This window comes from Streptomyces rectiviolaceus, from assembly GCF_039533825.1.
Classification (GTDB): Bacteria; Actinomycetota; Actinomycetes; order Streptomycetales; family Streptomycetaceae; genus Streptomyces; species Streptomyces rectiviolaceus.
The window spans coordinates 101189-157653 of the sequence record NZ_BAAAUG010000009.1; the positions used below are offsets into that span (position 1 = coordinate 101189).

Below are 56465 nucleotides of genomic sequence, written 5' to 3' on the forward strand. Positions count from 1 at the left end.
CGCATCTGCCAGGTTGCTCGGCAGATGCGTCTGCGGCTTTTCGTGGTTGCTCGCGCCGTTCCCCGCGCCCCTTACGGGGCGCTGACGATCGCTTCCCGCAGAGGCGTAGACGCCCGAACCGAGTACTCCTGGATGGCCCAGCCATTGCCATCGGGATCCTTGAAGTACATGAACGTGCCGCCGTCCTGCGGCGCATGCGCCACCGGCTCCGAGACGTCCAGGCCGCGCGCGGTCAGCTCGGCGTGTGCCTCCTTCGCGTCGGCGACGCACAGCTGGAGGCCCTGGTAGGAACCGGGGGGCGGGGTCGGTCCCGCCATCGTCTCCCAGAGGGTGTCGGCGAGGGCGATGGAACAGCCGGAACCCGGCGGGGTCAGCTGGACGATGCGCATGCCGGGCATGACCTCCGTGTCGATGTCCACGTGGAAGCCGAGCTTGTCGCGGTAGAACTCCTTGGCCCGGTCGACGTCGCTGACGGGAAGCGGGATCACCTCGAGTGTGTATTCCATGGGCCGAGTACATCAGGGCGCGGGGGCCCTGTCAGCGTGAACGATGGCGTCCGCTCCGGCGCGCCCTCACGCACTCACGCCTCACGCACTCACGTGAAGCGCCAGCGCGTCTGGCTGAACGGCTCGCCCTTGCCGAAGCCGAAGGCGGTGCGGGGGGCCACCTCGAAGACGTACGCGTGGCCGGGACCGTGGTGGAAGCAGCCGTCCCGCACGTCGTAGTGCCAGAAGCTGCCGTACCTCTCCTCCCACGCCGCCGCCAGGCGCCGCAGCCTGTCCTCGTCGGTGATCCGGACCGCGGAGCCCTCCACGACCAGGTCGTGGCCCTTGTCCCAGAGGTTGACGCCCGTGGTCAGCACGACCTCGGGGTTGGCCGCCACGTTCCGTGCCTTGCGCTCATCGGGGCCCGTGCAGAAGTGCAGCGCGCCGTTCAGCCAGACCGCGGGCAGCGGTGTGACGTGCGGGCGCCCGTCGGGACGTACGGTCGAGATCCAGAAAAGCTCGGCCGCCTTGAGCTGTCGCACGGCGTCGGACCATGGGGTCGCGGTCGCGCCCGCACTGCTGTATCGGACATCCAGTTCCGTACGGGGTTCCTCGCCGGGCATGGTCCTCCTCCTGACACCGCCACCAATGCTCCCGTCCAAGTACGGACTCCGCACGCGGGCAGAACTCATCGGTCAGGCCGTAGGCTCGGGCAGTAGTGATCGAACGGAGGCGCGGGAATGACGTTGCCGCAAGGGCGCAGAAGCAGTACGTTCACGCGGCTGCTGCGGCATGGCTTCACCGATCCGTCCACCGCCGAGCGGCTGCTCGGCGCTCCCGAGTTGTCCGCGGTGCGGACCGACCCGGTGCTGCTCGACGCCCTCGGCGGGTCCGCCGACCCGGACCTGGCGCTCCTCGGCCTCGTACGTCTGGTCGAGGGGCAGCCCGACGACATCAGCCGCCGGGAGCTGCTCGACACCCTGGTCAGCGCCAAGCCGCTGCGTGACCGGCTGCTCGGCGTGCTCGGCGCCTCCGAGGCCCTTGCCGACCACCTGGCCAGGCACCCCCGCGACTGGCGGGCCCTGGTCACGTACGAACTGGCCGACCTGCACCCCGGCGTCGAGGAGTTCGAGCGCGGTCTCGCCGACGCCACCGACCCGGTCTCGCTCCGTGTCTCCTACCGCCGCTGCCTGCTCGCCATAGCGGCCCGTGACGTCTGCGGCACGACGGACATGGCCGAGGCGGCGGCCGAGCTCGCGGACCTGGCGACGGCGACCCTGCGCGCCGCGCTTGCCATGGCCGAGGCCGCGGCCCCCGCGGACGCCGCGCGGTGCAGGCTCGCGGTCATCGCGATGGGCAAGTGCGGTGGCCACGAGCTGAATTACGTGTCGGACGTCGACGTCATCTTCGTCGGCGAGGCCGCAGAGGCCCCAGGCGGCACGGACCCCGCCGACGAGGGCAAGGCGCTGCAGGCCGCCACCCGGCTCGCCTCGCACATGATGCGGATCTGCTCGGAGACCACGGTCGAGGGCACCATCTGGCCGGTCGACGCCAACCTCCGCCCGGAGGGCCGCAACGGTCCCCTGGTGCGCACCCTCAGCAGCCATCTCGCCTACTACCAGCGCTGGGCCAAGACCTGGGAGTTCCAGGCGCTGCTCAAGGCCCGCCCGGTGGCCGGGGACCTGGCCCTCGGCGAGGAGTACGTCGCCACGCTCGCGCCCCTCGTCTGGCACGCGGCCGAGCGCGACAACTTCGTGCCCGACGTGCAGAAGATGCGCCGCCGGGTCGTGGAGAACATCCCGGCGGGCGAGGTCGACCGCGAGCTGAAGCTGGGCCCCGGAGGCCTGCGGGACGTCGAATTCGCCGTACAGCTCCTGCAGTTGGTGCACGGCCGCGGCGACACGTCGATCCGCAGCGGTTCGACTCTGGCGGCCCTGGAGGCGCTCGCGGCCGGCGGCTATGTGGGGCGTGTGGACGCGGTCCAGCTCGACGACGCGTACCGCTTCCTGCGCTCCCTGGAGCACCGCATCCAGCTCTTCAAGATGCGGCGCACCCACCTGATCCCCGAGGACGACGTGGACCTGCGGCGCATCGGCCGCTCCCTGGGCATGCGGACGGAGCCGATCACCGAGCTGAACCGCGCGTGGAAGCGGCACACCTCGGTCGTGCGCCGCCTGCACGAGAAGCTCTTCTACCGCCCGCTCCTGGACGCCGTGGCCCAACTCGCCCCGGTCGAGACCCGGTTGAGCACGGAGGCGGCCCGCGAACGCCTGGTGGCCCTCGGCTACCACGACCCCGCGGCCGCCCTGCGCCACCTGGAGGCGCTGGCGTCCGGCGTCACCCGCAAGGCGGCGATCCAGCGCACCCTGCTCCCCGTGCTCCTCGGCTGGTTCGCCGACTCCGCGGACCCCGACGCGGGCCTCCTGAACTTCCGCAAGGTGTCGGACGCCCTGGGCAAGACCCCCTGGTATCTGAGGCTCCTGCGCGACGAGGGCGCGGCGGCCGAGAACCTGGCCCGTGTCCTGTCCGCGGGACGCCTGGCCCCCGACCTCCTCCTGCGCGCCCCCGAAGCGGTGGCCCTGCTCGGCGACCAGCGCGGCCTTGAACCGCGTGACCGCGCCCACCTGGAGCAGGAGGTCCTGGCCGCGGTGGGCCGTGCGGACGGCGCCGAACAGGCGGTCACGGCGGCGCGCCGCGTCCGCCGCCGCGAGCTGTTCCGCACGACGGCGGCGGACATCATCGGCTCGTACGGCACGGAGGAGAACCCCGCGGCGGCCGATCCGGGCGCCCTCCTCGACCGGGTGGGCGACGCGGTCTCCGACCTCACGGCTGCCACGATCGCGGGGACGCTCCGCGCGGTGGTCCGCGAAGGCTGGGGCGACACGCTGCCGGTGCGGTTCGCGGTGATCGGCGTGGGCCGTTTCGGCGGCCACGAACTGGCCTACGGCTCGGACGCCGACGTCCTCTTCGTCCACGAGCCGCGCGAGGGCGTCGGGGACCAGGAGGCGGCGAAGGCGGCCTCCCAGGTGGTCTCCGAGATGCGCAGGCTCCTCCAACTCCCCAGCGGCGACCCGCCGTTGCTGATCGACGCGGACCTGCGCCCGGAGGGCAGGAGCGGCCCCCTTGTGCGGACTCTCGGCTCGTACGAGGCCTACTACCGCCGCTGGTCACTTGTCTGGGAGGCCCAGGCGCTGCTCCGGGCCGAACCGGTCGCCGGTGACCCCGAGTTGGGTCAGGCCTTCATCGACCTCGTCGCCCCGCTGCGCTATCCGGCGGAGGGCCTCGGCGAGGACGCGGTCCGCGAGATCCGCCGTCTGAAGGCCCGCATGGAGGCGGAACGCATGCCGCGCGGCGCCGACCCCACCCTGCACACCAAGCTGGGCCGCGGCGGGCTCTCGGACGTCGAATGGACCGTCCAGCTCATGCAGTTGACCCATGGCTGGGTCGAACCGGGTCTGCGCACGACCCGCACCCGTGAAGCCCTCGCGGCGGCCTGCGCGGCCGAGCTGATCCCGACCGAGGACGCGGCGATCCTGGACGAGGCATGGGTCCTGGCCGCCCGGGTGCGCAACGCGGTGATGCTGGTGCGCGGCCGGGCCGGCGACACGTTCCCCTCGGACGGGCGTGAACTCGCTGCGGTGGGGCGGTACTTGGGCTACGACCCCGGACATGTGGGGGACATGCTGGACGACTACCGGCGGATCACGCGCAGGGCGCGGGCCGTGATGGAGGAGAGGTTCTACGGGGCGTAGGCGCCGCGCGTACGGGGCGTAGGCGGCGCGTACGGGGTGAGCGGCGGCTACAGCATGGTCCGCGCGTGCGCCAGGAACCCCGTGAGCGCAAGCTCGAAGGCGCTGTCGGTGCGGCCCTGTGGCGCCGCGTCCAGGGCTCGCGCGAGGGCGGGTGTCGAGGTCTCGTCCGGCAGCTCCCACATGGCCTCGGGCGCCGCCAGGTCGAGCGCCGAGCCGAGCACCAGGTTCTCCAGGGCGACGATCACCGGCATGACGTCGGGGAGGGCGAATCCGGCGCCGATCAGCAGTGTCACCGCGAGTTCGTACTGCTCGAGTACGCGTGGTGCGCGCACCGGTGAGGTCATGAGGAGCGGGATGACCTTGGGGTGGGCCGCGAAGGCGGCGCGGTAGGAGCGGGCCCAGGCGGAAAGGGACGCGTCCCAGGGGTGGCGTGGGTCGAGGGTGCTGGTGTCGATCGCCTCGCTCACCCGCTCGCGGAGCAGTTCCACGATGCCGTCGCGGCCGTCCACGTGGTGGTAGACGGAGCCGGTCTGCGCGCCGAGGCGCTTGGCGATCTGCGGGACGCTGAAGTCGCCCTTCTCGTCGATGAGGGCGAGCGCGGTCGTCGTGATGCGGTCCCTGTCGAGCAGGGGGGTGCGCGGCCGTCCCATGTTTTCGATCTCCCCGTGAAGCCTTCCCGGATGCCTGCCGATGAGGCTACATTGCGGAAACCGAAAGCCTTTAGGTTTTGGGTTCGCGGCAGTCACCCCCTGCCGGGCCCTGCCCTGCCCCCGCCCGCCGCAGAAGGGCTTCCTCCGCATGTCCACCACCGCCCCCAGACCCCCCGTCGAGGACGAACCCACCCTCAGGACCGGCTCACTCGGCACCGCCGACATCGCCTTCTTCGTCGTCTCCGCCGCCGCCCCGCTCACCGTCATGGCGGGCGTCGCCCCCATCGCCATCTCCCTGGGCGGCATCGGCGCGCCCGTCGGCTATCTGCTCGCCGGGATCACGCTCGCCGTCTTCGCCGTGGGTTTCACCGCGATGAGCCGCCACGTCCGCAGCGGCGGCGCCTTCTACGCGTACATCACGCGCGGCCTCGGCCGCCCCGCCGGCATCGCCGCCGCCCTGCTCGCCATGCTGGGCTACAACGGCATGGAGATCGGCGTCTACGGACTCCTGGGCACCGCCACGCAGGACACCGCCCACGCCCTGTTCGGCGCGGACATCCCCTGGCTCCCGGTGTCCCTGGCCGGGTTGCTCCTGATATGGTACGCCGGATACCGCTCGATCGACTTCGGCGCGAAGCTGCTCGGTGTGCTGCTCGTCGCCGAGACCGGGATCCTGGTGCTGCTCGCGGGCGGCGTCCTGATCAAGGGAGGCGGCGCGGAGGGTCTGAGCCTGGACGGCTTCACCCCCGGGAACGTCTTCGTCCCCGGCACGGCTGCCGTACTCGCCTTCGCCTTCGCCGCGTTCACCGGATTCGAGTCGACCGTCATCTACCGGCGTGAGGCGCGGAATCCCGACCGGACGGTGCCGCGCGCGACGTACTTCGCGGTGGCGTTCCTCGGGCTCTTCTACGCCTTCGTCGTCTGGACGGTGATCCAGGCCTTCGGCGACGAGGCGGTGGTGAAGGCGGCCGGATCGGACCCGGCGGGCCTCTTCTTCTCGGCCATCACGACCTATGTCGGGGGCTGGGCCGCCGACTTGATGCACGTACTGATCGTGACGAGTGTCCTGGCGTCGCTCCTCGCCTTCCACAACGCGATCAACCGTTACGGGCTCGGGCTCGCGGAGGAGGGCGTGCTGCCGAAGGTGCTGGGCCGGGTGCACGGGCGGCATCGGTCGCCGTATCTGGCGGGGGCGGCGCAGACGGTCCTGGGGGCGGTGGTGGTCATCGCCTTCGCCGCGGCGGGCGCGGATCCTTACGCTCAACTTCTGCTGTGGGTCAACACCCCCGGGATGATCGGCCTGTTGGCGCTCCAACTGATCGCGGCGATCGCTGTTCCCTTCTACTTCCGGCGAATACGTCACGAGGAGGGGGTGCTGCGGACGGTGGTTGCGCCCGTGGCCGCGACGGTGCTGCTGAGCGTGGCGCTGGTCCTGGTCGCCACGCACATCGACGTCTTCACCGGGGCGAGCCCCTTCGTGAACACGATCCTGGTCGGGGTCGCCCCCGCGGTGTTCGTCCTTGGTCTTGCTCTTGCCGCGCGACTGCGTCGCCGCCGTCCGGAGGTGTACGAGGGCTTCGCCAGCGAGCCGAACTGATCAGTCCCCAACCCCGCCCCTTCCCGAAAACCGTGCCTGCGCCCCGGACCTACCTGGGGCTCCGCCCCAGACCCCGACAAGATGGCCTCAAACGCCGGCCGGGCTGGATGTTCCAGCCCGGCCGAGATCATTCAGCCCGTCCGGCGTTTGAGGACGAACTCGGCGGAGCCGGTGATGACGGCCACCAAGGCCCCCGCGCCAGAGCGGGTTTTCGGGAAGGGGCGGGGTTGGGGAAATAGCCGCCGTTACCGCAACCCCCCACCCACCTGAACGGAGTTCCCCGTGCCTCCCGCCCCCGCCGACCTCATCCTCACCGGCGCCCACATCCGCACCCTCGACCCCACCAACCCCCACGCCACCGCCCTCGCCGTCCGCGACGGACACATCGCGGCGGTCGGCGCCCCCGAAGACGTACGCGACTGGGACGGCCCCCGGACCGAAACCATCCACCTGGACGGAGCCACCCTCGCCCCAGGCCTCGTCGACTCCCACAGCCACCCGGTCTGGGGGCTTGAGATGGCCACAGGCCAGGATCTCAGCGGCGTACGCGACCTCGACGGACTCCGCGCGGCCCTGCGCACAGCAGCCCGCATCGACGGGTGGGTCGTCGCCTGGGGCCTTGACCACAACGCCTTTGGTGGGCGCCCGGTCCACCGCGGCCTCATCGAGGACACGCTCGACGGCGCCCCCGCCTTCATCCGCCTCTACGACGGCCACTCCGCCCTCGTCAGCGGCGCGGCCCTCCGCGCGGCGGGCGTCGAAGGCCCCCGCGCCTTCGCCCAGCGCGCCACCGTCGTCTGCGACGACGAAGGGCTTCCCACCGGCCACCTCATCGAGCACGCCGCCATGGACCTCATCACCCCCGTCCTGCCCAGGCCCTCCCACGCCGAGCGCCGCACCCGCCTGGTCGAACTGCTCTCCGCGATGGCGGCCACCGGCCTGACCGGCGCCCATGTCATGGACCTCGGCGGCGACGACGTACCCGGACTGCTCGCCTCGGTCGAGCAGGAGACACAGCTCCCCCTTCGGCTGCGGCTCGCCCCCTGGTGCATGCCCGGCGTCGACAAGGAGGGGCTCGACGAGCTGGTCGCGCTGCAGGCCGAGCACGGGCGGCACTGGCTCGTCGGCGGTGCCAAGTTCTTCATGGACGGCACCGTCGAGGGCGGCACCGCCTGGCTGGAGCACGCCGACTGCCACGGGCAGGGGACCGCCGCCTTCTGGCCGGACCCGGAGGCGTACGCGAACGCCGTACGGCACCTGCACGCGGCCGGGGTGCGGACGGCGACCCACGCCATCGGGGACGCCGCCGTGCGCCACGTGCTCGACACCGTCGCCTCACTGGGCCCCGGAGGGCGTCTCAGGCACCGGATCGAGCACATCGAGACCGTCCCGGACGACACGGTCCCGCGCTTCGCGGAGCTCGGGGTCATCGCCTCCATGCAGCCCCCGCACACCGCGTACACGCGCGCCGACCACACCGACGAGTGGTCCAGGCGTCTTGGCGACGAGCGGGCCGCGCGGGCCTGGCGGACCCGGGACCTGCGGGACGCGGGGGCGGTAGTGGCCCTGGGCTCTGACTGGCCCATCGCCCACTACGACGCACGTGAGGTCCTGGCCACCGCGCGGGCGCCCCGTGGAGCGGCCTCATCGGGGGCAGGTCTCACCGGGCTCATGGCGCTGGAGGGCTGCACTTCCCATGCCGCTGTCGCGGCGGGCGAGGGGGAGCGGGCGGGGCGGATCGCCCCCGGCTTCCGCGCGGACCTCACGGCCTTCGGTCTCGACCCCGTGGAGGCACCCGCGGATGAGGTGGCGCAGGCGCCGATCCGGCTGACCGTGTCCGGAGGGCACGTCACCCACCGTCACCCGTGACAGGCGGTGACGGGGCTCCGTTCAGGGAGCGCAGGCCGCTCAGGCCCTGAACCGGGCCTTGACCTTGGCCGACAGGAGCGGAGTCCGGTCCTCCGTCAACGCCACCTCACGCGGCAGCCTGTGCGGCATCGCGCCGTACCAGGCCCAGGCCACCGCGAACCCGAAGGCCAGGCAGATCATGCCGCCCACCGCGTCCAGCCAGAAGTGGTTGGCGGTGGCCACGATCACGATCAGGGTCGCCGTGGGGTAGAGCAGGCCGAGCACCTTCGCCCACGGCACCGAGGCCAGGGCGAAGATCGTCAGGCCGCACCACAGGGACCAGCCGATGTGCATCGACGGCATCGCCGCGTACTGGTTCGACATGTGCTTGAGGTCGCCGGAGGCCATGGAGCCCCAGGTCTGGTGGACGAGGACCGTGTCGATGAAGTCATGGCCGTTCATCAGGCGCGGGGGTGCCAGGGGATACAGGTAGTAGCCGAGCAGTGCCACAGCCGTCGTCGCGAAGAGCACCATGCGCGTCGCCGCATAACGACCCGGATGCTTGCGGAACAGCCACACCAGGACACCTAGCGTCACCACGAAGTGCAGCGTCGCGTAGTAGTAGTTCATGCCGACGATGAGCCATGTCACCGAGTCCACCGCGTGGTTGACGCTCTGCTCCACGGCGATCCCGAGGTGCTCCTCCATCCGCCAGATCCAGTCGGCGTTGTGCAGGGCCTGCGACTTCTGCTCCGGCACGGCGTTGCGGATCAGCGAGTACGTCCAGTAGCTCACCGCGATCAGGAGGATCTCGAACCAGAGCCGGGGGCGCCGCGGCGTGCGAAGGCGACGCAGGAAGTTCCGCCCATTGCGGTCATCTTGCTCGCCCGCGATGGGTGATGTGCTGGGCCGCTGCTGGCCTTCCAGTGTCGTCACAGTCATCTCACCCATAGGCACAGAGTCTGCCAGATACCGACCCTCCGACCGATCATCCCAAGGTCTGGTTCAGGGCGCATTCTCTACGCCCTACGGACGACCGCGTCCCCCAGGGGCAGAAGCGGTTGAACCCCGGACGACCAGCTCCGGCATGAAGACGAATTCGCTGTGCGGGGCGGGAGTACCGCCGATCTCCTCGAGGAGTGTACGCACCGCCGCCTGCCCCATCGCCGGTACGGGCTTGCGCACCGTGGTCAGGGGCGGATCGGTGAACGCGATGAGGGGGGAATCGTCGAATCCCACCACCGAAATATCGTCAGGGACCTCGAATCCGCGCTCCCGCGCCGTCCGTATCGCCCCCAGGGCCATCATGTCGCTCGCGCACACCACGGCCGTGCAGCCGCGGTCCATCAGCGCGGACGCCGCGGCCTGCCCGCCCTCCAGCGTGTACAGCGAGTGCTGGACCAGCTCCGACTCGATCTCCTCGGGGGCCAGGGCAAGGAGGTCACGCACCGTGCGTACGAAGCCCTCGATCTTCCGCTGTACGGGCACGAACCGCTTGGGACCCAGGGCGAGTCCGATCCGTGTATGCCCCAGGGAGACGAGGTGGGTGACCGCGAGGCGCATCGCAGCCCGGTCGTCCGGTGAGATGAAGGGCGCCTGCACCTTGGGGGAGAAGCCGTCGACAAGCACGAACGGCACGCCCTGCCCGCGCAGCTGCTCATAGCGCTGCATGTCGGCGGAGGTGTCCGCGTGCAGCCCCGAGACGAAGATGATGCCGGAGACCCCGCGATCCACGAGCATCTCCGTCAGCTCGTCCTCCGTGGAGCCGCCCGGCGTCTGCGTGGCAAGGACCGGCGTATACCCCTGCCGGGTCAGGGCCTGCCCGATGACCTGGGCGAGCGCGGGGAATATCGGGTTCTCCAGCTCCGGTGTGATCAGCCCGATCAGGCCCGCGCTGCGTTGGCGCAGCCGCACCGGGCGCTCGTAGCCGAGCACGTCGAGTGCGGCAAGCACTGACTGGCGGGTGGCCCCGGCGACACCCGGCTTGCCGTTGAGCACCCGGCTGACCGTCGCCTCGCTGACCCCCGCCTGCGCTGCGATGTCGGCCAGTCGCGCGGTCACAGGATTGGACTGTACCGGTCACATCTCAGGCTGCCCACCAGACCGTTGAATCCGCGGGAAGGATCGTCCCGGTGGCACCGGGTGTCGCGTCCGCGCTCGACAGGAGCACGCTGCCGGGGGTGGGGATCGTGACCGGCTCCGCGGTGAGGTTCACCGTGCAGACGACCGAGCCCCGCGGCGTCGTGCGGCGGAAGGACAGCACGCCCTCCGGAGCGTCGAGCCACTCCACGTCACGGCCCGCGCCGAGCGCCGGGTGTTCGCGGCGCACGGCGAGCGCCCTGCGGTAGAACTCCAGGGTGGAGTCGGGGTCGCCCTCCTGGGCCTCGACCGTGAGGTCCTTCCAGCCGGCGGGCTGCGGCAGCCAGCTCGGGCCGCCCTCGACCGGACCGAAACCGAACGGCGCCCGCTCCCCGGACCACGGCAGCGGCACCCGGCATCCGTCCCGCGTCCCGTCCTGCCCCGTGCTGCGGAAGAACGCCGGGTCCTGGCGCACCTCGTCCGGCAGTTCGGTCACCTCGGGCAGGCCGAGCTCCTCGCCCTGGTAGATGTACGCCGAGCCGGGCAGCGCCAGCATCAGCAGCGTGGCCGCCTTCGCCCGGCGCAGGCCACGCGCCGCGTCGCCGTCGGCGAAACGGGTGGAGTGGCGCACTACGTCGTGGTTGGAGAGCACCCAGGTGGCGGGCGCCGCCACGGTGTTCATCGCGTCGAGGGAGCGGTCGATGACGGCGCGCAGCTCGGCGGCGTCCCAACCGGTCGTCAGATACTCGAAGTTGAAGGCCTGGTGCAGCTCATCCGGGCGCAGATACCGCGCGCTGCGCTCCACCGTCGGCGTCCACGCCTCGGCGACGGCGATCTGTTCGCCCGCGTACTCATCGAGGATTCGCCGCCAGCTGCGGTAGATCTCGTGCACGCCGTCCTGGTCGAAGTAGGGGACGGCCTGCTTGCCGAGCAGCTTCACCTGCTCCTCGTGGCCGATGTCGGGCAGGCCCGCCGCCTTGACCAGGCCGTGGGCCACGTCGATGCGGAAGCCGTCGACGCCGAGGTCGAGCCAGAAGCGCAGGATGGAGCGGAACTCGTCGTGCACCGCCGGGTGGTCCCAGTTGAAGTCGGGCTGCTCGGGCGCGAAGAGATGGAGGTACCACTCGCCGTCCGCGACCCGCGTCCAGGACGGGCCGCCGAAGACGGACTCCCAGTCGTTGGGCGGCAGTTCACCGTCCTCGCCCTTCCCGGGCCGGAAGTGGAAGCGCTCGCGCAGCGGCGACCCCGGGCCCTCGCGCAGCGCCCGCTTGAACCACTCGTGCTGGTCCGAGCAGTGGTTGGGCACCACGTCCACGATCACGCGCAGTCCGAGCGCGTGCGCTTCCCGTACGAGGCGGTCGGCGTCCGGCAGGGTGCCGAACATGGGGTCCACCGCGCGGTAGTCGGCCACGTCGTACCCGGCGTCGGCCTGTGGCGACGCGTAGAAGGGGGAGAGCCAGACGGCGTCCACGCCGAGCCGCCTCAGGTGCGGGAGGCGGGCCGTGACGCCCGGCAGGTCGCCCATGCCGTCGCCGTTGCCGTCGGCGAAGCTGCGCGGATAGACCTGGTAGATGACGGCGTCGCGCCACCACTCGCTGCGCGCGCAGTCGTCGGTCGGGGCGTCGGCGGGAAGGGCAGCGGTGACGTGCTGGGTCATGAAGTCCCTCAGGAGTGCGGGGATGTGCGGCACTCCGGTGAACGCCCTGCGGAAGGCGAAGGTCACGAGGATGTCCTCCTCACCCTGTGGTGCTCTGCCGGGCGGCAGCCGGCTCGCCCGTACCGTCCGAGGACGTCGGCGGCATACCGCGATGTGCTGAGGATTCGTGCGACCGGGCCCACCATCGGCCTCCGTACGGCGGGTGAGGGGCGGCGGACGCCGTATCGCGCGCCGTCGTGGCGCGCGGAGGCGCCGGAGGCCGTCGCCGCGCGCCCCGGCGATCTCGTCGTCGTCCTCAAGGTCACTCCTGGCGGCCCGGAAGCAGCAGGTCACGCCTGGTGCCGCGCATGGTGTGCGCGCTGCACCCCGTGTGGGCCGAAGCTGGAGATTCTACTGTCAGGCAGGCAGCTCACGAGGCGACTTCGGTGACCTGTACCGATCCGGGTCGCACTGGCGCCGACTTCTCCCGGCGTGCGCGGTGGGGCGCTAACTTGATGAGGCAGGCACCAGTCGGCCTGCTCCGTCCCCGCCCTGAGGGGCTGTCCCGCGTGAGCGTCAAGGGCAAGGCAGTGAGTAGGGCCAGTACGGTTCTGGTGGTCGACGACGTGCCCGCAAGCAGGTACGCGCTGAGCGCTGTCCTGCGCAGGGACGGACACCGCGTCCTGCTCGCCGCGAGCGCGAGCGAGGCGCTGATCGAACTCGACGTGCGGATGCGGGCGGGGGACCTGCCGGACGTGGCGCTCGTCGACGTCGGCCTGCCCGACATGAGCGGCTATGAACTCTGCCGCCGCTTGAAGCAGCTGCCCCCTTTCGCCGCCCTGCCCGTGGTCCACTTCTCGGCGGCGGCGCGTCCGCCAGCCGACCGGTGCCGGGGGCTCGACGCGGGGGGCGAGTCCTATCTGACGGTGCCCGCGGAACCCGAGGAGATCCAGGCGGTCGTACGGGCCGCGGCGCGCGGGGGACGCTGCCGCAGTGACGCCCAACTCCGGGTCGGGCGCCTCGCGTTGCTCGCCGGGACGATCCTGGACGTGCAGTCCGCGCGCTGCCTGGGCGAACTGGCGGACGCCGCCGCCGCGGGCACGGCGCGGCTGACCGATGGTCTCGCGACGGTGTTCGTGCTCGGCGAGGACGGAGAGATCCACCGGGGGCTCTCCCGGCGCAGAGCGGCCGCATCGCTGCCGGACGCCGGGGCGCACGAGGCGGTGATCCGGCTGATGCGGCGCGTCATGTCGGGGCGTACGGGCGTACGCCACACGGTCGTGCCGTCTCCGCTGTGGCCGCCGGGGTTCTTCCGCCCGGTGGGGGCGATCGGGCAGGGGTGCGACGGGACGCCGGAGGACGCCGACCTCGTCCTGGCCCGGCTGCGCGAAGGGCGCACGCTGGTGTGCCTCGCGACCCCCGCGTACGAGGATGCGCCGTCCGGCGAGACGGCGCACCTCGTCGAGCGCCTCGCCCACGCCACCGCACTCGCGGCGGAGCCCCTGCTGATGTACCAAGAGGAGCGCCATATCGCGCTGACCCTCCAACACAGCTTCCTGCCCGTGCAGTTGCCGGAGCTTCCCGGCACGGACGTCGTCGTGCGCTACGAACCGGCGTCGCGCCAGGCGGAGATCGGCGGGGACTTCTACGCGGCGCTTCCGACACCCGTCGGTGTGCTGACCGGCATCGGTGATGTCGTCGGGCACTCCCTCGACGCGGCCACCGTGATGGTCGAGATCCGGCACGCGCTGCGGGCGTACTGCGTCGAGGACCCCGACCCCGGCGCGCTCACGCGACGCCTCGACCGGATGCTGCAGCACTACCACCCGGGCGTGACGGCCACGATGTGCCTGAGCCTGGTCGAGCCTGCCACCGGGCGCACACGGATCGCCAACGCGGGCCACATCCCGCCGCTCGTGGTGCGGGACGAGGGCACGGCCGCGTACGTCGAGGCGAGGGGGCCGCTCCTGGGCCTTGGCCTTGGCCTCGACCGGCCGACGCCGAGCGAGGTGGTCCTCGCGCGGTCCGACCGCCTGCTGATGGTCACCGACGGGCTCATCGAGACGAGGGGCACGGATCTGGCGGTGTCGATGGAGCAGTTGCGGGTCGCGGCGGCGGGCGCGCCGCGAGGCGTCGCCGACCTGTGCGACATGCTCATGGCCTGCTTCGGGCACGAACGGGAGGACGACATCGCCCTGCTCGCACTGCGCAGGACGGGCTGAAGCACCGCGCGGGACGGGTTGAAAGAAACCGCCGCAGACACCTGTACCCATGCGCCTACCCGTCAGTACATTGACGCCATGTCTAATACGCAGAGCCGGGAGCCGAGGCCCGTCGCGTCCGAGCACATACCGCTCAAGGCACGCAAGGTCTCCTTCTCCTGGGAGGACACCCCGCTGCACTGGGTGCCGGGCGACCCCTTCGCCACGCACACGATCAACGTGCTGCACCTGCTTCTCCCGGCGGGTGAGCGCTGGTTCGTCCACGTGTACAAGCAGGTCCTGCCGTACATCCGTGACGACCGGCTCCGCGAGGACGTGATCGGCTTCATCGGCCAGGAGGCCATGCACGCGCAGGCCCACGACGAGGTCCTGCCGCACCTCAAGGAGCAGGGCCTCGACCCCACGCCCTACACCGCCCAGGTCGACTGGCTCTTCGAGAAGATGCTCGGTGACAGGACGCTGCCGCCCGGCAAGGCCCGCAAGTGGTGGCTGATGGAGCGCGTCGCGATGATCGCGGCCATCGAGCACTACACCGCCTTCCTCGGCAACTGGGTCCTGAACGCCGACGAGCTGGACCGCAGGGGCGCCGACCCGACCATGCTTGACCTGCTGCGCTGGCACGGCGCGGAAGAGGTCGAGCACCGCTCCGTCGCCTTCGAACTCTTCATGCACGTCGACGGCAGCTACCGCCGCCGCGCGCGCACCTGGGCCACGGCCTTCACCGCGCTGGTCTTCCTCTGGCAGCGCGGCGCACGCTTCTTCATGGAGAACGACCCGACGCTCATCGGCGGCAAGGCGTCGTTCAAGGACTTCTACCAGGGCGGTAAGCAGGGCACGCTGCCCACGACACAGGACATGATCCGCTCCATCCCCCGCTATCTGAGCCGCGCCTATCACCCCTCCCACGAGGGCAGCACCGCACAGGCCGTCGCCTACCTCGCCTCGTCCCCGGCGGCCACCGCCGCCGAAGCCGCGACGGCACCGCTGCCCGCGCCGAAGGGAGCGCGCTGACATGCCCCGCATCCGCACCGTCCTGCTCGTCACGGGCGCCGCCCTGCTCGCCAAGCGGGCCATGCGGCGCCGCATCGACGCCTCCCCGCTGTGGCCGCTGCCCGCCCTGGAGAACCCGGTCTCGGGCCGCCCGCGCTCCCGCGCCCTTCGCCTGGCCGTCACCCGGCACGAGACGGTCGCCGAGGGAGTCGTACAACTGCGCCTGGAGGGCGACCACTTGCCCGCCTGGGAGCCGGGCGCCCACCTGGACCTGGTCCTGCCGTCGGGCCTCGTCCGCCAGTACTCGCTGTGCGGGGACCCGGAGGACACCTCCTCGTACACCGTCGCGACCCGCCTGATCGGCGAGGAGCAGGGTGGCCGCGGCGGTTCGCGCGAGGTGCACGAGCAGCTCCGGGAGGGGACGGAGGTCGAGGTGCGCGGCCCGCGCAACCGCTTCCCGCTGGCCGACGCCGATACGTACGTCTTCGTGGCGGGCGGCATCGGCATCACCCCGATCCTGCCCATGCTGCGGGCGGTCGAGGCCGGGGGGCGCGAGTGGCGCCTCCTGTACGGGGGCCGCTCCCGCGCCTCGATGCCGTTCCTGGAGGACGTGGAGAAACTGGCGGGCACGGCGGCGGGCAGGATCACGGTCGTCGCGGAGGACGAGGGCGGCCGCCCGGACCTCGCCGCCTTCCTCGCGGACCTCGCGCCCTCCACCGCTGTCCATGTCTGCGGCCCCGATGGCCTGATGGAAGCGGTGGCGGCGACGCTCCCTGAAGGGGCCGACCTGCATCTGGAGCGCTTCACGCCGCACACCTCCACGGAGGGCAACGGCACTTTCGATGTGGAACTGCGCCGCAGCGCACGTACCGTCTCCGTGGCCGCCGACACCACGGTCCTCTCCGCGGTGCGCGCCGAGCTGCCCAACACCGCGTACTCCTGCGAGCAGGGCTTCTGCGGAACCTGCCGACAGCGGGTCCTGGAAGGGGAGATCGACCACCGGGACGAACTGCTCACGGATGCCGAGCGCGCCGACTCGATGCTGATCTGTGTGTCGAGGGCGGGCGGCGACCGAATCGTGCTCGACATGTGAGACCTGTGAACGGTTGGGACGTACCGGCCCCTTGGACGGCTGGATCTGCTCGGTAAGGTGTTCGCATGACTACCGGGGTGCGCCGCAGAATGGGTGTCGAGGAGCGGCGGCAGCAGTTGATCGGGGTCGCGCTCGACCTGTTCAGCCACCGCTCGCCCGACGATGTGTCCATCGACGAGATAGCAGCGGCCGCGGGCATCTCGCGACCGCTGGTCTACCACTACTTTCCGGGCAAACTCAGCCTGTACGAAGCGGCGTTGCAGCGGGCGGCCGACGATCTCGCCGAGCGCTTCGTGGAACCGATGGAAGGCCCGCTGGGGGTCCGCCTGCTGCGTGTGATGGGCCGCTTCCTGGACTTCGTTGACGGCCACGGCCCCGGCTTCTCCGCGCTGATGCGCGGCGGCCCCGCCGTCGGCTCCTCCACCACCAACGCGATGATCGATTCGGTGCGCCAAGCGGCGTACGTCCAGATCCTCGCGCACCTGGGCATCACGAACCCGCCCGCCAGGCTCGAACTGGTGGTCCGCTCCTGGATCTCGCTCGCCGAGTCCACGGCACTCATCTGGCTCGACGGACGCCGCATCCCGCGCGCCGAGCTCGAGCTGCAACTGGTGCACGACTTCGCGGCGCTCGCCGCGGTGAGCGCCGCGTACGACGAGGAGATGGCGGCGATCCTGCGCCGCATCCTCGCCGAGGAGCCGCCGGAAGGACCGTTCGCCGAGCTGATCACCCGCCTGATCGGCCTTGCCCCGCAGGAGCAGAGCAGTTGACCCACCGCCTGGCAGGCGAAGAGGACATCCCCACCCTCGTCGCCCTCTACGACGGTGCCGCGCACTGGATGCGGGACCGGGGGATCGACCAGTGGAAGCCGGGCGAGAAGGGCGCGGAGCACTTTCGTGGGCGGATCGCGTCGGACGAGGTCTGGCTCGCGTACGACGGCGAGATGGTCACCGGGGCGTACGAGGTGTGGTGGGCGGACGAGCCTGCCTGGGGTGAACAGCCGCCCGTCGCGGGCTATGTGCACCGCCTGATGACACGACGCGGCGCCCCCGCGGGAACGGGCCGCGCGATGCTGGCCCGCGCGGAACGGCGGATCGCGGAGGCGGGCCGGGAGCGCTGCCGCCTGGACTGCGTCTCGTCCAACCCGCGCCTGCGGGAGTACTACGAGGCGGCGGGCTATGCGGTGGTGGGGGAGCTGCCGGGGAAGGTGGCGGCGGACGGGAGCACGTACGGCGTGACGCTCCTGGAGAAGGACCTGCGCGGTTCGGTCCCGTCCGAGGCCTGACGGCTCAACGCAGCGTCGACACCTTCGTGCCGTCCGCGAGCCGCCCGGTGAGCCCGGCGCGGGCGCCACGCTTCAGGGGCGCGGCCACGGTGTTGCCGGGGGTCTGGGACCCGCCGGAAGCCCTGACCGAGACGACGTCCTTGCTGCCGCCGCCCAGCAGGTACCAGTTACCGCCCCGGGACTTCCACCGCACTCCCGCGAGCACCGACGGCTCCCGCGCCCCGCACGCCGCGGAGTCCTCCGCCTTCGCCGCGACGGCCGCCGCGCCCGTCGCCCGGAACTGCGCGAGGGCCCGGCCTCCGTCGCCCCGCCACGTGTCGGCTCGGGTGCAGAGCCAGGCCGCGGTGCCGTTCGCCTCGGGCAGTGTCTGACGCGCGTACTGCCAGGAGTTCACGGACCGCACGCCGTTCGAGCTCGCGGCGGCCAGTGAGCAGGCGGCCGATGACCAGTCCGCTGCCGAGGCCTCGCGCGGGGCCTGCGGGCGGCCCGCGGTGAGATGGGCGGGGACGAGTTCACCGAGGTCGGTGGAGAGCCGGCTCGCGCCCGCGTCGTCCCGCAGCTGCAGGGCGTTCCAGGAGGTGCACGCACGGGCCTGCGCCGGACTGGCGAGCGGCTGCGTGACACCATCGCCGTCCCGCTTCAGGGCGTCGGCGCTCCCTTCCGGCTTCAGCAGGTCGCGTACGGCGGCACCCTCCACCCAAGGCGCGGTCAGGTACCGCACGTTGCCGTCGACGCGGTTCACCACCAGGGCTCCGGCCTCGGCGCTGGTCGCGCCGTCCACGCGCGCGAAGTCGAGTGCGGCTCCGCTGGTGCCGTCCTTCGGCTCGGCGTACCGCACGATGCGCAGACCGTCGTACAGCAGCACGACCCGTGCCGCGTCGACCTCGCCGGCGAAGAGCAGTTGCGCGGGCCCGGGAGGTGCGCCCGCTGCCGTGCCGGGCGTGGCGGAGACCTGCACCGACTCGCCGGGCCTGGCCCAGACGGCCAGGGCGCGGCGCAGCAGGGCCTCGTCACCGGTGAGCGCGCCCCTGGCGGGCCACACGGAGAAGTCGGCCCGCGCGGACCGCTTCCAGGCTCCGGCCGCGACCTTCGTCAACTGGCCGGGATCGAGGGCGGCTTGGCCCGCGGGATTCTTCGCGTACGCGGGCGCGGCGGCCCCGTCCGGCCCCCACCCGTCGCCCGGAAGCCCGAGCAGCGCCCCGCATACCAGGGCGGCGGCCAGCGCGACGCCCGCGGCCTTCATGTGCTGCCTGCGGCGCATCAGGTCGGTGGGCCGCGCCTGCAGTGAGCAGGGGTCGAACTCGGGGGACTTGAGCAGGTCGTACGCCGCGTGCACGCCGTCGGCCTCGGCCAGCGCGGCCGCGGGCTCGTCGACTCCCGCCGCGGCGAGCAGCTTGTGCACGTCGCCGTCGGGGAGCCGCTCGAGGCCGCGCAGTACGTACGCGGCCCGAGCGGGGCCCGTGAGCGCCGAGAGCCGTTGATCCAGCGCGAGTTCATCGGCTCCGCCCGACCGCGGGAAGAGCCGGAGCCCCCACACCTGCGGCAGGAGTGGCGGCAACTGCGAGCGCTTCGGCCAGGCCTTGCGGCGGAGCGGAAGCCCCGCGTCAAGCGCGGTGCCGACGACGCGCAGCCGTACGTACGCGTACCCGGGATCGCTGCCACGCCCTTCCCCCGACCGCTGTACCGGGATGACCTCCGCGTCGCCGGACCTGCGGCTGCGGGGCAGCGCGCGCTGGGTCAGCGCGTGGGCGGTCAGGACCCGCCGGTTGCGCCCGAGGCTGGGCGGAAGGACCAGGTAGGCGAGCCGCACCAGACGTGGGTAGTGCTCGACGAGGGCGGCCTCGGCCTGCTCGACGTCGACGACGCCGGAGAGATCCTGGGACGGGGCGGGGGACTTCACATTCGACGACACGTTCAGCAAAACGAGCGAATCGTCGGTTGGTCACCCGTCTGTGAGCTCTCGCGCATAGTTGCCCATCGACCGCTGGTAGCGGGGGAGATGGGGCGCGAGGGCGCCGAGAACTAGGGCGAGGCCCTCGCGCTCGCGGCCGAGGTTGGCCAGACAGAGGGCGAGCGTCGCCCGGACGGCATCGTCCAATTCATCGCTCGGGGCGTCCAGTTCAGGGGTCAGGAGCGCGACGCCCTCCTCCGGCCGCCCGATGTTCCGCAGCGAACTGGAGAGCTGGATCAGGGTGCGACGCCGCCGATACCCGTCGAGCCCTCTCTTCAACGCTTCCTGGTACAGCGGCACGGCACGGTCCGAGTGCCCCGTGGAGTCGAACGCGCAGGCCCGCTCGAAGGGGGCGACGGGGCTCCCCTCGGGCAACTCGTCGACCAAGGCGTCGACGAGCCCCCGAAACTCCTCGCCGCGACCGTCGTCGTACTCCTCGACCGTGGCCCACGCATGGGCCAGCCGCTTTTCCCACTCCATATCCATGGCCACACTTTCGCATGGCGTAACCCCGCCCGAACAAGCCTTTTCCCCACCCGCCCGATTGCCCCGCGGCCCCCAAGGCGGCGCTGGAACCGCAGGGCCGCGATCCGCCTCAGCCGACCCCCCACTCACTGAACTCCACAGTCCCCCGCCCCCCGTCGCCCCCATTGGTCGCACTCATGAACAGCCCCACATCCTGCGCCGCCGGAACCCCCGGCACCGTCACACTCGCCACCACCCGCCAGTTGGCCCCGCCGTCCGTCGAGCACGAGCCCGTCACCGTGTCCCCCGCCCGCGCGAGACGCAACAGCACCGGAGCCTTGATCCCCGTGATCCGCTTGTACGTGTCCAGCGTTCCGTCGCCGTTCGTGTCGTACGACAGCACCACCCCGTTCGCCGGAGTGACCGCGAGGTCGACGAAGCCGGGTGACCCCGCCACCCCCATCGCGTTGCGCGCGATGAGCCCCGCCCGCGCCCAAGGACCCGTCACCGCCTGGGAATCGACCCGGACCGTCACCGTGACCCCGTCCCGCAGGGCACCCTCCCGGTACAGCGTCCCGAACTCCGTCGTGCCCTTCCACAGGTCCGCGCCCGCACCGTTGATCGCGTAGCGGCCGTCCAGCTCGCCGAACACCGCGGAGTTGTTGGAGTACCTCTTCCAGCTCGCCCCCACCGGACCCGCCTCGAACAGCACGCCCTCGTGGACGGCCTCCACCCGCCGCTCGCCCGCAGGCCCGTACCGCACAGCGATCTCGTACGGAAGCGGCCGCAGCGGACGGTCCAGCGGGGTCCCCGGCGCGCTCGCGCGCCACGCCACCTTGCCCGTGCCCGCAGGAGCGACCCGTGGCAGGGACACCGGACCCGAGGGCTCCGCGTCGATCCCGCTCAGCCGGAAGTCGACGCGGCCCGTGGCCCGCAGGCCGTTGACGTTGCGGAATACGGCCTCGACGCGCGCACTCCCGCCGGGCGGAAGCGACGGCGGGTCGGCGACGACCTCCAGCGAGCCCTGGTAGGGCGCGCGGGACAGCACGTCCTGGACCCGTGAAGCGGTCCGGTACGGGTCGCCGATGCCCCGCAGCGGATAGTCCTTGCGCTCCCGGGTCCACGGCTCCTCCACCGCGAACCAGTCCACCTCGCGCGGCTCACGCCCCGAGGCCAGGGCGTCGGCCAGTTCGTCGAGCCACTTCTGCCACCGGGGGACATAGAAGTCGGCCATCAGACCGGCCCATTCACGGTTCCCGTACTCGTGCAGCTTTCCGCCGTCGGACGTCGCCCGGTCACCCCACACCGTGATCAGCACCTTGGCGGTCCGCTCGAACTCCGCCCGCTCCGTGTCACTCGTGCCCATCCGACGCGCCGACTCCACCCAAGGGCCCAGCAGGAACGCCGAGTTGGTCGCCACCAGTTCGTCCGACAGGCGCATCAGCCGCAGCCACAGCGTGGACAGCGCGCGGAAGGTGTCCGCGTCCTCGCGCCGGTACGCGGACCGGAGCTGCGGCAGCAACTGCCGGCTCCGGTGCGCGAGCGCCTGCCGGGCGACGTCCACCACGTCGTACCGGTACGCGGCACTGCCCCGCAACGCGCCACGGACCCCGAGGAGGCCGGTGAGCGCCGCGTCGAAGCGGCCGGGGTCGTACGTCATCGCACGTGGCGCGTACTCGGCGGCCCGGTTCGCCGCCAGGTCGGGGCGGGCGGCGAACAGCGAGTCGTGCGGGTCGCTCCGCTCGACGGCGGTGTGCCGGTAGGCGGTGTCGTGCAGCGCCCGCCAGGCGCGACTCGCATCGGTGTCCCGCCCGCCGTAGCGGAAGCCCGCATAGCCGTCGAACCAGGTCTTCAGGTCCAACTTCGTCTCCGACCAGGCGAGTTCGGAGAAGAGCTCGAACGCGGCCGGGTCCCGGTCCGTCGCCTCCGGCATGAACGCGGTGCCCGCGAGCGCGCTGCCGCCCTTGTCCCGCCACGCGAAGAACTTCTCGTTCCAGATGTGGGCCCGGGCGCCGATCGTCGTACGGCCACCGAAGTTGGGGATGGTGCCGAACGCGTACGGCGTTCCGCCCCAGTCCTTCTCGCGGTCGGTGACGCTCGTGTACCGGTCGGAGACCCCGTCCACGATCAGCATCCGCCGCCGGTCGATCGCGTCGAGCAGCTCGGGCAGCGGATTGGCCTCCCAGCCCAGGATCACCCAGGTCGCACCGGGGCGCGCCTTCCGCAGGGCCGCTTCCACTCCGCGCGCCGCGTCCGGCACCGGGACGTCCCCGGCCGTGCCGCCCTCGTGCAGCAGGTCCATCTTGAAGTTCTCGGCCGCTCCGAAGAGCTGCTCCTGGTGCCGGTAGAAGGAGGCGGCGACCTTCCCGAAGGACGAGGTCCGGGGGTCGAGCCAGTCAGGTCGCTTGAACCCGTGCCAGATCCCCTGCGGCACCACCCGCGCGTCCCCGCCGTTGCGCGCCACGAACCCGTCCGGAACGTGCCCGTAGTAGCCGGGAAGGACAGGCGCCATCCCCAGGGAGCGCAGCCGGTCCACGATCCTGCGCCCCAACTCGGCTCGCTGATCGATGACTTCGGGCGACAGCGGCCCTCCGTACCCCGACAGGTTCTGCAGCAGCCACCACGCCTGGTGCGACGGCGCGGGCAGCCACGCGCGCGCCTCCGCGTCGCTGTAGCCGAAGTCCTGGAGAACCCGGTGGTAGACGGCCTCCGCCCCCGCGATCACCAGGACCTCGTTGCAGCCGTGCAGGGCGAGCACGTCGATCATGCGCTCCCAGTACGCCCAGTCGGCGTACGGCGCGGTGTACCCGTCGTTCGTGTCGTTCAGGGCGAACCGGTGCGGGAGCGAGGTGGACCGCTCCAGCGGGCGCGACGGCGCGGGGAGCCTGTTCGGCAGGTCCAACTGGTCGCCGTTCCAGGTGATATGGGCCCCGCAGGTGTACTTCAGGTACCAGTGGACCCCGGTGAGCAGCACAGCAGGCGTCGTGCCGGACACGTCGATGCGCCCCGTCGTGCCCGAAACCCGGAAGCGGTCCGCGCCGCCCTTCGCGGGGACGAGTCTGAGTCGGAACTGTTCCGCGTGATGCGGCAGGAGTCTGTTGAGTGCTGAGCGCGCGGAATCCGTATCGAAGGCGAAGGCGGGGCCCTGGACGGGCCCCTCGGCGGCGTGGGACGGAACCGCCACACCGCCGACGGCGGCACCGAGGCCGATGGCCCCGGCGGTGCCGAGCACGGAACGTCGGGACGGATCGGTCATGTGTACCCCCTGGGTCGAATGGTGCGGCGCACGGTATCCGTGCGGCGTCCTGCGCTCAACGGTGCATACGGAGATGGCGAGTTCACCTCGCCTGAAGGGACTGGTGGGACGATGAAGGCAGCGCGGAAGACGCTTGCGGGCGTGAGCAAGGGCATGCGTGGGCGCATGCGTACGGGCATGGGTGCGGGACTGCTGCTGATGCTTGTGGCGTGCGGCTCGGACGGCGACGACGCGGTGCCGGACACGGCGAGCGGCAGCCTGGAGCAGCTGGCGGCCAAGGCGCGATGCAAGCCCGACATCCAGACGGACGCGGCCGAACTGCGGCAGGCCACCTGTGACAAAGGTGCCCGCCGCTACGTCCTAGTAACCTTTACAAATGCCCGTGGCCAGGCCGAATGGTTCGACGAGGCGACCGATTACGGCGGCACGTACCTCGTCGGCAAGAAGTGGATCGCGGTCGGCGAGGAGAAAGTGGTCATGCGGCTGCGCGGCCGGCTCGGTGGGACGGTGGAGAAGTCCTCGCACCACTCGGGGAGTAGCGGTGGTGGGGATCACGAGGACAAGAGCCCGGGGCAATCGGGCCACTCCGGTCACCACACGAGCTGACCGCGCAGCGGTACGGGGGGTCAGCTTGCGTAGGGGGTCTGTCGGTCGGGCGGGTCGGGCGGTCGGTAGGGCGGGTTGGCTCAGTTGCAGCGCTGGCCGCTGTTGATGCACTTGGCCATGCGGTTCATCAGGCCCTCGTCGAAGACGTTGATGAAGTCACCGTGATCGGTGATCGGCTTGTGCAGCTGCTCGGGGAACGAGTCGACCGCGAATCCAGGACCGGGCGGCACGTCGTACACGATGCGCTGCACCAGCTGCGGAATGGCCTTGAACCCCTGCGGGCAGGCACCGCTCTCCTGGTCGGCGAAGGCCACGTGCGTACGGTGGTTGGCGCTGTCGGTGTTCTGACCGTCCCAGCAGCTCTGGAAGTTGAAGGTCCGTACGACCTGGCTGCCTTCGGGGCAGATCGGATACTTGTCCTTCAGCTGCCGGTCCTCGAAGCCCGTGCAGCTCCAGGACGCGTTGGCGTTCACGTCACCATTGGTGAGCGCCTTGGCGTCACCGGTGATGATGCGCAGGAAGCGCGGCATCGCGACGACCTTGCCCGTCGGATTCCCGGCGAATTTCAGCGTGACCGAGGACGGTGTCTGGATCTCGCCGACATTCTGGTCCTTGCCGCCGCCGTCCGCCTGGGCGTCGTTCTCGTCCTGTCCGTTCTGCAGCCTCAGGACCGGCCAGTAATAGGTGGACTTGTCCCCCTGGTTCCGGCACGTGGTGTCGCCGTTCGCGAGATCGTCATCTCCGGAGAAGGCGTCCGTGGCCTGATTGCCGACGTAATCGTGCATATGGTGAGCGCCATTGCTCACGCCGGGCGCGGCGATGACATTGTCCGGATTGAACTTGCCGTTCTCGTTCGTCCCGCATTTCGTGGTGAACGTGCCGCGCGAGGCGCCGCGCTGTTTGTCGGGGCGGTTGACGTTGGGCTGGACGGAGTTGATGTCGACGAAGTCGCCGGCCTCGGGTCCGTTGCCGTTCTGCTGGTCCGGCGGCTGCTCCGCTCCGTCACCGGGTGGCTGCTCGCCCCCGTCACCGTCGCCGGGCGGTTGTTCGCCGCCGTCCTGCGGAGGCTGTTCCTGCCCGCCGTCCCCGTCCTGCGGGGGCTGCTGCTGCCTGGTCGAGTCATCCGCCCGCATGGTGCACGGCGCCATGCCGTCCATTCCTTGGGGTGGCTGCCCGCCCGCCTGGTCGATCGAGGAGCCGATGCCCTCGATCGTCGGCCGCCGCTGCTCCTCCAGCGGTTCGAGCACGGCCTCGGCCTGCTCGGTGTCCTGTGCCTCGGCGAACTTCTCGTACGCGGCGGTGATCTGGGTGTCCAGCTCCGCGAGTTGCCGGTCGACGTCCTGGCGGGCGCCGTCCGGCACATCCGACAGCTGGGTGCCGACATCCGGGCAGCTGATGGTCGCCAACCCCAGATTGCCGCCCTGCTGGCCGGACTGGGTCCTGGCGGACGGCGAACCGGAGCTTTCCCCGGCGTTCGCGTAGACATTCACCGCGACCATTCCGCCGCCGCCCAGGATTAGCGCCGCCGAGGCGGCGATCGCGCGCCCGGCGAGTTTTGATCGTTTCCGTGATGTGCGTCGTGGTGTGCGTCCCATGGGACTACGTACGCAACAGGAGTCGGCCCCGTTCAATCACGCGCGGAATTCCCCGGCATTCCCTCCGGGAAGCTCACCGGTGATCTTCTCAACGTCCTTGATCCAGATAGGCGAGTACGGCGAGGACGCGCCGGTTGTCGTCGTCCGAGACCGAAAGGTCCAGTTTCCCGAAGATATTGGACGTGTGCTTGGCGATTGCCCGCTCCGTCACGACGAGTTCCCCGGCGATCGCCGCGTTCGACCGGCCCTGCGCCATGAGTTCGAGCACCTCGCGCTCGCGCGGCGTCAGTTTGCCGAGCGGCTGGTCCGCCGACCGCCGTGACAGAAGCTGCTGGATCACCTGCGGGTCCATCGCGGTGCCGCCCGCGGCGACCCGGCGTACGGCGTCGATGAACTGTTCGGCGTCGAAGACCCGGTCCTTCAGGAGATAGCCGACCCCGCCGTTCCCGTCCGCGAGCAGCTCGCGCGCGTACAGCTGCTCCACGTGCTGGGAGAGCACGAGCACGGGCAGCCCGGGCCGTGCCCGCCGCGCGGCGAGCGCGCACTGCAGTCCCTCGTCCGTGTGGGACGGCGGAAGCCGTACATCGACCACGGCGACGTCCGGCTCCAACTCGGCCAGGGCCTTGGTGAGTTCGGGCCCGGTCTCGACAGCGGCGGCGATCTCGAAGTCGAATGCCTCCAGCATCCGGACCAGACCGTCGCGCAGCAGGAAGAGATCTTCGGCTAGGACAACTCGCAAGGGATCTCCATGGTCACCATGGTCGGGCCGCCCGCGGGACTGCTGACGGCCAGTACGCCGTCGAATGTACCGAGTCGGCGTTCGATCCCGCTCAGCCCTGACCCCGCCCCGATGGACGCGCCGCCCTTGCCGTTGTCGGTGATCGCGATGCGCAGCATGCCCTCCGCGTGGTGGATGTCCACCCAGACGCGGTCCGCGCCCGCGTGCTTGATGGTGTTCGTCAGGGACTCGCTCACCGCGAAGTACGCGGCCGCCTCCACCGGCTCATCGGCCCGCCCGAACAGCTCCACGTCGACGTCCGTCTGTACCGGAAGGCGCAGCGCCAGGGCCTTCACCGCGTCGCCGAGGCCACGCTCGGCAAGGACCGGCGGGTGGATGCCGCGCACCAGGTCACGCAGCTCGGTCAGCGCCTCGCCGGAGTTCTGCCGGGCCTTGGCGATCATTTCCTTGGCCTTGGCGGGGTCCTTCTCGATCATCGCCTCGATGGTGCCGAGGTCCATGCCCATCGCGACCAGGCGGGCCTGTGCGCCGTCGTGCAGATCCCGCTCGATGCGGCGCAGCTCGGCGGCGGACGAGTCCACGGCGTCGTGGCGGGTCTCGGTCAACCGGTCGACGCGCTGGGCCAGTTCACGCTCCCGCATCGAGGCGGTGGGCGCGAGGAGCGTCCGGGCCAGGAGGAAGTGGCCGCGCACGATGGAGGGGTTGGCGAAGACGCCGGTGACGCCGAGCGCGGTGCCGAGCAGGGCGGCCATGTTGGCGGTGGACTGCGAGGTGACGTGGATGAAGCCGTACCACTCGCCGCCGCCCGCGTTGTAGATCGGCTCCCAGACGCCCAGGGCGAGGACATAGCCGTACACCCAGTAGAGCAGCAGCGAGGGCGCGAGGATCACCGTGACGAAACCGGCGGTCATGTCGACGAGCAGCCACTGCAGATCACGCCAGGTCGCCGGGTCCTTCAGCATCAGCGAGGTGCGCTCCACCTGTCCGGTGACGCCGCTGCGCAGGTCCGCGGGGAACGGGCGGTAAGGAGTCGGGATGCTCACGTCCGACCACGCGCCGGCCTGGGCACGGCGCAGGCCGGCCCACTCGCGTACGCCGGTCAGGACCACCGGAGTCGTGAAGACGCCGATGCCGAGCAGGATGAAGGCGATCGAAAGGACCGACAGCACAAAGAGAGTGATCGAACCGGCGAGCGTGGCGATCGCCAGGTAGAGCCCGCGGGCTCCCGCGATCACGGATTCACGGACCCTCGTCATTTTCTGATCCCCATCTCTTCAAGCGTCATGAACGCATTCTCGCCGCTGGGATCGGCGCGGGTCATTGGGTCCGGCACCCGAGCGGGGGTGTACCTGACGACACCCCTGTTCATGGCCCTGTGCTTCGGACAGTGGGGGCTTCGGCGGCTGGGTGGGCGGGCCCCGGATTTCTAGCGTTGGCCACGTCATCAACCGGCTTATCCAAGGCTTACTTATGGGGGCGAAACGCCATGAGGCCAAACCTCGCGGCACGACTCGGTGTGTGGAGCGCACACCACCGGAAGACGGCCATCCTCGGCTGGCTGCTCTTCGTCGTGCTCGCCACGACCATCGGCGGGGCCTCGGGCATGGTCACCGCGTCCGACGACGAGATGGGGGTCGGCGACTCGGGCCGGGCCGCGACGATCCTTCAGGACGCGGGCGTCGAAGAGCCCGCCGGTGAGCTCGTCATGGTCAGCTCCAAGACCGCGGACGGCTGGCGGGACGCGGCGAGCGACCTCTCCAAGGCCCTGACCGCGACCGGCGATACACGGGAGATGCAGGCGCCGCTGCCCTCCGAGGACGGCAAGGACGCGCTGCTCCGCTTCGAGATGAAGGGCGCGTCCGACGACGCGGCCGACCGCGTGCAACCGGTGCTCGACGCGGTGCAGAAGGCCAAGGACGACGGGGCCGCGAACGGCATCTCCGTCTACCAGTTCGGCGACGCGAGCTCCGAGAAGCACCTCGGCGACCTGCTCTCGGACGATCTCACCCGGGCCGAGTTCACCGCGGTGCCGTTGGCGCTCGGCATTCTCCTGGTGGCCTTCGGGGCCGTGGTCGCGGCGCTGCTTCCGGTCGGACTCGCGCTGACCGCGTGCATGGGGGCCTTCGGCCTGCTCTCGCTCGCCAGTCACCAACTGCACCTGTTCGAGACGACGTACTCGGTGATGTTCCTGATGGGGCTCGCGGTCGGCGTCGACTACTGCCTGTTCTATCTGCGGCGCGAGCGGGACGAGCGGGCCGCGGGACATGACGCCGAGACCGCGCTGCGGATCGCGGCGGCCACCAGCGGCCGTGCCGTGCTTGTCTCAGGACTGACGGTGATGGTCGCCATGGCGGGCATGTTCCTGTCCGGCCTGCTGCTCTTCAAGGGCTTCGCCGTCGCCACGATCCTGGTGGTGTGCGTGGCGATGCTGGGCTCCGTGACGGTGCTTCCTGCGCTGCTCTCCGCCCTCGGCGACCGGATCAACGCGGGGCGCATCCCGTTCCTGAACCGCAAGAACAAGAAGGGCGTGCACGCCAGCGGCGGCATCGCGGGCAAGCTGCTTCGCCCCGTCCTCGCCAAGCCGAAGTTCTTCGCCGTCGGCTCCGCGGTCCTGCTGCTCGCGCTCGCCGCTCCCGCGCTCGGCATGAAGACCGAACAGCTGGGCCTGGAGAAGCAGTTCGGCTCCGACGCCCCGCTGTCGGTCTCGTTCCGGGAGATCACCGATGAGTTCCCGGGCGGCCCCGCGCCTGCCCAGGTGGTCGTCAAGGCGGACCACGCGGGCGACATCGAGTCGAAGGAGACGCGGGCCGCGCTTGCGGCGGTGATGCGGGACGCCGGCAAGGGCGCCGAACTCACCGTCCACAAGAGCGCGGGCGTGGCCGAGATCGACGTACCGCTGCCCGGTGACGGCAGTGGCGCGGAGTCGAAGAAGGCGCTCGGCGAGCTGCGGGACGACGTGGTCCCCGCGGCCTTCGACGGCCTGGACGCGCAGGCGTACGTCGGCGGTGACCTCGCCTCGTCCGAGGACTTCAGCGACCAGCTCAGCAAGGGCATCGTGCCGGTGTTCGCCTTCATCGCGGCGGTGACGTTCCTGCTGATGCTCTTCAGCTTCCGCTCGGTGGTGATCGCGGTGACGTCCATCGGCCTCAACCTCCTTTCGGTGGGCGCCGCTTACGGTGTGATGACTGCGGTCTTCCAGCACGGCTGGGGCGCGGAGCTGATCGGCTCCGAGCAGGTGGGGGCGATCGAGAACTGGATGCCGCTGTTCGTCCTCGTGGTCCTTTTCGGCCTGTCGATGGACTACCACGTGTTCGTGGTCTCGCGGATCCGTGAGGCGCGGGACAGCGGCCTGGACAACCGCGCGGCGATCCGCGAGGGCATCACACGGACCGCGGGCGCGGTGACCGGCGCGGCCGTGATCATGGTGGCGGTCTTCGGGGTCTTCGGCACCCTGTCCATGCAGGACATGCAGCAGATGGGCGTGGGCCTGGGCGTGGCGGTCCTGCTGGACGCGACGGTCGTACGGATGGTGCTGTTGCCGTCCCTGATGACGCTCCTGGGCGAGCGGAACTGGCGTACGCCGCGGTGGCTTTCGTGGCTGCCGCGGGTCTCTCACGGCGAGGGGCCGGCACCTGAGCAGTCTGCCCCCCGGCCGGTTCCGTCGGCCACGATGTAGGTGCTGCGTTGGGAGGTGGGGTTGGCTGCGGGCCCGGTGGGGGCTTGTCGCGCAGTTCCCCGCGCCCCTTGCGGGGCGGCCGGGCTGGAGATACCCAGCCCGGCCGCCCCGCATTTCCCGTTACAAGCCCAGCGCCTTCGCCTCCAACTCCGGGGGAACGCCCTTCGCTCCCCGGTCGGGCAGCTGCGGTGCCACCCCGCCGAGGGACTGGATCCAGGCCCACGTGTCCGCGACCGTCTCCGCGACCGGCCGCGACCGGAGCCCGGCGGCCACCGCCTTCTCCGTCGAGGTGCGGTGCATGGTGTCGTGCAGCTCGCCCGGCGGGAGCCACACCGGGAGCTGCGACCACGGCTCGATGCCGTGCTCGGCGATGACCGAGGGGTCGGTCCACCGCAGTTCCACGTCGGCCGCGCCCGCCACCGCCACGCACGCCTGAAGGAATTCCCCCATCGTGGTGTGCGCGATGGGGGAGACGATGTTGTAAGGGCCGTGCAGACCCGCGAAGGCCGCGTCGACGACCCACTCCGCGAGGTCCCGCACGTCGACGAACTGCAGGTCCAACTCCCGTGGCCCCGGGGCAAGCACGGGCCCGCCCCGGGCGACCCGGTTCAGCCACCACGGCAGCCGCCCGACGTTTTCGTACGGGCCCAGGATCAGCCCCGCACGGGCCAGCACCGTGCGCTCGGCGCCGAACTCCCCGACGGCCGCGAGCTCCCCGCCCCGCTTGTCCTCGGCGTACGCCACCGAATCCGCGTCGGGATCTCCCTCGACCAGGGGGTAGTTCTCGTCCGAACCCGCGACCCCCGGATACCGGTACACGGACCCGCTCGACACATACACATACCGTCCGGCCCGCCCCGCGAGCAGCCGCGCCGACTCCCGCACGACACGCGGCGCCCCCGACCACGTGTCGACGACGACGTCCCACTCCCCGTCGAAGGCGGCGAGCGCGTCGAGGCCGCCCTCCGCCGTACGGTCACCGAACAGCGACACCGCACCGGCGGGTGCCTCATGGCGTCCGCGATGGAAGACCGTCACCTCCCAGCCACGCGCGAGCGCCGCCTCGACGATGGCCCGCCCCACGAACTCCGTACCACCCAGCATCAGAAGTCTCATGGCGACGACTCTGCACGTCACGCGCCGCCCGGGGAACCGGGTTCTGCTAGCGGCAGAGCCCGGCCCCCCAGGGAACCCGGAGGTCAGCGGGTTGCCGGCGGTGCGTACTTGTAGCCCACCCGTCGCACCGTCTGGATCGTCTGGCGGTGCTCGGCGCCGAGCTTGCGCCGCAGCCGTGCGATGTGGACGTCGACGGTGCGCCCGTCGCCCACGTGCCCGTACCCCCACACCGTGGTGACCAACTGGTCGCGCGTGTGCACCCGGTGGGGGTGGGCGACGAGATGCGCGAGCAGCTCGAACTCCAGATAGGTGAGGTCGAGCTGCCTGCCGTCGACCTGTGCCGCCCGCTGTACGGTGTCGACCCGGACAGGCCCACCGGAAGCAGGCCCCTGCTCCTGCCCGGTCACCTGGAGCGGCTCGGGCTCGGCGGTGACGGGCTCCTGCCCGGCCGGTACGAGGACCAGGTAGCCGATCATCGGCGGCTGGCCCGGCAGGGTGGGCAGCGTGTGCTGGGGCGCGGGCAGCCAGGTCGCGCCCGGCGGCAGGAAGTCGGTGATCTGCGCCACCTCGTCCGGGGCGACGGCCCGCAGCCGCCCACGGGCGGGGCTGGTCAGGGGCGTGGCGGTGGCGGTGGAAGCGGTGGATGCCGAGAAGGAACGAGAGTTCGCCATGGAAGTCAGCTCTTTCGCGCGGAGGAGTCGTCAGTCGTCAAGGACGTACGTACGTCGTGCGCGTCAGGCGAAGGCCGGGTGAACGGCTTTAGCGGGCCTGCGCGTTCATCGCGCGGCAACACACCCGGTCGAAGTCATGGTGCTGACGGGAAGGCCAGAACGGCTCGAGGTCGTGGTGACGACCCGTCGCGGTGTTCCCGTAGCTGCCCATGACCCCATTGAAGCAGATGGGAGGGGCAGCGGTCTCCCATGCCGAAGGGGGCGCCCGCCGAATCGGCGGGCGCCCCCTTCAGGAACGTACAAGGAGAGCGGGATCAGACCTGGCCGGCCTTCTCCAGGGCGGTGCAGCAGGTGTCGACGAGCAGCCGCGTCACGACGTACGGGTCGACGTTCGCGTTCGGGCGGCGGTCCTCGATGTAGCCCTTCTGCTCCACCTCGACCTGCCACGGGATGCGGACCGAAGCGCCGCGGTCCGAGACGCCGTACTTGTACTCGTCCCACGGAGCGGTCTCGTGCAGGCCGGTCAGACGGTCGTCGATGCCTGCGCCGTAGTTCTTGACGTGGTCGAGCGGCTTCGAGCCCTCGCCGAGGGACTCGCAGGCGGTGATGATCGGCGCGTAGCCCTCACGCATCGCCTTGGTCGAGAAGTTGGTGTGCGCGCCCGCGCCGTTCCAGTCGCCCTTCACCGGCTTCGGGTCGAGCGTGGCCGACACCTTGAAGTCCTCGGCGGTGCGGTAGAGCAGCCAACGGGCGATCCACAGCTGGTCGGAGACCTCCAGCGGGGCGAGCGGGCCGACCTGGAACTCCCACTGGCCCGGCATGACCTCGGCGTTGATGCCGGAGATCCCGAGGCCCGCCTTGAGGCAGTTCTCCAGGTGCGCCTCGACGACGTCACGGCCGAAGATCTCGTCCGCGCCGACACCGCAGTAGTAGCCGCCCTGCGCGGCCGGGAAGCCGCCGACGGGGAAGCCGAGCGGGCGGTCGCCCTCGAAGAAGGTGTACTCCTGCTCGATGCCGAAGATCGGCTCCTGCGAGGCGAACCGCTCCTCGAGCTCGACGAGCGCGGCACGGGTGTTGGTCTCGTGCGGCGTCATGTCCGTGTTGAGGACCTCGCACAGCACGAGTACGTCGTCGCCGCCGCGGATGGGGTCGGGGCAGGTGAAGACCGGCTTGAGCACACGGTCGGAGGCGTGACCCTTGGCCTGGTTGGTGCTGGATCCGTCGAAGCCCCAGTTGGGGAGCTCCGCGCCGTCCGCCATTATCTTCGTCTTCGAACGGAGCTTGGCGGTCGGCTCGGTGCCGTCGATCCAGATGTACTCAGCCTTGAAGGTCACGGGGCCATCCTTTAAATGCTCGGTACGGCGCAGAACGTGCGGGTGCTGCGGTGCCGTGGTGATGCGGGCAGCCTGCCAACAGGCGATTTCCCGTCCATTGCTCGAATGTGAACCCCGTGTTACCAGCGGTGGATGTGGCCCACTTCACGTCCCGCGTCATTTGATGACGGCGTTGGCCGCCGCGATCAGCAGCCCGATCGTCGCGTCCGCCATGCCGAGCAGCAAGGCCGAGCGCCGCCGGTATCCCGCCCGGAGCGCGGCGAAGGTGCCCCAGCCGAGGAGGAGGGCCGCGTTCAGGAGGAGCGCGGAGTAGGTGACGGGCGCCTCGGACCAGCCGAAGGTCCCGGCGAGCAGGAGCAGCCCCACGGTGGGCCAGCAGGCGACGACCACCGGCCACTCGTCCATGAGCTCCCGGGCCAGCTGCCGCCACCGGTGCAGGCCCGATCCCGGCCGGTGCGCGGACATGTGGTGCGCGTATCCGTGCGCGAGGGCGGCGGTGCCCGCGGTCACCATGATCCAGGCCGCGTCGTAGAAGGGCGTGTATGCCTGCTTCTCCGAGTGCAGCGCCGCGATCAGCGCGCTCGCGAGGATGGTTCCGTATACGCCTTCGCACATCAGGCTCCGCACGGCGCGCTCCTTTCCGTTCCCCGGATCCTTCGTCCGGCCGACGGCGTGTGGAGTCCCCAACGCTATGGAGGCATGTGTAACGGTTTGACGGATATGACCCATCGGTCGGCCGTCATCTGCGCCGCGCTCGGCCGCCCGCTCGGCTGCCCGCTCGGCCGCCCGCTCGGCGGCTACCGGGACAGCGCGTCCCGCACCGCCTCCTCCGTGCGCCCCACCACCGCGGTGCCGTCGTCGGCGGTGATGATGGGCCGCTGGATGAGCTTGGGGTGCTCGGCGAGCGCCGTGATCCAGCGGTCGCGGCCGGACGCGTCGCGCGGCCAGGCCTCGCGGTCCTTCAGGTTCAGCTCCTTGGCGGCGTCCTCCTGGGTGCGCGTGATGTCCCACGGCTCCAGACCGAGCCGCTCCAGGACGGCGCGGATCTCGTCCTCGGAGGGGACGTCGTCGAGGTAGCGGCGGACGGTGTAGTCGGCGCCCTCCGCGTCGAGCAGCGTGAGCGCGCTGCGGCACTTCGAGCAGGCGGGATTGATCCAGATCTCCATGCCGCACACGCTACCCGCGACCCACCCGTCACACCTCCCCAAAGGCCGTCTGGCCAGCGGCGATTGTCAGTGCCCGGCAGTAGAATTGAAGCAATGTTCGAGGGTTCCCGACGGGGGTCCTGATCGCGACAGGAGGATGCCTGTGCCCGCTGCCGCACTCACATCTAAGTCGAAGCGCAACGCTTCCCGGCCCGTGTTCATCGACCCGACGTACGCACCACTGGAGAAGCGACCGCTCCCTGCCGGCCGGCCGCGCGAGTGGTACATCATGCACAACCGGCGCCTGAAGGCCATGCGCCTGGCGATAGCCCTGCTCGACTCGGGCGTCTATATGCCGAACCAAGCCGACAACGCCAGGATCCGGAGCATGGCGGAGGACGTGGGAATCCATCCGCCGTCGGACATCACCTGCCATATGGTGCGCGCCCTGATGCGGTACAGCCGCTGAACTGTCGCGCGGACGCGTACGGGTGGGGCCCAGGCGGCCTCCGCCCGTACGCGTGGTTCATGCTGACCGCATGACTCAGCCGGAATCCGTCCCCGCCCAGCAGGAGCCCGCAGGCGAGCTGCCGCTGCTCGTGACCGCTCAACTCCCGGACGGGGCACGGTTTCCCGTCCGCGGCCTGCGCGGGAGCGAGGCATCGCCCCGCCCCGCGCCGGCCGTCCTGATCCTGCCCGCCATGGGCACCCCGGCCCGCTACTACCGCGCGTTCGCACGCCAGTTGCACGCGGAGGGGCTCACCGCCCTGACCGTGGACATGCGCGGGCAGGGGGAGAGCACCCCGCGGGTGACGGACGCGGACGCCGTCGACCACGGCTACCGCACGATCGTCGAGCAGGACATCGTGGCGGTCATCGAGGCGATACGCGCCGAACTGGGCCCGGAGCCCCCGCTGTACCTTCTCGGCCACAGCATGGGCGGCCAACTGGGGCTCGTGCACGCCGCGTTGGGGATCGGCCCCGGCGTCGACGGAGTCGCCCTCGTCGCCTCGGGCTCTGTCTGGTTCCGTGCGTACGGCCCCCTGCGCGGGCCTTTGCTGCTCGTCGGTGAGCTGTTCATCGCGGCGACGTCGACCCTGCTCGGCCGCTGGCCAGGGACAAAGCTCGGCTTCGGCGGCAACCAGTCCAAGGGCGTCATGCGGGACTGGGCGCGGCAGGGGCGTACGGGCCGCTACTCGTCCCCCGGCTCACCGCACGACTACGAGGCCGCCCTGCGCAATCTCGACCTGCCCGTCCTCGTGGTCCGCGTCGAGGGCGACACCTGGGCCCCCGCACCCGCCGTCGACCACCTCGTCGGCAAGGTGCCCGCGGCCCGCGTCACCCGCCTGCGGTACTCCGCGCAGGAGGCGGGCGGCCCTCTGGACCACTTCGCGTGGACGCGGGCGGGCGGGGCGCTGGCCAAGAGGGTGGCGGCGTGGGCGGTGGCGGGCGGAAGCTGAGGTCCGGATCGCAGCGGAAGCTGAGGCCCGGATCGCAGCGGAAGCTGAGGTCAGGACCGCCTCGCCCGCGTCACCCGTTCGGCGTACCCGGCATGCGTACGCGCCGGTGGCGGCATTGGCTGCACCTGAGGGGAGGCTGGTGCCGGGAGCTGCCGACGGAGAGGGGAGAGGGGCGATGACCACTCCGGACGAACGTGCCCGGCAGGGCAAGGCCGCCCGCAAGAGTGCCTCCCGTTCCTCCCACGGGGCCTGGATACCCTCCGCCGACCGCGCAGACCCGGTGGCCGTGCTCGAGCGGCAGGGCGCGGACCGCGTCCAGGAGCTGCTGCCCATCCGGTACGCCCGCATGGCCGCCTCTCCCTTCTCCTTCCTGCGGGGCGCCGCCGCCGTCATGGCGGGAGACCTGGCCGTCCAGTGGAACACCGGGCTCACGGTCCAACTCAGCGGCGACGCGCACCTGTTGAACTTCGGCCTGTTCGCCTCCCCGGAACGGGCCCTGCTCTTCGACCTCAATGACTTCGACGAGACCTGCCCCGGCCCTTTCGAGTGGGACGTCAAACGTCTGGCCGCCAGCATCGCCGTGGCGTCCCGCGACAACGGCGACCCGGAGCGCGGGGCACGTGAGGCGTGCCTCGCGGCGGTGGCGGCGTACCGCGCGTCGATGAGACGTCTGGCGGGCCTCGGCGAACTGGCGGTGTGGTACGAACGCACCGACGCGCACGACCTGTTGCCCCTCATCCGCTCCAATCGCCACCGCAAGCGCGCGGCGACCGCCCTGGACCGGGCCCGCCGCCGCACGAGCCTGCAGGCGCTCGGCAAGCTGACGGAAGAGGTCGACGGAGCTCCCGGCGTCCGCCGCATCATCCACGACCCGCCGCTCATCGAACCGGCGGGTGCCTCGGACCTCGCGGCCGTGCGCAAGATCTTCGGTGACTACCGCTCCACCCTCTCCGAGGAACGCCGACTCCTCCTGGACCGCTACCACTTCGTGGACGCGGCGCGGAAAGTGGTGGGCGTGGGCAGCGTCGGCACCCGCTGCTACATCGTGCTCCTCGCCGGGCGCGACGCCGACGACCCGCTCTTCCTCCAGATCAAGGAGGCGGTCCGCTCGGTCCTGGAGGAGCATCTCCCGGCGGGACCGTACGTCCACCCCGGCCACCGCGTGGTCGCGGGCCAGCGCCTGCTCCAGGCGGCGAGCGACATCTTCCTCGGCTGGATGACGGGCCCCCAGGGCCGCGCCTTCTACTGGCGTCAGCTGCGCGACATGAAGGGCTCGGCGGACGTCGAGACCATGTCCGCCGCGGAGCTGCGCTCCTACGCCCGGCTCTGCGGCACGGCCCTGGCCCGCGCCCACGCCCGCTCCGGCGACCGCATCGCCATAGCCGCCTACTTGGGCGGCTCGGACACCTTCGACCGGGCGATCACGGACTTCGCGCTGCGCTACGCCGCGCAGAACGCCCAGGACCACGCGGCGCTGACCGAGGCGATCGCGTCGGGGGTGGTGAGCGCCGCGGGTCCGGAGGGCGCGGGTTCCGGACCGCCCGGCGCTTGAGCCACTCCTCAGGGGCTAGCGGATCTCGTCCGGAACCACCGTCAGCCACCGCTTGTCCGCGGTCACCTTCTGCCCGAGCTCCCGCTGCCGGTCGGCGTTCTTCTGCTTCATCCCGTCCAGCTGCTTCATGTACGAGTCCTTGCGGTTGACCCAGACCCGCGCCCCGCCGTGCTCCACGTCGGCCGAGTGGAACAGCATCGGGCCGTCGCTCACCGGGGTGTCGCCCGCCACCAGGACCGGCTTCTTCCACTCGTCGATGTACGTGTTGATGGCCGCGGGCTTGCCCTGGAACCAGGTCAGGGGCGCCCACAGGTTCGGCGTCAGCTCACGCTTGGCCAGCTTCTTCTGGTCGAAGCGGCCCTCCGCGATCTCCTTGCGGGAGCTGGTGACCTCGCCGGTCTTGCGGTCCTTGAGCTGCAGGCCGACGCCGATGACGTTCTCGGGCTTCACGTTGTAGCCGTACTTGGGGTCGGAAAGGACCATCCGCACCAGGTCCTCGCTGGCCGCGCTGACGACGTACACCTCGATGCCGTGCTTGCGCAGCGACTTGTAGAGCTCCTGCATGCCGGTGAAGAACTCGGGCGCCTCGACCTCGGTCTTCGTCAGCTTCCCGTCCTCGTAGTACTCGGCGGGGATGGGCTTGTCGTACGCCAGGAGCTCGTCGACGTACCCCTTGAGCTCCTTCAGCGTGAAGCCGGAGAAGATCTGCGCGGCCCACGGGTAGCAGACCTGGTCGTCGACCTCGCAGAGCCGGTTGTAGTAGCTGTAGAGGCTCTCCTTGTGCTTCGCCGTGTCCTTGAAGGGGATGATCTTCAGCGACGGGTCCATCGACTTGCGGGTCAGCACTCCCTTCATCTCCAGGAAGGGCAGGAGGGACTCCTCCAGGTCGTTGCGGTACGTCGTGTTGTCCGCGTCGAAGACCGCGTACGCGCCCTTGTGGCCGTTCTTCGCGATGACCTTGCCCAGCTTCGTCGCGACAGGCTTGGGCCAGTGCTTCAGCTCGGCCGCGGTCTTCGCCGACTTCGCGCTCTTCGCGGAGTCGTCCGCGGCCGTCGCGTCCGTGCTCGGCCAGAGCGCCGTCCCCGCGAGGACGGCCGCGGTGAGCGCGCCCGCCGTGCCGAGTACGGCCAGCTTGCTCTTTGCCTTTACTGCCATGATTTTGTGCCCCCTGAGAGCGGTCTGCGCCCCGTCCGGAGCGGCGGGTCATCGTACGAGGTAGGGCGGCGGATTCCCATGATCGACATCACCGGACGGAACGGGCATGGGACGCCCGTGCGCGGGTAGGCACAGCGGACGTCCGGCAGACTTACGGGCCTGCTTCGGAGCCCCGCCCATCGCATACTGGAAGGCATGGAGACCGTCTCCCGCGAGTTCGTGCGGGCCGCTCCGCGGCTCGACGGCATGGTGGTGTCCGTCGTCGGCTACCGCACGGCGGGGGAGCACCCAGGCCTGCACCGCGGCCTGCCGTCCCCGTATCTGACGCTGATCTTCTCCCTTGACGGCCCCGTCGTCAGCGGCCTCAGCCCCGAGCAGGCGGGCGGCCCCGACGCCGTCCGCACGGACATCGTCCTGGGCGGCCTGCACCAGTCCCCGGCGTACGTCGTGCGGCCCGAGCACGAGGCGGGCATCCAGCTCGCCGTGCACCCGCTCGCCGCCCGCGCCCTGTTCGGCGTACCGGCGGCGGAACTGGCCGGTGACCTGGTGACGCCGGGCGCGGATGTGATGGGGCGCCGCGCCGCCGACCTACGGGAGCTGCTGTGCGAGCAGGGCGGCTGGGAGGAGCGGTTCGCCTCCCTGTCGGCCTACTTGAGGCAGCGCGCGGCCGACGACGAAGCGGCCGGGGCCGTACGGCCCGAGGTCGCCGAGGCCTGGGCCTGGCTGGCCCGGCACCGGGGCGTCGGCACCCTGCGCGGCCTCTCCCGGCACGTCGCGCTCAGCGAACGCCGTCTCACCACGCTCTTCCGCGCCGAGACCGGCCTGAGCCCCAAGCAGGCGGGCCGCCTGATGCGCTTCCAGCGCGCACGCAACGCCGTCGTACGCCCCGTCGCGGCGGGCGGCGCCCCCGACCTGGCCCGCGTCGCCGCCGACTGCGGCTACTACGACCACTCCCACCTGGTGCGGGACTTCCGGCAGTACACGGGGGTGAGCCCCAGCGGCTGGCTGGCCGAAGAGTGCCGGAATATCCAAGCCGGGAGCTATGGCGGGGGCGAAGAGTAGGACCCATGAACACCACCGAGAAGCAGCAGCAGTCCCAGTCCACCTCCGCCGGGCGCGCCCCCGATGTCTGGCCGACGCTCCAGGCCCACGACGCCCCCGCCCTGATCGACTTCCTGGTCGGCACGGTCGGCTTCCTGCGCACCGCCGTCTACGAGGACGGCGACCGCGTGGCCCACGCCGAGCTCGACTGGCCCGAGGGCGGCGCGGTCATGCTCGGCTCGTACGACGAGAAGTCCCAGGACTGGTGCCTGAAGCCGGGCACCTTCGGTGCGTACGTCGTCACCGACCACGTGGACGACCTCTACCAGCGGCTCAGCGCTGCCGGGGTCGAGATCACGCGCGAGATCGAGGACCAGCCGTACGGCAGCAGGGAGTTCGGGATCGCCGACCCCGAGGGCAACAAGTGGGCGTTCGGCACCTACCGCGGCGCACCTAGGCCCGAGCAGCCGTCCTGACCTGGCGTGGTAGCTTGCGAGCGCCAGTCAACCCACACCAGGGCCAGGGAATCCGGTGCGAATCCGGAACTGACGCGCAGCGGTGAGGGGGAACGGGCGGGGCAACGGCCACTGGGCGTCCACGGACGTCTGGGAAGGCGCCCCGTCCGGTCGATCCCCGAGTCCGAAGACCTGCTGGCACCTTCGCCCGCGCACCGAGCGGCGGAGGTGACGAAGCAGGCCAGGCTCCGCGTATGAGCCGTGAGACTCAAGGGATCGTGTGTCCTCCACAGCCCGTCATGTACGTATTTCCGGCTTTCTCGCGGCAGCCCTGGCCGTCACCCTGAGCGCCTGCGGCTCGTCCGGCGGCTCCGCGGACTCCGGCGGCTCCGGCGACTCCGCGGCCAAGAAGGCCGACGGCTACCCGCTCACCCTCACCTCCTGCGGCAAGAAGACGGAGATCAAGGCGCCGCCGCGGCGGGCGGTCTCCCTCGACCAGGGCTCCACCGAGATCCTGCTCTCCCTCGGCCTCGCCGACCGCATGGCAGGCACCGGCACCTGGACGGACCCGGTCCTCAAGGGCCTGGAGAAGGACAACGCCAAGGTCGACAGGCTCGCCGACCGCTACCCCTCGTTCGAGAAGGTCCTCGCCCAGGAACCGGACTTCGTCACCGCCTCCTTCCTGGCGACGGTCAGCAAGGGCGGCGTCGCCGACCGCGCCAAGTTCGCCGAACTCGGCGTACCCGCCTATGTCTCGCCCTCCGACTGTGCGGGCAAGGACAACAGCGGTGACGGCGACGGCAGCCGCGTCAAGACGCTGACCATGGACACGGTGTACGGCGAGGTGCGGGACCTGGCCAAGGCCTTCGGGGTCGAGAAGCGCGGCGAACGCCTGATCGCCGACCTCAAGGGCCGGGTGGCCAAGGCCACCAAGGCCGTCAAGAACGCAGACGCGTCCGGCACGACGCTCCTCTACTGGTTCGCCAACTCCGACGCGCCCTACATGGCGGGCTGCTGCGGAGCGCCGGGCATCATCACCCGCGAACTGGGCGTGAAGAACGTCTTCGACGACACCCGTGAGGAGTGGCCCCAGATCAACTGGGAGACGGTGGCGGACCGCGACCCGGACGTCCTGGTCATCGGCGACCTCACCCGCAAGTCACAGACGGCCGAGAGCGCGAAGAAGAAGATCGAGTTCCTGGAGTCCAACCCGGTCACCAAGAACCTGATCGCCGTGAAGAAGAAGCGGTACGTGCTGCTGAGCGGCCAGGCCATGAACCCGACGATCCGCACGGTGGACGGCGTGGAGCAAGTCGCGCACGCGCTGCGCGAGTTCGGGCTCGCCAAGTGACGGGAGCCCTCCCGCGCGGTGTCCGTGTCCCGGGCGGTATCCGTGTCCCGGGTGGCATACGGCAGACCCTGTTCTGGACGGCCGGTCTCGCCGCCCTCGCCCTCTCCGTGGCGGTGGCCGTCACCATCGGCCCGGCGAGCATCTCCGTACCGGACGTGTGGTCGGCGGTGGCGGCACACCTCGGCTGGGGCGAGGCGACGCTGACGCCGCTCCGGGACGGCATCGTCTGGAACCTGCGCATGCCGCGCACGCTTCTCGCGGCGGTCTGCGGCGCGGGCCTCGCGGTCTGCGGAACGGTCCTCCAGTCACTCCTGCGCAACCCGCTCGCCGACCCGTTCGTGCTCGGCGTCTCCTCCGGGGCGTCCACGGGCGCGGTCGCGATCGTCGTCCTGGGGGTCGGCGGGGGAGTGGTGTCGATCTCGGCGGGCGCCTTCGTGGGAGCCCTCTGTTCCTTCGCCCTCGTCCTGCTGCTCAGCCACACCCTGGGCGGGAGCGTCGACAGGGTGGTGCTCTCCGGGGTGGCCGCGATGCAGCTCTTCTCCGCGCTCACCTCGTTCGTGATCCTGACCGCGGGCGACGCGGAGACGACGCGGGGTGTCCTGTTCTGGCTGCTCGGCTCGTTGAGCGGGGTGGGCTGGACGGACGTCTGGATGTGCGGGGCGGTGTTCTTCGTGGCCCTCGCGATCTGCCTGGCGCATGCCCGCACCCTGGACGCGTTCGTGTTCGGCCAGGACGCGGCGGCGACGCTGGGCGTCCACGTGGCCCGTACCCGGCTGATCCTGCTCTCCGTCACGGCCCTGCTGACGGCGGCGCTTGTCAGCAGCGCGGGCGCCATCGGCTTCGTGGGGCTTGTCCTGCCGCACGCGGCCCGCGCCCTGGCCGGCTCCGGCCACGCCCGCCTGCTCCCGGTGACCGCACTCGCGGGCGCGGTGTTCCTGGTGTGGGTAGACACGCTGGCCCGCACGGTCCTGGACCCGCAGGAGGTGCCGGTGGGTGTGGTGACGTCCCTGATCGGCGTCCCGGCGTTCGTCCTGGTCCTCTACCGCACGCGGAAGACGACATGACGCCGGACGACGTGACTCCGTACGACATGACGCCGGACGACGTGGCCCCGGACGGTATGACCTCGCACGCCGAACTTGGCCTGCGCGCCGACCGGGTGACCAGAGAGGCCGGCGGCCGCCTCATCGTCGACGGCGTGACCCTGGCCCCACCCCCCGGATCCACGGTCGGTCTGCTCGGCCCGAACGGCTCGGGCAAGTCCACCCTCCTGCGCATCCTGGCGGGCGTCCTGGCCCCGGCATCGGGAGTGGTCACCCTGGACGGCGACCCACTGCGGGACGTGGGCCGCCGCACGGTGGCACGCAGGGTGGCGGTGGTCGACCAGGACGCCACCACGCAGGTCGAGCTGTCGGTGGAGGAGGTCGTACGCCTGGGCCGCATCCCGCACCGCAGGGCATGGTCGCCCTCAACCGCCCAGGACGAAGAGGCGGTACGGGAGGCCTTGACCCGCACGGGCCTTTCCGACCGGGCCGCCCAGTCCTGGCACACACTCTCCGGCGGGGAACGCCAACGGGTCCAGATAGCGAGGGCCTTGGCCCAGGCCCCCCAGGAACTCCTCCTGGACGAACCGACCAACCACCTGGACATCCAGCACCAGTTGGACCTCCTCTCCTTGGTGGCGGACCTTCCGCTGACGAGCGTCATCGCCCTGCACGACCTGAACCTGGCAGCGATGTTCTGCGACCACGTACTGGTGCTGCGCGAAGGCGTGGCCCACGCGTCGGGCACGCCGTCCGAGGTGATCACGGAGGAGCTGATCGCGAAGGTGTACGGGGTGAGGGCGGTGGTGACGACGCTCGCGGACGAGGGCGAACGGTTCACGCGCCCGTCGATCCGCTTCCTACGGAACTGAACCGCGGAGCTGAACGTCAGGCCAGGTGCAGCCGGTCGGCGAGACCCGCGGCGGCGAAGGCGGACACCAGATCGTCCCGCCCCTCGGTGAAGTGGGCCCAGCTGTCGAAGTGGACGGGGACGACCCGGCGCGCCCCGAGGATCCTCGCGGCCTCGGCGGCCTGGGCGCTGTCGAGGACGATCGGCGCGCCGTCGAACAGGAAGGGGAAGCGGGGAGCGCCGGCGAAGAGGACGGCGGTGTCCACCGGACCGAACCGGTCGGCTGTCTGCTCGACCGCGGTGAGCGAGGCGTTGTCGCCGCTGACGTAGACCGTGGGCAGGCCGTCGCCGGTCAGGACGAAGCCGACGACCTCGCCGGTGACCGGTTCGACGTCCTCGCGCCTGCCGGGACCGTGGACGGCGGGCACGCCCGTCACCCTCACCCGGCCGCCGCCGCCGGGCCGGTCGAGCTCGACGGACTCCCAGTCGGCCAGGCCCTTGGCCCTGTCGCCCAGGCTGTCGTGCAGGCGGCGCCCGCCACCGGGAGTGGTGAGGGTGAGCGGTATGCCGGCGAGCAGGGCGCGGCCGGAGGTGTCGAGATTGTCGGGGTGCTCGTCGTGCGAGAGCAGCACCACGTCGACGGGGCCGAGATCGGCGAGGGAGGCGGAGGCGGGCGCGGTCTTGGTCAGGCCGGGCCCGCCCGGGGTCGGGTAGTCGCCGGGTGCGTCGAAGGTGGGATCGGTGAGGAACCTCAGACCGCCGTACTCGAAGAGGGCGGTCGGGCCGCCGAAGACGCGTACGGAGATCTGCTCGTCGGTAGGGCCGGGAGCAGCCATGACAGAACACTTCCTCACGGATAGAGATCAGTTCATCCGCGAGGAACCGTAATCGCCTCTCACGGATAAAAGCAAGGCGTACCATGAGAAATGTGAAGGCGACCATGGAGGCCGTGACCGCCGAACCGGCCCCACCGCCCCCACCGCCCCCACCGCCCGCGCCGGGCGCGGAGCAGTACGTTGCACTCGACTTCGCCAACAGCGCCCTCGCGCTGTCGGGCGGCAAGTTCATCGACCTCCTCGGCACCCCGGCAGCCGCGAATCGGTGGCTCACCGAACGCGACCTGGCCCCGGCCGCCTGAGCGGGCTGTCCGGGAAACCCGGCCTGCCCCTGCTCGCCACCGCCCGCGCCCGGGAACTCGTCGACCAGGGCACCCCTATCGAGGCCGCCTGCCGCATCGTCATCCTCGAAGACCAGCTCGAGGAAGCACAGCGCATCAACGCCGAACACCTCCACGCCACCGAATCGACGAACCCGACGAACCCAACGAACCCGATGAACCCGACGACCGAGCCCTGAGGCAGCAGAGACCCCTGGCGCCGTCAAGGCCTGTCGTTTTCCAGGTGGAGTTGGTGGTGCAGCACGGCGCGGGCGGTGGCGAGCAGGGGCAGGCCGTGGGTGAAGGCGTGAGAGCGGAGCCGGATGAGGGCCTGGGCCGGCGGGACGTCGAGTTCGGTGGCCAGGTATCCGGTGGCCTGGTGGACCTCCGCGAAGTACAGGTCGCCGATCTGGACGTCGAGGAAGCCGGTGGCGCCGGGCCGGGCGGCGAGGTTGATGAGGAGGCCGGCCAGGGCGTTGGCCAGGGCGAGGGAGTCGGCGAGTTGGCCGTCGGCCGGCGGGCCGGGGGTGGTGCGGTGGCCGGTGAGCACGCCCAGCGTGATGACCCCGATCCTGAGGGGTAAGGCGAAGACCGCGGCGATACCCAGGTCGGTCAGCGGGCCGGGCAGGCCGGGCCAACGATCGGTCGCCACCGCCGCGACGTCAGGTATCAGCACCATGGCGGATTGCTTGGCCGCCTCCGGGGTGGGGCCCTGGCCCTGGACCCGTTGAAGATCTTCCAGCGCGCCGCTCAACAGGCCGCTGTGTTGCAGGAGTTCGGCACCCCGGCCGCCGGGGGCCAGGGTGAACGCCAGCCCGTCAAGGCCCAGCAGTCCTGTGCAGGCGGTCAGCGGCAGCAACGGCATGCCTGCCCCGCGATACGAGGTGAGGGCGAGCAGATGTGCGGCCATCGGACGATCCGGCACGGCGCACCGCCTTTCCACGGCTGCCGGGTCAGGTGCTGGTGCTGGTTTCGGTGCCGGTGCCGGTGCCGGGATCCAACAACGTCCGCTCGGCGGTGCCATCCAGCACCTGCATGGCCACGGCGGTGAGCGGAGCCCGCCGGTTGCGGGCGTGGCGGCGCATCAGGCGGAACGCTTCGTCGACACCGATCTGGCGGCGGTTGGACAGCGCGCCCTTCGCCTGCTCGATGATGATCCGGCTGTCCAGGGCCTGCTGCAGTTGGGCGATGACGCTCAAGTGCTCGTGTACCGCCCATTGTTGGAGGATGCCGATGGTGGCGGTGTCCGCCAGCGCCTGTCCCAGCCGCAGACCGGCAGGGGCCAGCGGGTGGACCTGGTCTCTGAACAGGTTCAGGGCGCCGATGACCTGACCGCGCAACTGGAGCGGGGCGGCCACCACCGAGGTGAAACCGGCCTGCCGCGCCCGCGGCGCGAACTGCGGCCACCGCACCTGGGCGAGGGCATCGTCCACGCGTTTCTCGGCCACGGAAGTCCCGCTGCGATAGCAGTCATGACATGGGCCTTCGTCCCACTCCACGCCGGCCAGCTCAAGACGGCGGGTGTTCTCGTCGGAGGCTGCCACGTCCACCACCGGACCATCTGGCAGAGCAAGCACCACCCCGGCCGCACGTACGTCCAGCAGGTCCACGCAGTGCTCGGTCAGTTGGTGCAGGAACGCGATGACGTCGAAGTCCTTGACCAGCGTGTCGGCGAGCTCCACGAACGCCGCGGCCAGCCGCTCCTCACGCGACAGATCCAACATGGCGCACTCAGCGCCCCTTCCCATTTTCCGTGCACTGCAGAAGGGACGAGGCGATGACCTGCGGCGTGCGACGCTCTTCCGCCCACGACAGCCTGTCGACCGGAACCGACCCGGCAGCACGATGATGGGCCAGCCGCAGAGGGCTGGGAAAGCATCCGCTGGCGGGTATCGCACCTCTCAGGAGCCACCGACTACCGGCATCAGACCGACGCACAACCTGCTGGGGACGTCACGGATCCCTCCCACCATACGGCGAACCGCCGCCACAAACCGGGTATCGCTCCCCCTGCTCCCAGAAAGGCCGCAGCCCCGGAGGCCGAATCGTCACCGAGCCGCTGGCAGTCGTCCGAGATGCCAGATGCCGCTTATTGGGGCCGTGGCTCGTCGAGGTACTGGTCGGCCCAGGCGCTGATGATGTGAGCGGCCCGCTGCGCCTGCCCTCGCGCGGTCAGCAGATGGTCCGCGCCTTCGAGCGAGATGAAGCTTCGCGGGTGCCGTGCCTCCTGGAAGATCTCCGCGGCATTGGAGATGTCGACGGTGGAGTCGGTGGGCGAATGCGCCACGAGGAGCGGAAGGTCCACCTCGCCGATCCGGTCGCGCAGGTGAGCCCGGCGCACGTCCTCGACGAAGGCGCGCTTGAGAACCAGAGTCCTCCCGCCGACGAACCACTCGTGCGCCCCGTCACTGAGGACGCGATCCAGGACCGAGTCGTACTGCCGCTCGACGTGACTGGGATCGACGGGCGCCGCGATCGTGGCCAGCGCGCGGAGGCCGACGATCTCGCACGCAGCTGCGATCGCGGCGGCGCCGCCCCACGAGTGCCCCACCAGCAAATCCACCGGAGTCCCTCGCTCCGCCATGAAGGCCGCGGCACGGACAGTGTCCTGCACCTTGACGGTGAAGGAACCGTCCCCCCAGTCGCCCTCGGAGTCTCCGATCCCGAGATTGTCGAAGCGCAGCATGCCGATCCCCTCGCGTGCCAGCTGCTTGCAGACGCGCGAGGCGGCCGGTGATTCCTTGCCCAGGGTGAATCCATGTGCGAAGAGCCCCCAACCTCGGATCTCGCCCTCCGGCAGGTCGATCACCCCGGCCAGTGCGGGGCCGACGACGCTCGGGAATCTCACTTTTTCACTCATGTGCGGTGCTCACCTAGGCAGGGACTGATCGTGGGGCAGGGAGACGAGAGCGACATTAGCCGGTGTCAGCGCGAGACCAACAGAACAGCGGGGCCGCCTCCCCGTTCCGGGAGACGGCCCCACTGTCCATGCTGACGCGGCATCGGGCTCACCCGACCCCGCGTTCGCGTTCTAGATGTCGAAGTACAGCTCAAACTCGTGCGGGTGCGGCCGCAGCTGGATCGGGGCGATCTCGTTCGTGCGCTTGTAGTCGATCCACGTCTCGATCAGGTCGGGGGTGAAGACACCGCCGGCCAGGAGGTACTCGTGGTCCGCCTCGAGGGCGTCGAGGACGGCCGGGAGGGAGGTCGGGACCTGGGCGACGCCCGCGTGCTCCTCGGGGGCCAGCTCGTAGAGGTCCTTGTCGATCGGCTCCGGCGGCTCGATCTTGTTCTTCACGCCGTCCAGGCCGGCCATGAGCAGCGCCGAGAACGCCAGGTACGGGTTCGAGGACGGGTCCGGCGCGCGGAACTCGACGCGCTTGGCCTTCGGGTTCGAGCCCGTGATCGGGATACGCATCGCCGCGGAGCGGTTGCGCTGCGAGTACACCATGTTGACCGGCGCCTCGAAGCCCGGGACCAGACGGTGGTAGGAGTTCACCGTCGGGTTCGTGAAGGCGAGCAGCGAGGGGGCGTGCTTGAGGATGCCGCCGATGTAGTAGCGGGCGGTGTCCGAGAGGCCCGCGTAGCCCTGCTCGTCGTAGAACAGCGGGTCGCCGTTGGCCCACAGCGACTGGTGGACGTGCATGCCCGAGCCGTTGTCACCGAAGATCGGCTTCGGCATGAAGGTCGCGGTCTTCCCGTTGCGCCAGGCGACGTTCTTCACGATGTACTTGAAGAGCATCAGGTCGTCGGCCGCGGCGAGCAGCGTGTTGAACTTGTAGTTGATCTCCGCCTGGCCTGCCGTGCCGACCTCGTGGTGCTGGCGCTCGACCTGGAGGCCGTTCTTGTCCAGTTCGAGGGAGATCTCCGCGCGGAGGTCCGCGAAGTGGTCCACCGGCGGGGCGGGGAAGTAGCCGCCCTTGTAGCGGACCTTGTAGCCGCGGTTGTTCTCGACCGCACCGGTGTTCCAGGCGCCTGCCTCGGAGTCGATGTGGTAGAAGCTCTCGTTCGCCGACGTCTGGAAGCGGACGTTGTCGAAGACGTAGAACTCGGCCTCGGGGCCGAAGTACGCGGTGTCCGCGATGCCGGTGGACGCGAGGTAGGCCTCGGCCTTCTTGGCGATGTTGCGCGGGTCACGGCTGTACTGCTCGCCCGTGATCGGGTCGTGGATGAAGAAGTTGATGTTGACGGTCTTGTCGCGGCGGAAGGGATCGACCCGGGCGGTCGACAGGTCCGCGCGCAGCGCCATGTCGGACTCGTGGATGGCCTGGAAGCCGCGGATCGACGATCCGTCGAACGCCAGCTCCTCGTTCGGGTCGAACGCCGCTGCCGGGATCGTGAAGTGCTGCATCACTCCGGGCAGGTCGCAGAACCGGACATCTACGAACTTCACGTCCTCGTCCGCGATGAACTTCTTTGCGTCGTCGGCGTTCTGGAACATCCAACTCCTCCTACTCCCGACCCCCAGGCGGGGACGGGGTTGCAGCTCGTTGTGCGGCCAGTGCGGTGGCACACGCTGGGACCCGACCATAGGGACGGGGGATTTCTCAAGCATGACCCATTTGTTTCGCCGAAGTTAACCGAGCCGGGTTCGAGCCGGGTGTCATTCGCCCTACCCCGCCCGTCCTCGTACGAAATCGGGCGCAGTACCGTGGACGGGTGGACAACAGGCAAGTAATCGGATCGTGGCTCTCCGGCCCTCGTGCGGCGGCAGAGGACGCGGGCGTCGACTTCGGATACCGCGGCGAGCAGCTCGGTCTGCCGGAGGAGGGGCCGGGCTCGATCGCGCGGCCCGGGCGGCGCGTGGGCGCCATCGTCGTCGACTGGGCCCTGTGCATGCTCATCGCATACGGCCTGTTCGCTCGCGGTGACCAGCAGGCGATGGGCAACTGGGCCCTTGGCATCTTCTTCGTCATGACCATTCTGACGGTCGGCACGGTCGGCTGCACCCCCGGCAAGGCCCTCTTCAGGCTGCGCGTCATCGCCGAGGGCGGCGGCCGGCTCGGCATCGGCCGGGTCCTCCTGCGCACCGTGCTGCTCTGCGTCGCCGTCCCGGCCCTGATCTGGGACCGCGACGGCCGCGGCCTGCACGACCGCCTCGGGCGCGCGGTCCAGGTGCGGATCTGATTCTCGTACGCCGATCCGATTCCCGTACGACGACGAAGGCCCCGGAACCGTTCGGTTCCGGGGCCTTCGTCAACGTAGAGACATAGAGACGTAGAGACAGGGAGAGGCGGAGAGCTACCGCATCTTCGGGCCGCCGCGAGGCATCCGCATGCCCTTCGGCATGGGCCCCTTCGGCAACGGCATGTTGCTCATCAGGTCGCCCATCGCGCGCAGCCGGTCGTTCGTCGCCGTGACCTGCGGGCCCTGGAGGACGCGGGGCAGCTTCAGAAGCGTCGTACGCAGCTTCTTCAGCGGGACCTCGTTCTCGCCGGTGCCGACGATGACGTCATGCACCGGGACATCCGAGACGACGCGCGCCATCCGCTTCTTCTCGGCGGCCAGCAGGCTCTTCACCCGGTTCGGGTTGCCCTCGGCGACGAGCACGATGCCCGCCTTGCCGACCGTGCGGTGCACGACGTCCTGGCTGCGGTTCATCGCCACCGCCGGAGTCGTCGTCCAGCCACGGCCGATCTTGTCGAGCACCGCGGCCGCCGCACCGGGCTGGCCCTCCATCTGCCCGAAGGCCGCACGCTCCGCCCTGCGCCCGAAGACGATCGCCATCGCGAGGAAGGCGAGCACAAAGCCGAGAATGCCGAGATAGATCGGGTGACCGATCAAGAAGCCGATCGCGAGGAAGACACCGAAGGTGACGATCCCCACAGCCGCGATGACAAGACCGATCAGCGGATCGGCCTTGCGGGTCATCTTGTAGGTCAGGGCAATCTGCTTGAGTCGCCCGGGGTTCGCGGCGTCCGCCGCGGTTTCCTTCCTCGCCATGCCGTGAAGTCTACGTGTCCCTGGAAGTGACTACGACGTGCGGGTTGTCATCGCCTCTTCGAGCACGCGCAGTGCCTCTGCCCGGTCCTTGGCGCGGCGCCGGTCGTCGAGCACGGACGTCCAGGCGTTGCGGCGAGCGGTGCGCTGGCCGCTGCTCATGAGAAGCGACTCGACGGCGCGCAGTGCGTCGGTGACGGACGGGATGGCGGTGGCGCGTACGGGCGCGGCCTGCATGGTGGGGCCCTCCTGAGCGGCTATGGGTAGGGCTGTACGTGGGGTAATTCCAGGGTCACTGATTGGTGTTACCAGCGCGTGACTGACCGGTCAAACACGGATGAAGCCTTGACGCGGCGCCGCAAAACATTGACGCGGCCCGTACGGTCCCCTCACCTGCGGGGACGTACGGGCCGCGGCATCTCGGCCACTACTCGTCAGTAGTTACTTGTGCGCCGATTCACACAGTGGGCGGACGATCGGAGGATCACACCGCCTGCGAGGCGACGTACGCCCCGCGCTTCTCGATCGCCATCTGGTAGAGCCGCCCCGCGCGGTACGAGGAGCGGACCAGCGGGCCGGACATGACGCCGGAGAAGCCGATCTCCTCGGCCTCCTCCTTCAGCTCCACGAACTCCTGCGGCTTCGCCCAGCGCTCCACGGGGTGGTGGCGCGGCGTCGGGCGCAGGTACTGCGTGATCGTGATGAGCTCGCAGCCCGCGTCGTGCAGCGCGTGCAGCGCCTCGCTGATCTCCTCGCGCTCCTCGCCCATGCCGAGGATGAGGTTCGACTTGGTGACGAGACCGGCCTCGCGGGCGCGGGTGATGACCTCGAGCGAGCGCTCGAAGCGGAAGCCGGGACGGATCCGCTTGAAGATGCGCGGCACGGTCTCCACGTTGTGCCCGAGGACCTCGGGGCGGGACGAGAAGACCTCGGCCAGCTGGTCGGGGTCGGCGTTGAAGTCGGGGATGAGCAGCTCGACCTTGGTCTTGCCCTCCGCGCGCTCCGCCGTCATCGCGTGGATCTGGCGCACGGTCTCCGCGTACAGCCAGGCGCCGCCGTCGTCCAGGTCGTCGCGGGCGACGCCGGTGATCGTGGCGTAGTTCAGGTCCATCGTGACGACGGACTCACCCACGCGGCGCGGCTCGTCGCGGTCGAGTGCCTGCGGCTTGCCCGTGTCGATCTGGCAGAAGTCGCAGCGCCGGGTGCACTGGTCACCGCCGATGAGGAAGGTGGCCTCGCGGTCTTCCCAGCACTCGTAGATGTTGGGACAGCCCGCCTCCTGGCAGACCGTGTGCAGGCCCTCGCTCTTCACGAGGTTCTGCATCTTGGTGTACTCGGGGCCCATTTTCGCCCGGGTCTTGATCCACTCGGGCTTGCGCTCGATGGGGGTCTGGGCGTTCCGGACCTCCAGGCGCAGCATCTTGCGTCCGTCGGGTGCGACTGCGGACACATCGGCTCCCTGTAGCTTCGATTCTTCGGCGCACACCAGGGTACGCCCGTGATGTCGTTGGGCTTACGTCCGGCCAACCTCCGGCCGGCGGGGTGCATTCCCACGCGGCCCCGGCAGCCCCAGTTGTCTAGACGGTCGCCTTCTCGGCTTCCGGCTTCTCAACCGTGTTCTCGGTGTTCTCGGCGGTCTCGGCGGTCTCGGCGGTCTCGGCGTTCTTTACGGGCTGCTCGGCCGTCTTCTCGACGGTGCGCGGCCTGAGGTCCGCGTTCTCGAGGATCTCCCGCAGATGCTTCTCGGCGACGGGCAGGACGTCGGCGATCGTGACCTCGCGGCCCAGCTCGTACGAGAGCGATGTCACGCCCGCGTCGCGGATGCCGCACGGGATGATCTTGTCGAACCAGGTGTTGTCCGGGTTCACGTTCAGCGCGAAGCCGTGCATCGTCACGCCCTTGGCCACGCGGATGCCGATGGCCGCGATCTTGCGGTCCTCGCGGCGCTGGCCGGCGTTGGACGGGGCGTACTCCGGGCCGTTGAACCGGGCGTCGAACTCGTCGTCCTGCGTCCGCGGGTCGAAGTCCAGGGTCAGCCCGCCCAGCGCCGGACGCTCCTGCACGGGGTCACCGAGCACCCACACACCGCTGCGGCCCTCGACCCGCGAGGTCTCCAGGCCAAACTCCGTACACGTACGGATAAGCGCCTCTTCCAGACGGCGCACATGTGCTACGACGTCCACCGGGCGCGGCAGCTTCTGGATCGGGTAGCCCACGAGCTGTCCGGGGCCGTGCCAGGTGATCTTGCCGCCGCGGTCCACGTCGACGACGGGGGTGCCGTCAAGCGGGCGCTCGCTGTCCTCGGTACGGCGGCCAGCGGTGTAGACCGGCGGGTGCTCGAGCAGCAGACACGTGTCCGGGAGTTCGTCGGCGAAGCGGGCGGCGTGCACGCGGCGCTGCTCGTCCCAGGCCTCCTGGTACTCGACCGAATCAGGGCCGAAGCCAAGACGGACGAACTGAAACTCACTCACGGCAAGTGCCTCCCTTGAACCTGCACCGTGCACATATCGGCCCCCAGCCACTGTACGGGCAGCGGATTCTCGTCAGTCGTCCGGTCAATCCTCACACGATCGGATGAATGCGGGTCGAAGCTCGCGATGAGGGCGGTGCGGGCCGCTACATTCACGCCGTTCACAGAGCCATAAGGGCTGCTCAAGGCAACGCCCGAAAGGCAGGAGACCGCACAGCTGATGACGGAACGACCTCCGCAGCGCACCCCCAACCGCCAGCTCGCCGCGCTCATCTCAGAAGCCGGTTTCTCCAATGCGGGGCTCGCGCGCCGCGTCGACCAGCTGGGCCTCGAGCACGGTCTCGATCTGCGGTACGACAAGACATCGGTGACCCGCTGGCTGCGCGGGCAGCAGCCGCGCGGCACCACCCCCGCCCTCATCGCAGAGGTCTTCACCCGGCGGTTAGGCCGCCGCCTCTCCGCGCAGGATCTCGGGCTCGACGCGTGCGCGCCGGTGTACGCCGGGCTCGAGTTCGCGGCGAGCCCCGAAGAGGCGATCGACATCGTCGGCGGGCTCTGGCGCAAGGACTCCGGGAGCCACGCCGAACTCCGGAAGATCGCGTTCACCCCGGCGGGACTCGTCGTCCCCAGCAGGGACTGGCTGATCGGCCGAGCCGACGACCGGGTGGGGCGCGGTGACCACGGCCCCCAGGCCGGCCGCGTGCCCACCCAGGGCCGTCCGGCCATACCGCGCCAGCGCAAAGAGCCCGAGCGTGGCGTCGGCGCGAAAGTGACCAGCGGCGACATCGCCGCCCTGCGTTCCGTCGGCGAACTCTTCCGGGCCCTCGACCACGCGTACGGCGGCGGGCACGCCCGGCAGGCACTCGTGCGCTATCTGGAGCACGAGGCCGAACCGATGCTGCGCGGCTCGTACGGCGAACAGGCCGGGCGGCGGCTCTTCGCGGCCGCCGCCGACCTCACCCGGCTCGCGGGCTGGACCTCGTACGACATCGCGGCGCACGGGCTCGCCCAGCGCTACTACGTCCAGGCGCTGCGGCTCTCGCAGGCGGCGGGCGACCGCGCGTACGGCTCGTACGTCCTGGTCACGATGAGCCGCCAGGCCGTCTACCTCGGGCACGGCAGAGAGGCCGTGCAGCTGGCGCGGGTGGCCCAGCAGGGTGTCGGGTCGTCCGCGCCGCCCGTCGTGCAGGCCCTGCTGCACTCGGTCGAGGCGCGCGGGCACGGCGTGCTCGGCGAGGTACGGGCGTGCACGGCGTCGATGGTGCGGGCCGAGCGCGCCCTGGAGACGGCCCGGCCCGGCGACGAAGTCCCGTACTGGGCGCGGTTCTTCGACGAGGCGCAGCTCGCGGACGAGTTCGCGCACTGCCACCGGGACCTCCAGCAGTACCGCGTGGCCGCCCAGCACGCGGAGCGCTCGCTCCAGCTGCGCGCCCCCGGGTACGCCCGCAGCCGCCTGTTCTGCCGGGTGGTGCTCGCCTCGTCGCGGCTCGGCCTCGGTGAGCTGGAGCAGGCCTGCCAGCTGGGCGCGGAGGCGGCGCAGGCGGCAGGTGAGATGCGGTCGGTGCGTGCGGTCGAGTACGTACGCGACTTCGAACGGCGGCTCGAGCCGTACCGCGACGCGGCGGCGGTGCGGGGGTACCGAGACCGGGTGGCGGCGTTGGGCTGACGGCTCGACGCGCCGGATGTGCGATGTAAGGGGCGGGCCTGCGCAGGCCCGCCCCTTACACATGCCACTGAACACATGCCACTGAACTGCCCGGGGCTCAGGGCAGGCGCGCGACCTCATCGGGGGACAACGCCTCGTCCCACGTGGTGAGTTCGTCGAGGTCGCCGCGCAGGCTCGCCTTCTCCGTCCCGATGGACCGCAGCGGCAGGGGGATCGACGCCGCGACGGACCCGACCCGCTGCCCGTCGGCGTACAACGTGGTGTTCCCCGGAGTCGTCACCCACGTCAGCCGCGTCCAGCGGTCCAGCGGCAGCGTGTGGTCGAAGCTGAAGTCGGCCTCGCCGTACCGCGTGAAGCCGACCTTCCCGGTGCCGTGCTGCATCAGCTTCAGCGCGCCCGCCTTGGAGCTGAGCAGCACCTGGTCCCCGGTCCTGGCCGTCGGGCGGACCTGCACCGACACGGTCCACGGTTCGGCGACGTCGAGACCGCCGAAGCCCACGCCGTCCCGGTCGGAGTCGAAGCGCCATGCCTGGCCGCGCACGCCCTGCACGGGGGTGGGGTTGTTGATGATGTAGGAGGTGCCGGGCAGGCCGCCCGCCACGTCCTCGGCGAGGATCGTGTTGCCGGGACTGCCCGCGTACGTCCAGCCGCTGGGGTACGGCGCGTCGTCGAACGTCCAGTGATGGCTCGGCCGCCCCTCGACCCGTGGTGGTACCGGAGCGGGCGTCGTGCCCGGCGGGTCGCCTATGCGGGCGGCGCGGGCCCTGAAGTCGGCGAGCGTGTCCGGGGTCGCGGACTTGTTCCAGGCGCGGTCGGCGAGGATCGCGCGGGCGCCCGCCATGTGCTGCTCGAAGTAGCCGTCGTCGGCCCAGAAGTTGTAGTCGGCCCAGTTGGTGACGCCGGAGCCGAGCATGTCTGGGGCGGTGTTCGGCGCCCAGCTGTCGTACATCCAGGGCTCGTCCGGATACAGGTGGTGGTAGTTGTTCGGGGTGTCGTAGAACGGGCCGATGGCGATCTCGTCGTGCCCGGGGATCTCCGGCTCGGCGCCCGTGCCCTCCCAGGTGAGGAAGACGACGGGGTCGTGGACCTTCTGCTGGGGCGCGGTGAGGTGCTCGGAGCCGTTGTAGACGGCCGTGCGCTTGCCGTGTGAGGTGACCACGTCGTCAAGGGTGTTGATGTAGCGGTTGAGGAGGTCGCCCAGGGTGGACACGTCGGGCGCGCCGGCCAGGTGGTCCTTCACGCGCGGGCACTCCGCGAGCTGACCGGGGACCTCCTCGGCGCCGATCGAGAACAGCGGCGCGTCGAACCAGCCCGCGAACTCGTCGACGATCTCCTTCGACTTCGCGATCGCCTTGTCGCTGGTCATGTCGATGATCCAGTCGGGCGTGAGATGCGAGTGCGTGTGCGCGCCCGTGCACGCACCGGCGCCCGATCCGAAGCCGATGCCGAAGGCGTCGCTGATCGCGGTGGCGTGGCCGGGGAGTTCGAGGCCGGGCATCAACTGGACGTGGTGGCGGGCCGCGAAGGCCTTCAGGTGCTCGATGTCGGCCCGGCTGTAGCTGTGATCGGGGTCGGCGAGGCCCGGGAACTTGGGGCTGTAGAGGCGGAAGCCCTCGGACTCGGAGAGGTGCAGGAAGAGCGTGTTGAGCTTCTGGTCGCCCATCCTGCGGATCAGGTTCTCCAGGTAGGAGATCTTCCAGTACTTGCGGCCCGCGTCGAGGTGGACCATGCGGATCGCCTGCGCGGGGCGGTCGGTGGAGCGGGCGCGGGGGACTGCGCGGTGATCGTCGGCCGTGGAGCGCAGGAGCTGGAGGAGGGTGCGGGTGCCGTAGTAGAGGCCATGGGTGGAGGCGGCCTTGACACGGATCGGGCCCGCGCTGTCGAAACCGTAGCCCTCGGCGCCGTGGTTCCCCTTGGCGGTGAGGCCGAGCGTGATGTCGCCGTCCGCGGGACGGCCCGTGTCGTGGGCGATCCGGGGCGTGATGCCGGTGACCTGCTTGATCTCCGTACGGAGCTGGGTGGCGAGCTTGCGTACGGACTGGTGTGCGGGGCCGGGGAATTCACCGCGGCCGGACGGGAGCGCGGTGGTGGATGCGGCGCGCGGGTCGATCAGGATGCGGGTGCGCTCGGTGAGT

49 protein-coding genes, 1 pseudogene and 1 riboswitch (1 of these 51 cut by a window edge) are annotated in these 56465 nt (G+C 70.6%); of the genes and pseudogenes, 22 read left to right on the forward strand and 28 right to left on the reverse strand.

Features of this window, described 5'->3' with window-relative positions:
- Positions 1-71: 71 nt before the first annotated feature.
- Both ABD378_RS01165 and ABD378_RS01170 read right to left on the reverse strand, forming a co-directional pair.
- Positions 72-506, reverse strand: a complete 435-nt coding sequence (locus ABD378_RS01165) for a VOC family protein (RefSeq protein WP_344518333.1) — start codon at positions 504-506, stop codon at positions 72-74.
- Between the two features lie 89 nt (positions 507-595).
- On the reverse strand, positions 596-1108 hold the full coding sequence (locus tag ABD378_RS01170; protein ID WP_344518334.1) for a pyridoxamine 5'-phosphate oxidase family protein: 513 nt from the start codon (positions 1106-1108) through the stop codon (positions 596-598).
- Positions 1109-1225: 117 nt separating this feature from the next.
- On the opposite strand from ABD378_RS01170, the gene ABD378_RS01175 reads away from it, so the two are divergent.
- Positions 1226-4237 (forward strand): bifunctional [glutamine synthetase] adenylyltransferase/[glutamine synthetase]-adenylyl-L-tyrosine phosphorylase, encoded by a 3012-nt coding sequence (locus tag ABD378_RS01175; RefSeq protein WP_344518335.1) that lies wholly within the window; start codon positions 1226-1228, stop codon positions 4235-4237.
- 47 nt (positions 4238-4284) lie between these two features.
- Here the strand turns inward: ABD378_RS01175 and ABD378_RS01180 are convergent, their stop codons facing one another.
- The gene (locus tag ABD378_RS01180) at positions 4285-4887 is read right to left on the reverse strand and encodes a TetR/AcrR family transcriptional regulator (protein ID WP_344518336.1); all 603 of its coding nucleotides are present in this window, start codon (positions 4885-4887) and stop codon (positions 4285-4287) included.
- 148 nt (positions 4888-5035) lie between these two features.
- Here ABD378_RS01180 and ABD378_RS01185 point away from each other — a divergent pair, with 148 nt between their 5' ends.
- Complete coding sequence (locus ABD378_RS01185; RefSeq protein ID WP_344518338.1) at positions 5036-6484, forward strand: APC family permease; 1449 nt, start codon at positions 5036-5038, stop codon at positions 6482-6484.
- A 282-nt stretch (positions 6485-6766) separates the two neighbouring features.
- A complete protein-coding gene (locus tag ABD378_RS01190; RefSeq protein WP_344518339.1) occupies positions 6767-8353 on the forward strand; it encodes an amidohydrolase in 1587 nt (528 codons plus the stop codon).
- 39 nt (positions 8354-8392) lie between these two features.
- Here the strand turns inward: ABD378_RS01190 and ABD378_RS01195 are convergent, their stop codons facing one another.
- From ABD378_RS01195 to ABD378_RS01205, 3 genes are all read right to left on the reverse strand, one after another.
- Positions 8393-9283, reverse strand: coding sequence for a phosphatase PAP2 family protein (locus ABD378_RS01195; protein ID WP_344518340.1), 891 nt, complete (start codon positions 9281-9283; stop codon positions 8393-8395).
- Between the two features lie 75 nt (positions 9284-9358).
- Complete coding sequence (locus ABD378_RS01200) at positions 9359-10393, reverse strand: LacI family DNA-binding transcriptional regulator (protein ID WP_344518341.1); 1035 nt, start codon at positions 10391-10393, stop codon at positions 9359-9361.
- A gap of 25 nt (positions 10394-10418) precedes the next feature.
- Positions 10419-12068 carry a glycoside hydrolase family 13 protein gene (locus ABD378_RS01205; RefSeq protein ID WP_344518392.1) on the reverse strand — a complete coding sequence of 550 codons (1650 nt, stop codon included), beginning with the start codon at positions 12066-12068 and terminating at the stop codon, positions 10419-10421.
- A 494-nt stretch (positions 12069-12562) separates the two neighbouring features.
- On the opposite strand from ABD378_RS01205, the gene ABD378_RS01210 reads away from it, so the two are divergent.
- The 5 genes from ABD378_RS01210 (at position 12563) to ABD378_RS01230 (ending at position 17637) form a co-directional block, all read left to right on the forward strand.
- Entirely contained in the window at positions 12563-14269 is a 1707-nt protein-coding gene (locus ABD378_RS01210; RefSeq protein WP_425583807.1) for a SpoIIE family protein phosphatase, read from the forward strand.
- A gap of 78 nt (positions 14270-14347) precedes the next feature.
- Positions 14348-15280: a metal-dependent hydrolase gene (locus ABD378_RS01215; protein ID WP_344518343.1), complete on the forward strand. Its 933-nt coding sequence runs from the start codon at positions 14348-14350 to the stop codon at positions 15278-15280.
- A gap of 1 nt (position 15281) precedes the next feature.
- The gene (locus tag ABD378_RS01220; RefSeq protein ID WP_344518344.1) at positions 15282-16352 is read left to right on the forward strand and encodes a PDR/VanB family oxidoreductase; all 1071 of its coding nucleotides are present in this window, start codon (positions 15282-15284) and stop codon (positions 16350-16352) included.
- A 65-nt stretch (positions 16353-16417) separates the two neighbouring features.
- Positions 16418-17122: a TetR/AcrR family transcriptional regulator gene (locus tag ABD378_RS01225; RefSeq protein WP_344518345.1), complete on the forward strand. Its 705-nt coding sequence runs from the start codon at positions 16418-16420 to the stop codon at positions 17120-17122.
- On the forward strand, positions 17119-17637 hold the full coding sequence (locus ABD378_RS01230) for a GNAT family N-acetyltransferase (protein ID WP_344518346.1): 519 nt from the start codon (positions 17119-17121) through the stop codon (positions 17635-17637). Before ABD378_RS01225 ends, ABD378_RS01230 begins: the two co-directional genes overlap by 4 nt.
- A 4-nt stretch (positions 17638-17641) precedes the next feature.
- On the opposite strand, the gene ABD378_RS01235 is transcribed toward ABD378_RS01230, so the two are convergent.
- The 3 genes from ABD378_RS01235 to ABD378_RS01245 all read right to left on the reverse strand — a co-directional run bounded on the left by ABD378_RS01235 (position 17642) and on the right by ABD378_RS01245 (position 23309).
- Complete coding sequence (locus ABD378_RS01235) at positions 17642-19558, reverse strand: hypothetical protein (protein ID WP_386545344.1); 1917 nt, start codon at positions 19556-19558, stop codon at positions 17642-17644.
- A gap of 21 nt (positions 19559-19579) precedes the next feature.
- On the reverse strand, positions 19580-20074 hold the full coding sequence (locus ABD378_RS01240) for a tetratricopeptide repeat protein (protein ID WP_344518348.1): 495 nt from the start codon (positions 20072-20074) through the stop codon (positions 19580-19582).
- 109 nt (positions 20075-20183) lie between these two features.
- Positions 20184-23309 (reverse strand): alpha-N-acetylglucosaminidase, encoded by a 3126-nt coding sequence (locus ABD378_RS01245; RefSeq protein ID WP_344518349.1) that lies wholly within the window; start codon positions 23307-23309, stop codon positions 20184-20186.
- Positions 23310-23462: 153 nt separating this feature from the next.
- Here ABD378_RS01245 and ABD378_RS01250 point away from each other — a divergent pair, with 153 nt between their 5' ends.
- Positions 23463-23915, forward strand: coding sequence for a hypothetical protein (locus tag ABD378_RS01250; protein WP_344518393.1), 453 nt, complete (start codon positions 23463-23465; stop codon positions 23913-23915).
- An 80-nt stretch (positions 23916-23995) separates the two neighbouring features.
- Here the strand turns inward: ABD378_RS01250 and ABD378_RS01255 are convergent, their stop codons facing one another.
- From ABD378_RS01255 to ABD378_RS01265, 3 genes are all read right to left on the reverse strand, one after another.
- Positions 23996-25510 carry a DUF1996 domain-containing protein gene (locus ABD378_RS01255; RefSeq protein ID WP_344518350.1) on the reverse strand — a complete coding sequence of 505 codons (1515 nt, stop codon included), beginning with the start codon at positions 25508-25510 and terminating at the stop codon, positions 23996-23998.
- Between the two features lie 88 nt (positions 25511-25598).
- On the reverse strand, positions 25599-26249 hold the full coding sequence (locus tag ABD378_RS01260; protein ID WP_160504692.1) for a LuxR C-terminal-related transcriptional regulator: 651 nt from the start codon (positions 26247-26249) through the stop codon (positions 25599-25601).
- Positions 26234-27505, reverse strand: a complete 1272-nt coding sequence (locus ABD378_RS01265) for a sensor histidine kinase (protein WP_344518351.1) — start codon at positions 27503-27505, stop codon at positions 26234-26236. The genes ABD378_RS01260 and ABD378_RS01265 overlap by 16 nt, the downstream gene beginning before the upstream one ends.
- Positions 27506-27735: 230 nt before the next feature.
- Here ABD378_RS01265 and ABD378_RS01270 point away from each other — a divergent pair, with 230 nt between their 5' ends.
- On the forward strand, positions 27736-29925 hold the full coding sequence (locus ABD378_RS01270) for an MMPL family transporter (protein ID WP_344518352.1): 2190 nt from the start codon (positions 27736-27738) through the stop codon (positions 29923-29925).
- 120 nt (positions 29926-30045) lie between these two features.
- On the opposite strand, the gene ABD378_RS01275 is transcribed toward ABD378_RS01270, so the two are convergent.
- From ABD378_RS01275 to ABD378_RS01295, 5 genes are all read right to left on the reverse strand, one after another.
- Entirely contained in the window at positions 30046-31041 is a 996-nt protein-coding gene (locus tag ABD378_RS01275; protein ID WP_344518353.1) for an NAD-dependent epimerase/dehydratase family protein, read from the reverse strand.
- Positions 31042-31124: 83 nt separating this feature from the next.
- Positions 31125-31712, reverse strand: a complete 588-nt coding sequence (locus ABD378_RS01280; RefSeq protein ID WP_344518354.1) for a winged helix-turn-helix domain-containing protein — start codon at positions 31710-31712, stop codon at positions 31125-31127.
- 314 nt (positions 31713-32026) lie between these two features.
- On the reverse strand, positions 32027-33046 hold the full coding sequence (gene glnII / locus ABD378_RS01285) for a glutamine synthetase (RefSeq protein WP_344518355.1): 1020 nt from the start codon (positions 33044-33046) through the stop codon (positions 32027-32029).
- Between the two features lie 156 nt (positions 33047-33202).
- Positions 33203-33673, reverse strand: a complete 471-nt coding sequence (locus ABD378_RS01290; protein WP_344518356.1) for a hypothetical protein — start codon at positions 33671-33673, stop codon at positions 33203-33205.
- Between the two features lie 170 nt (positions 33674-33843).
- On the reverse strand, positions 33844-34212 hold the full coding sequence (locus ABD378_RS01295) for an arsenate reductase family protein (protein ID WP_344518357.1): 369 nt from the start codon (positions 34210-34212) through the stop codon (positions 33844-33846).
- 142 nt (positions 34213-34354) lie between these two features.
- On the opposite strand from ABD378_RS01295, the gene ABD378_RS01300 reads away from it, so the two are divergent.
- From ABD378_RS01300 to ABD378_RS01310, 3 genes are all read left to right on the forward strand, one after another.
- Positions 34355-34660, forward strand: a complete 306-nt coding sequence (locus ABD378_RS01300) for a hypothetical protein (protein ID WP_344518358.1) — start codon at positions 34355-34357, stop codon at positions 34658-34660.
- Between the two features lie 70 nt (positions 34661-34730).
- Complete coding sequence (locus tag ABD378_RS01305; protein WP_344518359.1) at positions 34731-35651, forward strand: alpha/beta hydrolase family protein; 921 nt, start codon at positions 34731-34733, stop codon at positions 35649-35651.
- A 175-nt stretch (positions 35652-35826) separates the two neighbouring features.
- On the forward strand, positions 35827-37203 hold the full coding sequence (locus tag ABD378_RS01310) for a DUF2252 domain-containing protein (RefSeq protein WP_344518360.1): 1377 nt from the start codon (positions 35827-35829) through the stop codon (positions 37201-37203).
- Between the two features lie 15 nt (positions 37204-37218).
- Here ABD378_RS01310 and ABD378_RS01315 read toward each other — a convergent pair whose 3' ends face one another.
- Entirely contained in the window at positions 37219-38358 is a 1140-nt protein-coding gene (locus ABD378_RS01315) for an HAD family hydrolase (protein WP_344518361.1), read from the reverse strand.
- 195 nt (positions 38359-38553) lie between these two features.
- Between ABD378_RS01315 and ABD378_RS01320 the strand changes: the two genes are divergently transcribed.
- The 5 genes from ABD378_RS01320 to ABD378_RS01340 all read left to right on the forward strand — a co-directional run bounded on the left by ABD378_RS01320 (position 38554) and on the right by ABD378_RS01340 (position 43120).
- The gene (locus tag ABD378_RS01320; protein WP_344518362.1) at positions 38554-39420 is read left to right on the forward strand and encodes a helix-turn-helix domain-containing protein; all 867 of its coding nucleotides are present in this window, start codon (positions 38554-38556) and stop codon (positions 39418-39420) included.
- 5 nt (positions 39421-39425) lie between these two features.
- Complete coding sequence (locus ABD378_RS01325; RefSeq protein ID WP_344518363.1) at positions 39426-39875, forward strand: VOC family protein; 450 nt, start codon at positions 39426-39428, stop codon at positions 39873-39875.
- A 7-nt stretch (positions 39876-39882) separates the two neighbouring features.
- Positions 39883-40068: riboswitch (cobalamin riboswitch) on the forward strand.
- 66 nt (positions 40069-40134) lie between these two features.
- The gene (locus ABD378_RS01330; RefSeq protein ID WP_344518364.1) at positions 40135-41205 is read left to right on the forward strand and encodes an ABC transporter substrate-binding protein; all 1071 of its coding nucleotides are present in this window, start codon (positions 40135-40137) and stop codon (positions 41203-41205) included.
- A complete protein-coding gene (locus tag ABD378_RS01335) occupies positions 41202-42269 on the forward strand; it encodes a FecCD family ABC transporter permease (protein ID WP_386545352.1) in 1068 nt (355 codons plus the stop codon). The genes ABD378_RS01330 and ABD378_RS01335 overlap by 4 nt, the downstream gene beginning before the upstream one ends.
- 56 nt (positions 42270-42325) lie before the next feature.
- Entirely contained in the window at positions 42326-43120 is a 795-nt protein-coding gene (locus ABD378_RS01340; RefSeq protein WP_344518396.1) for an ABC transporter ATP-binding protein, read from the forward strand.
- A 16-nt stretch (positions 43121-43136) separates the two neighbouring features.
- On the opposite strand, the gene ABD378_RS01345 is transcribed toward ABD378_RS01340, so the two are convergent.
- A complete protein-coding gene (locus ABD378_RS01345; protein ID WP_344518365.1) occupies positions 43137-43934 on the reverse strand; it encodes an MBL fold metallo-hydrolase in 798 nt (265 codons plus the stop codon).
- Positions 43935-44026: 92 nt separating this feature from the next.
- Here ABD378_RS01345 and ABD378_RS01350 point away from each other — a divergent pair, with 92 nt between their 5' ends.
- Positions 44027-44236 (forward strand): ABATE domain-containing protein, encoded by a 210-nt coding sequence (locus ABD378_RS01350; RefSeq protein WP_386545354.1) that lies wholly within the window; start codon positions 44027-44029, stop codon positions 44234-44236.
- Positions 44237-44265: 29 nt separating this feature from the next.
- Positions 44266-44454, forward strand: a pseudogene (locus tag ABD378_RS01355) (hypothetical protein); the annotation flags it as partial.
- Between the two features lie 23 nt (positions 44455-44477).
- Here ABD378_RS01355 and ABD378_RS01360 read toward each other — a convergent pair.
- The 4 genes from ABD378_RS01360 to glnA form a co-directional block, all read right to left on the reverse strand.
- Positions 44478-45179, reverse strand: coding sequence for an ANTAR domain-containing protein (locus ABD378_RS01360; protein WP_344518366.1), 702 nt, complete (start codon positions 45177-45179; stop codon positions 44478-44480).
- A 28-nt stretch (positions 45180-45207) separates the two neighbouring features.
- Positions 45208-45978, reverse strand: a complete 771-nt coding sequence (locus tag ABD378_RS01365; RefSeq protein WP_344518367.1) for an ANTAR domain-containing protein — start codon at positions 45976-45978, stop codon at positions 45208-45210.
- A 365-nt stretch (positions 45979-46343) separates the two neighbouring features.
- Complete coding sequence (locus tag ABD378_RS01370) at positions 46344-47114, reverse strand: alpha/beta hydrolase family protein (protein WP_344518368.1); 771 nt, start codon at positions 47112-47114, stop codon at positions 46344-46346.
- A 171-nt stretch (positions 47115-47285) separates the two neighbouring features.
- Positions 47286-48695 carry a type I glutamate--ammonia ligase gene (gene glnA / locus ABD378_RS01375; RefSeq protein ID WP_344518369.1) on the reverse strand — a complete coding sequence of 470 codons (1410 nt, stop codon included), beginning with the start codon at positions 48693-48695 and terminating at the stop codon, positions 47286-47288.
- Positions 48696-48913: 218 nt separating this feature from the next.
- Between glnA and ABD378_RS01380 the strand changes: the two genes are divergently transcribed.
- On the forward strand, positions 48914-49381 hold the full coding sequence (locus tag ABD378_RS01380) for an RDD family protein (RefSeq protein ID WP_344518371.1): 468 nt from the start codon (positions 48914-48916) through the stop codon (positions 49379-49381).
- A 114-nt stretch (positions 49382-49495) separates the two neighbouring features.
- Here the strand turns inward: ABD378_RS01380 and ABD378_RS01385 are convergent, their stop codons facing one another.
- The 4 genes from ABD378_RS01385 to lipB form a co-directional block, all read right to left on the reverse strand.
- Positions 49496-50197, reverse strand: coding sequence for a DUF4191 domain-containing protein (locus tag ABD378_RS01385; protein ID WP_344518372.1), 702 nt, complete (start codon positions 50195-50197; stop codon positions 49496-49498).
- Between the two features lie 30 nt (positions 50198-50227).
- Complete coding sequence (locus tag ABD378_RS01390; protein WP_160504648.1) at positions 50228-50431, reverse strand: SCO2195 family GlnR-regulated protein; 204 nt, start codon at positions 50429-50431, stop codon at positions 50228-50230.
- Positions 50432-50678: 247 nt separating this feature from the next.
- Positions 50679-51644 (reverse strand): lipoyl synthase, encoded by a 966-nt coding sequence (locus ABD378_RS01395; protein WP_160504647.1) that lies wholly within the window; start codon positions 51642-51644, stop codon positions 50679-50681.
- 127 nt (positions 51645-51771) lie between these two features.
- A complete protein-coding gene (gene lipB, locus ABD378_RS01400) occupies positions 51772-52665 on the reverse strand; it encodes a lipoyl(octanoyl) transferase LipB (RefSeq protein ID WP_344518373.1) in 894 nt (297 codons plus the stop codon).
- A gap of 219 nt (positions 52666-52884) precedes the next feature.
- On the opposite strand from lipB, the gene ABD378_RS01405 reads away from it, so the two are divergent.
- Positions 52885-54330, forward strand: a complete 1446-nt coding sequence (locus tag ABD378_RS01405; protein WP_344518374.1) for an NsdA family TPR-like regulatory protein — start codon at positions 52885-52887, stop codon at positions 54328-54330.
- A gap of 97 nt (positions 54331-54427) precedes the next feature.
- On the opposite strand, the gene ABD378_RS01410 is transcribed toward ABD378_RS01405, so the two are convergent.
- On the reverse strand, positions 54428-56465 hold the 3' portion of the coding sequence (locus tag ABD378_RS01410; protein WP_344518375.1) for a family 20 glycosylhydrolase. Its footprint extends 89 nt past the window's final position; the window shows 2038 of its 2127 coding nt (coding positions 90-2127); its start codon lies off the right edge, out of view; its stop codon occupies positions 54428-54430.

What these genes read in the sequence shown, in the direction of transcription:
- ABD378_RS01175 (WP_344518335.1), top strand. Translation starts at nt 1,226, where the DNA reads ATGACGTTGCCGCAAGGGCGCAGAAGCAGTACGTTCACGCGGCTGCTG.
- ABD378_RS01215 (WP_344518343.1), top strand. Translation starts at nt 14,348, where the DNA reads ATGTCTAATACGCAGAGCCGGGAGCCGAGGCCCGTCGCGTCCGAGCAC.
- ABD378_RS01210 (WP_425583807.1), top strand. Translation starts at nt 12,563, where the DNA reads ATGAGGCAGGCACCAGTCGGCCTGCTCCGTCCCCGCCCTGAGGGGCTG.
- ABD378_RS01245 (WP_344518349.1), bottom strand. Translation starts at nt 23,309, where the DNA reads ATGACCGATCCGTCCCGACGTTCCGTGCTCGGCACCGCCGGGGCCATC.
- ABD378_RS01365 (WP_344518367.1), bottom strand. Translation starts at nt 45,978, where the DNA reads ATGTTGGATCTGTCGCGTGAGGAGCGGCTGGCCGCGGCGTTCGTGGAG.
- ABD378_RS01250 (WP_344518393.1), top strand. Translation starts at nt 23,463, where the DNA reads ATGCGTGGGCGCATGCGTACGGGCATGGGTGCGGGACTGCTGCTGATG.
- ABD378_RS01405 (WP_344518374.1), top strand. Translation starts at nt 52,885, where the DNA reads ATGACGGAACGACCTCCGCAGCGCACCCCCAACCGCCAGCTCGCCGCG.
- ABD378_RS01305 (WP_344518359.1), top strand. Translation starts at nt 34,731, where the DNA reads ATGACTCAGCCGGAATCCGTCCCCGCCCAGCAGGAGCCCGCAGGCGAG.
- ABD378_RS01275 (WP_344518353.1), bottom strand. Translation starts at nt 31,041, where the DNA reads ATGAGACTTCTGATGCTGGGTGGTACGGAGTTCGTGGGGCGGGCCATC.
- ABD378_RS01195 (WP_344518340.1), bottom strand. Translation starts at nt 9,283, where the DNA reads ATGGGTGAGATGACTGTGACGACACTGGAAGGCCAGCAGCGGCCCAGC.
- ABD378_RS01220 (WP_344518344.1), top strand. Translation starts at nt 15,282, where the DNA reads ATGCCCCGCATCCGCACCGTCCTGCTCGTCACGGGCGCCGCCCTGCTC.
- ABD378_RS01240 (WP_344518348.1), bottom strand. Translation starts at nt 20,074, where the DNA reads ATGGATATGGAGTGGGAAAAGCGGCTGGCCCATGCGTGGGCCACGGTC.
- ABD378_RS01325 (WP_344518363.1), top strand. Translation starts at nt 39,426, where the DNA reads ATGAACACCACCGAGAAGCAGCAGCAGTCCCAGTCCACCTCCGCCGGG.
- ABD378_RS01270 (WP_344518352.1), top strand. Translation starts at nt 27,736, where the DNA reads ATGAGGCCAAACCTCGCGGCACGACTCGGTGTGTGGAGCGCACACCAC.
- ABD378_RS01205 (WP_344518392.1), bottom strand. Translation starts at nt 12,068, where the DNA reads ATGACCCAGCACGTCACCGCTGCCCTTCCCGCCGACGCCCCGACCGAC.
- ABD378_RS01255 (WP_344518350.1), bottom strand. Translation starts at nt 25,510, where the DNA reads ATGGGACGCACACCACGACGCACATCACGGAAACGATCAAAACTCGCC.
- ABD378_RS01390 (WP_160504648.1), bottom strand. Translation starts at nt 50,431, where the DNA reads ATGCAGGCCGCGCCCGTACGCGCCACCGCCATCCCGTCCGTCACCGAC.
- ABD378_RS01225 (WP_344518345.1), top strand. Translation starts at nt 16,418, where the DNA reads ATGACTACCGGGGTGCGCCGCAGAATGGGTGTCGAGGAGCGGCGGCAG.
- glnA (WP_344518369.1), bottom strand. Translation starts at nt 48,695, where the DNA reads ATGTTCCAGAACGCCGACGACGCAAAGAAGTTCATCGCGGACGAGGAC.
- ABD378_RS01345 (WP_344518365.1), bottom strand. Translation starts at nt 43,934, where the DNA reads ATGGCTGCTCCCGGCCCTACCGACGAGCAGATCTCCGTACGCGTCTTC.
- ABD378_RS01265 (WP_344518351.1), bottom strand. Translation starts at nt 27,505, where the DNA reads ATGACGAGGGTCCGTGAATCCGTGATCGCGGGAGCCCGCGGGCTCTAC.
- ABD378_RS01340 (WP_344518396.1), top strand. Translation starts at nt 42,326, where the DNA reads ATGACCTCGCACGCCGAACTTGGCCTGCGCGCCGACCGGGTGACCAGA.
- ABD378_RS01320 (WP_344518362.1), top strand. Translation starts at nt 38,554, where the DNA reads ATGGAGACCGTCTCCCGCGAGTTCGTGCGGGCCGCTCCGCGGCTCGAC.
- ABD378_RS01170 (WP_344518334.1), bottom strand. Translation starts at nt 1,108, where the DNA reads ATGCCCGGCGAGGAACCCCGTACGGAACTGGATGTCCGATACAGCAGT.
- ABD378_RS01180 (WP_344518336.1), bottom strand. Translation starts at nt 4,887, where the DNA reads ATGGGACGGCCGCGCACCCCCCTGCTCGACAGGGACCGCATCACGACG.
- ABD378_RS01370 (WP_344518368.1), bottom strand. Translation starts at nt 47,114, where the DNA reads ATGAGTGAAAAAGTGAGATTCCCGAGCGTCGTCGGCCCCGCACTGGCC.
- ABD378_RS01165 (WP_344518333.1), bottom strand. Translation starts at nt 506, where the DNA reads ATGGAATACACACTCGAGGTGATCCCGCTTCCCGTCAGCGACGTCGAC.
- ABD378_RS01280 (WP_344518354.1), bottom strand. Translation starts at nt 31,712, where the DNA reads ATGGCGAACTCTCGTTCCTTCTCGGCATCCACCGCTTCCACCGCCACC.
- ABD378_RS01310 (WP_344518360.1), top strand. Translation starts at nt 35,827, where the DNA reads ATGACCACTCCGGACGAACGTGCCCGGCAGGGCAAGGCCGCCCGCAAG.
- ABD378_RS01315 (WP_344518361.1), bottom strand. Translation starts at nt 38,358, where the DNA reads ATGGCAGTAAAGGCAAAGAGCAAGCTGGCCGTACTCGGCACGGCGGGC.
- ABD378_RS01385 (WP_344518372.1), bottom strand. Translation starts at nt 50,197, where the DNA reads ATGGCGAGGAAGGAAACCGCGGCGGACGCCGCGAACCCCGGGCGACTC.
- ABD378_RS01295 (WP_344518357.1), bottom strand. Translation starts at nt 34,212, where the DNA reads ATGGAGATCTGGATCAATCCCGCCTGCTCGAAGTGCCGCAGCGCGCTC.
- ABD378_RS01185 (WP_344518338.1), top strand. Translation starts at nt 5,036, where the DNA reads ATGTCCACCACCGCCCCCAGACCCCCCGTCGAGGACGAACCCACCCTC.